Source organism: Mesorhizobium sp. AR10 (assembly GCF_024746795.1).
Classification (GTDB): Bacteria; Pseudomonadota; Alphaproteobacteria; order Rhizobiales; family Rhizobiaceae; genus Mesorhizobium.
Genome location: NZ_CP080524.1, coordinates 1850547 through 1895000, shown reverse-complemented (window position 1 = coordinate 1895000; position 44454 = coordinate 1850547). Strand labels below are relative to the sequence as shown.

At 63.4% G+C, this 44454-nt stretch carries 40 protein-coding genes and 1 tRNA gene (1 of these 41 cut by a window edge); 17 read left to right on the top strand and 24 right to left on the bottom strand.

The window, feature by feature from the left end; all coding sequences use genetic code 11:
* Positions 1-133: 133 nt before the first annotated feature.
* Positions 134-2095, top strand: a complete 1962-nt coding sequence (locus tag LHFGNBLO_RS12675) for a M23 family metallopeptidase (protein ID WP_258607730.1) — start codon at positions 134-136, stop codon at positions 2093-2095.
* A gap of 46 nt (positions 2096-2141) precedes the next feature.
* Here the strand turns inward: LHFGNBLO_RS12675 and LHFGNBLO_RS12670 are convergent, their stop codons facing one another.
* Positions 2142-3701: an MFS transporter gene (locus LHFGNBLO_RS12670; protein ID WP_258607728.1), complete on the bottom strand. Its 1560-nt coding sequence runs from the start codon at positions 3699-3701 to the stop codon at positions 2142-2144.
* 57 nt (positions 3702-3758) lie between these two features.
* On the opposite strand from LHFGNBLO_RS12670, the gene LHFGNBLO_RS12665 reads away from it, so the two are divergent.
* Positions 3759-3950, top strand: a complete 192-nt coding sequence (locus tag LHFGNBLO_RS12665) for a hypothetical protein (protein WP_258607727.1) — start codon at positions 3759-3761, stop codon at positions 3948-3950.
* Here the strand turns inward: LHFGNBLO_RS12665 and LHFGNBLO_RS12660 are convergent.
* From LHFGNBLO_RS12660 to LHFGNBLO_RS12625, 8 genes are all read right to left on the bottom strand, one after another.
* Positions 3936-5414, bottom strand: a complete 1479-nt coding sequence (locus LHFGNBLO_RS12660) for a L,D-transpeptidase family protein (protein WP_258607725.1) — start codon at positions 5412-5414, stop codon at positions 3936-3938. The genes LHFGNBLO_RS12665 and LHFGNBLO_RS12660 overlap by 15 nt on opposite strands.
* A gap of 200 nt (positions 5415-5614) precedes the next feature.
* Positions 5615-5971 carry an MmcQ/YjbR family DNA-binding protein gene (locus LHFGNBLO_RS12655; RefSeq protein WP_258607722.1) on the bottom strand — a complete coding sequence of 119 codons (357 nt, stop codon included), beginning with the start codon at positions 5969-5971 and terminating at the stop codon, positions 5615-5617.
* Between the two features lie 35 nt (positions 5972-6006).
* Entirely contained in the window at positions 6007-8613 is a 2607-nt protein-coding gene (clpB, locus tag LHFGNBLO_RS12650) for an ATP-dependent chaperone ClpB (RefSeq protein WP_258607720.1), read from the bottom strand.
* A 224-nt stretch (positions 8614-8837) separates the two neighbouring features.
* Entirely contained in the window at positions 8838-9806 is a 969-nt protein-coding gene (locus tag LHFGNBLO_RS12645) for a DUF4167 domain-containing protein (protein ID WP_413774680.1), read from the bottom strand.
* A 340-nt stretch (positions 9807-10146) separates the two neighbouring features.
* Positions 10147-11013: a peptide chain release factor N(5)-glutamine methyltransferase gene (gene prmC, locus LHFGNBLO_RS12640; RefSeq protein WP_258607716.1), complete on the bottom strand. Its 867-nt coding sequence runs from the start codon at positions 11011-11013 to the stop codon at positions 10147-10149.
* Positions 11006-12085: a peptide chain release factor 1 gene (gene prfA / locus LHFGNBLO_RS12635; RefSeq protein WP_258607714.1), complete on the bottom strand. Its 1080-nt coding sequence runs from the start codon at positions 12083-12085 to the stop codon at positions 11006-11008. The genes prmC and prfA overlap by 8 nt, the downstream gene beginning before the upstream one ends.
* A 9-nt stretch (positions 12086-12094) precedes the next feature.
* On the bottom strand, positions 12095-14365 hold the full coding sequence (gene ptsP / locus LHFGNBLO_RS12630; RefSeq protein WP_258607712.1) for a phosphoenolpyruvate--protein phosphotransferase: 2271 nt from the start codon (positions 14363-14365) through the stop codon (positions 12095-12097).
* An 81-nt stretch (positions 14366-14446) separates the two neighbouring features.
* Positions 14447-15700 carry an aspartate kinase gene (locus tag LHFGNBLO_RS12625; RefSeq protein ID WP_258607710.1) on the bottom strand — a complete coding sequence of 418 codons (1254 nt, stop codon included), beginning with the start codon at positions 15698-15700 and terminating at the stop codon, positions 14447-14449.
* A gap of 363 nt (positions 15701-16063) precedes the next feature.
* Between LHFGNBLO_RS12625 and ubiG the strand changes: the two genes are divergently transcribed.
* Entirely contained in the window at positions 16064-16813 is a 750-nt protein-coding gene (ubiG, locus tag LHFGNBLO_RS12620) for a bifunctional 2-polyprenyl-6-hydroxyphenol methylase/3-demethylubiquinol 3-O-methyltransferase UbiG (protein WP_258607708.1), read from the top strand.
* 26 nt (positions 16814-16839) lie between these two features.
* Positions 16840-17181 carry an MmcQ/YjbR family DNA-binding protein gene (locus LHFGNBLO_RS12615; protein WP_258607700.1) on the top strand — a complete coding sequence of 114 codons (342 nt, stop codon included), beginning with the start codon at positions 16840-16842 and terminating at the stop codon, positions 17179-17181.
* 15 nt (positions 17182-17196) lie between these two features.
* Here the strand turns inward: LHFGNBLO_RS12615 and LHFGNBLO_RS12610 are convergent, their stop codons facing one another.
* Positions 17197-18087: a DMT family transporter gene (locus LHFGNBLO_RS12610; RefSeq protein ID WP_258609697.1), complete on the bottom strand. Its 891-nt coding sequence runs from the start codon at positions 18085-18087 to the stop codon at positions 17197-17199.
* A gap of 100 nt (positions 18088-18187) precedes the next feature.
* On the opposite strand from LHFGNBLO_RS12610, the gene LHFGNBLO_RS12605 reads away from it, so the two are divergent.
* Positions 18188-18673: a MarR family winged helix-turn-helix transcriptional regulator gene (locus tag LHFGNBLO_RS12605; RefSeq protein WP_258607698.1), complete on the top strand. Its 486-nt coding sequence runs from the start codon at positions 18188-18190 to the stop codon at positions 18671-18673.
* A gap of 70 nt (positions 18674-18743) precedes the next feature.
* Here LHFGNBLO_RS12605 and LHFGNBLO_RS12600 read toward each other — a convergent pair whose 3' ends face one another.
* The 4 genes from LHFGNBLO_RS12600 to LHFGNBLO_RS12585 all read right to left on the bottom strand — a co-directional run bounded on the left by LHFGNBLO_RS12600 (position 18744) and on the right by LHFGNBLO_RS12585 (position 21181).
* A complete protein-coding gene (locus LHFGNBLO_RS12600; RefSeq protein ID WP_258607696.1) occupies positions 18744-19169 on the bottom strand; it encodes a DUF1178 family protein in 426 nt (141 codons plus the stop codon).
* The gene (locus LHFGNBLO_RS12595) at positions 19166-20032 is read right to left on the bottom strand and encodes a carbon-nitrogen hydrolase family protein (RefSeq protein ID WP_258607694.1); all 867 of its coding nucleotides are present in this window, start codon (positions 20030-20032) and stop codon (positions 19166-19168) included. The genes LHFGNBLO_RS12600 and LHFGNBLO_RS12595 overlap by 4 nt, the downstream gene beginning before the upstream one ends.
* Positions 20033-20042: 10 nt before the next feature.
* Positions 20043-20312 (bottom strand): glutaredoxin 3, encoded by a 270-nt coding sequence (grxC, locus tag LHFGNBLO_RS12590; protein WP_258607692.1) that lies wholly within the window; start codon positions 20310-20312, stop codon positions 20043-20045.
* Positions 20313-20395: 83 nt separating this feature from the next.
* A complete protein-coding gene (locus LHFGNBLO_RS12585; protein ID WP_258607690.1) occupies positions 20396-21181 on the bottom strand; it encodes a ComF family protein in 786 nt (261 codons plus the stop codon).
* 62 nt (positions 21182-21243) lie between these two features.
* Between LHFGNBLO_RS12585 and LHFGNBLO_RS12580 the strand changes: the two genes are divergently transcribed.
* Entirely contained in the window at positions 21244-22116 is an 873-nt protein-coding gene (locus LHFGNBLO_RS12580) for a methyltransferase domain-containing protein (protein WP_258607688.1), read from the top strand.
* Positions 22117-22147: 31 nt separating this feature from the next.
* Here the strand turns inward: LHFGNBLO_RS12580 and LHFGNBLO_RS12575 are convergent, their stop codons facing one another.
* The 5 genes from LHFGNBLO_RS12575 to argJ form a co-directional block, all read right to left on the bottom strand.
* Positions 22148-22330, bottom strand: a complete 183-nt coding sequence (locus tag LHFGNBLO_RS12575; protein ID WP_258607686.1) for a Flp family type IVb pilin — start codon at positions 22328-22330, stop codon at positions 22148-22150.
* Between the two features lie 125 nt (positions 22331-22455).
* Complete coding sequence (locus LHFGNBLO_RS12570) at positions 22456-22758, bottom strand: hypothetical protein (RefSeq protein WP_258607684.1); 303 nt, start codon at positions 22756-22758, stop codon at positions 22456-22458.
* A gap of 94 nt (positions 22759-22852) precedes the next feature.
* A complete protein-coding gene (locus tag LHFGNBLO_RS12565; RefSeq protein ID WP_258607671.1) occupies positions 22853-23275 on the bottom strand; it encodes a (deoxy)nucleoside triphosphate pyrophosphohydrolase in 423 nt (140 codons plus the stop codon).
* Entirely contained in the window at positions 23272-24045 is a 774-nt protein-coding gene (locus LHFGNBLO_RS12560; protein ID WP_258607669.1) for a GNAT family N-acetyltransferase, read from the bottom strand. Before LHFGNBLO_RS12560 ends, LHFGNBLO_RS12565 begins: the two co-directional genes overlap by 4 nt.
* Positions 24046-24050: 5 nt before the next feature.
* Positions 24051-25292 (bottom strand): bifunctional glutamate N-acetyltransferase/amino-acid acetyltransferase ArgJ, encoded by a 1242-nt coding sequence (argJ, locus tag LHFGNBLO_RS12555; RefSeq protein WP_258607667.1) that lies wholly within the window; start codon positions 25290-25292, stop codon positions 24051-24053.
* A 154-nt stretch (positions 25293-25446) separates the two neighbouring features.
* Between argJ and LHFGNBLO_RS12550 the strand changes: the two genes are divergently transcribed.
* Both LHFGNBLO_RS12550 and LHFGNBLO_RS12545 read left to right on the top strand, forming a co-directional pair.
* Positions 25447-26673, top strand: coding sequence for a caspase family protein (locus tag LHFGNBLO_RS12550; RefSeq protein WP_258607663.1), 1227 nt, complete (start codon positions 25447-25449; stop codon positions 26671-26673).
* Between the two features lie 143 nt (positions 26674-26816).
* Positions 26817-27764: a glycosyltransferase gene (locus tag LHFGNBLO_RS12545; RefSeq protein WP_258607661.1), complete on the top strand. Its 948-nt coding sequence runs from the start codon at positions 26817-26819 to the stop codon at positions 27762-27764.
* 163 nt (positions 27765-27927) lie between these two features.
* Here LHFGNBLO_RS12545 and LHFGNBLO_RS12540 read toward each other — a convergent pair whose 3' ends face one another.
* On the bottom strand, positions 27928-28845 hold the full coding sequence (locus tag LHFGNBLO_RS12540; protein WP_258607659.1) for a peptidylprolyl isomerase: 918 nt from the start codon (positions 28843-28845) through the stop codon (positions 27928-27930).
* 252 nt (positions 28846-29097) lie between these two features.
* Here LHFGNBLO_RS12540 and secA point away from each other — a divergent pair, with 252 nt between their 5' ends.
* Entirely contained in the window at positions 29098-31830 is a 2733-nt protein-coding gene (gene secA, locus LHFGNBLO_RS12535; RefSeq protein ID WP_258607657.1) for a preprotein translocase subunit SecA, read from the top strand.
* A gap of 61 nt (positions 31831-31891) precedes the next feature.
* Here secA and LHFGNBLO_RS12530 read toward each other — a convergent pair whose 3' ends face one another.
* Positions 31892-34486, bottom strand: coding sequence for a helix-turn-helix transcriptional regulator (locus tag LHFGNBLO_RS12530; RefSeq protein ID WP_258607652.1), 2595 nt, complete (start codon positions 34484-34486; stop codon positions 31892-31894).
* Positions 34487-34706: 220 nt separating this feature from the next.
* Between LHFGNBLO_RS12530 and LHFGNBLO_RS12525 the strand changes: the two genes are divergently transcribed.
* The 6 genes from LHFGNBLO_RS12525 to LHFGNBLO_RS12500 all read left to right on the top strand — a co-directional run bounded on the left by LHFGNBLO_RS12525 (position 34707) and on the right by LHFGNBLO_RS12500 (position 39604).
* Entirely contained in the window at positions 34707-34979 is a 273-nt protein-coding gene (locus LHFGNBLO_RS12525; RefSeq protein ID WP_258607645.1) for a DUF4242 domain-containing protein, read from the top strand.
* Positions 34957-35244 carry a hypothetical protein gene (locus tag LHFGNBLO_RS12520; RefSeq protein WP_258607644.1) on the top strand — a complete coding sequence of 96 codons (288 nt, stop codon included), beginning with the start codon at positions 34957-34959 and terminating at the stop codon, positions 35242-35244. The genes LHFGNBLO_RS12525 and LHFGNBLO_RS12520 overlap by 23 nt, the downstream gene beginning before the upstream one ends.
* Before the next feature lie 165 nt (positions 35245-35409).
* Complete coding sequence (locus tag LHFGNBLO_RS12515; RefSeq protein WP_258607636.1) at positions 35410-35910, top strand: hypothetical protein; 501 nt, start codon at positions 35410-35412, stop codon at positions 35908-35910.
* Positions 35911-36002: 92 nt separating this feature from the next.
* Positions 36003-37406 carry a lipopolysaccharide biosynthesis protein gene (locus LHFGNBLO_RS12510; RefSeq protein WP_258607634.1) on the top strand — a complete coding sequence of 468 codons (1404 nt, stop codon included), beginning with the start codon at positions 36003-36005 and terminating at the stop codon, positions 37404-37406.
* Positions 37406-38686: a GNAT family N-acetyltransferase gene (locus LHFGNBLO_RS12505; protein ID WP_258607632.1), complete on the top strand. Its 1281-nt coding sequence runs from the start codon at positions 37406-37408 to the stop codon at positions 38684-38686. Before LHFGNBLO_RS12510 ends, LHFGNBLO_RS12505 begins: the two co-directional genes overlap by 1 nt.
* A gap of 312 nt (positions 38687-38998) precedes the next feature.
* Positions 38999-39604 carry a hypothetical protein gene (locus LHFGNBLO_RS12500; RefSeq protein WP_258607630.1) on the top strand — a complete coding sequence of 202 codons (606 nt, stop codon included), beginning with the start codon at positions 38999-39001 and terminating at the stop codon, positions 39602-39604.
* 135 nt (positions 39605-39739) lie between these two features.
* On the opposite strand, the gene LHFGNBLO_RS12495 is transcribed toward LHFGNBLO_RS12500, so the two are convergent.
* On the bottom strand, positions 39740-41158 hold the full coding sequence (locus LHFGNBLO_RS12495; RefSeq protein ID WP_258607628.1) for an amidase: 1419 nt from the start codon (positions 41156-41158) through the stop codon (positions 39740-39742).
* 121 nt (positions 41159-41279) lie between these two features.
* On the opposite strand from LHFGNBLO_RS12495, the gene LHFGNBLO_RS12490 reads away from it, so the two are divergent.
* Positions 41280-42056 carry a helix-turn-helix transcriptional regulator gene (locus tag LHFGNBLO_RS12490; RefSeq protein ID WP_258607626.1) on the top strand — a complete coding sequence of 259 codons (777 nt, stop codon included), beginning with the start codon at positions 41280-41282 and terminating at the stop codon, positions 42054-42056.
* Positions 42057-42109: 53 nt separating this feature from the next.
* Here LHFGNBLO_RS12490 and LHFGNBLO_RS12485 read toward each other — a convergent pair whose 3' ends face one another.
* Positions 42110-43441, bottom strand: coding sequence for an APC family permease (locus LHFGNBLO_RS12485; protein ID WP_258607624.1), 1332 nt, complete (start codon positions 43439-43441; stop codon positions 42110-42112).
* 282 nt (positions 43442-43723) lie between these two features.
* Positions 43724-43808: transfer RNA gene (locus LHFGNBLO_RS12480), tRNA-Leu, on the bottom strand.
* Between the two features lie 169 nt (positions 43809-43977).
* On the opposite strand from LHFGNBLO_RS12480, the gene LHFGNBLO_RS12475 reads away from it, so the two are divergent.
* Positions 43978-44454, top strand: the 5' portion of a protein-coding gene (locus LHFGNBLO_RS12475; RefSeq protein WP_258607622.1) for a YqaA family protein. Its footprint extends 111 nt past the window's final position; 477 of the gene's 588 nt are visible here — the first part of the coding sequence; it begins with the start codon at positions 43978-43980; its stop codon lies off the right edge, out of view.

The window sequence follows — 44454 nt, the reverse complement described above, 5'->3', positions numbered from 1 at the left end:
TGAAGAGACGCTTGATTGGGGGATTTCGGCCGGGGCTGGGCGCTTCGTTGACTTCACCCGCCGTGACAGGCAAATGTCATGGCCCAAACAAAGCGACAAGCCGTTCCGCCCGGGGAAGAAGCAGCCTTTCTGGATGCCAGACACGGAAGATGTCATAGCCGAACTCGGCAACGAGCCGCCGCTGATCGCGGATGGTCGCAGCGGCCCGCCCGACCGGCGTGAGGTTTCGGCGCGCTGGCTGTCGGGCACCTTCCTTACCGGCGTGACCTCGAGTGTGCTGATGGGCGTGGCGCTGTTCGCCGCCCTTGACGGTCGCCAGCAACTGGCGACGCCGCCCGAGATCGCCGAACTGATCAGCCTTGCCAGCAATGGCGATTCGGGTGAGGTCGCCAAGACGACCAGGCTGGTGGCGCCGCGCCAGATCGCCAAGGCCAAGGACCGCCGGCGCATGGAAGTGTCGATGGTGACCAAGGTCGGCGACCGCGACGTCATCCACACCATGCCCTTCGTGCAGATCAAGATGGCGCTGGCCGCGGGGCATACGACCAGTCGCTCCTATCCACCGTTCGACCCGATGCAGGTGTTTGGCGACGACGGCGATGACAATGCCGCCCAGCCGGCGACCGCCGCCGCCGGCCAGATCTATGGCGCCAAGGTCGAAAGCGAGATGAGCCTGAAGACGGTCGATTTCCCGATCGAGACGGCGGCCTTCGACGAAAAGAGCGACCTTTCCGCCGATGAAGTGGAAAAGGTGGTGCGCGAGGCCGGTACCGATCTGAGCGACGGCGCCGTACAGGTCGCCTCGCTGCACTATGTCGACCCGCAGCGATTCGGCGAGGCTTTTGCCGAAAGCATGGCCGGCTCCTACGACGTCAAGATCGTGCCGGAAAACGTCTCGGTGTCGCCACGCGCTGTTGCCGACGACCAGACGCCGGCTTTCGCCGAGGAAATCATTCCCTTTACCAAGGACCGCGACCTGACCGAGGCCTTCGCTGATTCGGGCTACACGGGCCAGGACGCCACCGGCATGGCCGAGGCGATCGCGAAATTGCTGAACGCACCGGCGCTCAAGGCCGGAACCGTGCTGCGCGTCGGTCTTGAGGTCCATGGCGACGCCGCCAAGGTCGTCCGCACCAGCGTCTATGACCGCACCCAGCATATCGTCACCATCGCGCTCGACGATCGCGGCCAATATGTGCCGGCGCAGGAGCCGGAGCCCAATCCCGAATTGCTGACGGCGTTCGATGATTCGCCGCCGGTGGTGGTGCGCGGCAATCTGCCGAACATCTATGACGGCATCTATCGCGCCGCCTATTCCTACGGCATGTCGAAGAAGATGACCCAGCAACTGGTCAAGCTCCTGGCATCCGATGTCGACTTCCAGTCGCGACTCAGCCCGTCGGACCGCATCGATGTGCTGTTCTCCCAGCCGGACGGCGACGACCAGGCATCCGACGAGTCCGAGCTGCTCTATGTCTCGTCGACCTTCGGCGGCACGACGCGCAACTTCTACCGATTCCAGATGCAGGACGGCAGCACCGACTATTTCGACGAGGACGGCTCGAGCGCCAAGCAGTTCCTGCTGCGCAATCCCCTGCCCGCGGGAAAATTTCGCTCCGGCTTCGGCGCCCGCAGACATCCGATCCTCGGCTATGTCCGCATGCACACCGGCGTCGACTGGGCCGCCCCCATTGGAACGCCGATCATTGCCGCCGGCAATGGCGTCATCGAGAAGGCCGGCTGGGCCGGCGGCTATGGCAAGCAGATCATCATCCGCCATGCCAATGGCTACGAGACGTCCTATAATCACCAGAGCGCCTTCGCCAAGGGCATGGAGCCGGGCGTTCATGTCCGCCAGGGGCAGACCATCGGCTTCCTTGGCCAGACAGGCCTCGCCACCGGTCCGCATCTCCACTACGAGCTGATCGTCAACGGCACCAAGGTCGACCCTATGCGTGTTCGCCTGCCGGTCGGCAAAGTGCTCAAGGGCGACGATCTCGTCGCCTTCAAGCGTGAGCGCGAGCGCATCGACGACTTGCTCAAGCAGGAAGACAACGATTCGCTCAAGGTCGCGAGCGCCAAGATCGAAGGTTAGCCTTCGCCCCGCCCCGAATCAGTCCGCCCGAATCAATTCCATCGAATCAGTTCTGCGGTTTCTCTGCGCGGGGCGACCATGGCATCCGCTCACCGGAAACGGTCGTCCAGGCAACAACCGCCGAAAGCAGGCACAGCAGCGCAGTGACCCACGCGACGGCCGAGAAGGCCGCATCGCTGGCGGCGAGCCGCGTCGCATCGAGTTCGGGCGGGATGCCGACCAATGCCGGTTCACCAAAACCTGGAATGCCAGGCCTGGCACCAATGTCCAGCATCGTCGAATAGACCCAGGCCGCGAGCGAGCCCATCGCCGCTACCGCGATCAGGCCGCCAATGCGCGAGACGGCATTGTTGATGCCCGAGGCGGCGCCGGTGTCCTTGTCTTCGACCGCCGTCATGATCGCTGTCGACAGCGGCGACACGACCAGCGCCATGCCAAGCCCCATCAGCGCCATCAGCGGAAAAATTCCGGTCCAGAAATTGTGGATGCCGGCATGGGTGAGCAAGGCAAGCCCGGCAAAGGCGAAAGCGACGACAAGGCTGCCGCTGGCGATCGGAAAGCGAGGTCCGATCCGGTCGGACCACTGACCGACGGGTCCAGACAAAAGCGCGATCGACGCCGACAACGGCAGGAAGATGAAGCCGACCTCCGCCGTGCTCAATCCCCATCCGGCAATCAGCAGCATCGGCAGATAGAACAGATTGGCCGACAGCGCGAAATAGAGGAAGAAGGTCGCCACATTGGCGCCGGCGAAGGCACCGATCCGAAACAGCGACAGGTCGATCATCGGCTCGCGCTGCCGCAGTTCGAAGACGATGAACACGACGAGCAGCACCGCACCTGCGGCGATGCTCGGCCCCGACATATGCCCCTCACCTTCGGCACTCATCGAGGTCAAGCCGTAGGCCAGCGCGCCGAACGCCAGCGTGGCCAGTGCAGCGCCACCAAGGTCGAGGCTTCGCTTTTCCGCTGGCGCATCGGCGGGAATCTTAGCCAGGAGAAGATAGATCGAGAACAGCCCCAGCGGCAGATTGATGGCGAAGATCGCCCGCCAGATGCCGTCGCCGAAGGCTGACAGGACGAAGCCACCCAGCACCGGGCCAAGTGCCGTCGTCAGCGCCGAGGCTGCCGCCCAGATGCCGATCGCCCTGCCGCGCTCCTTCTTCGGATAGGCTTTGGCGATGATGGCGAGGCTGCCCGGCACCATGATGGCGGCGCCGATGCCCTGGATGGCACGAAACGCAATGAGCATTGCCGGGGTCGGCGCCACCGCGCAGGCAAGCGAGGCGACAATGAACAGCGCGATGCCGGCCACGAAAGTGTGCCGCAGACCGAATCGGTCACCGGCGGCCCCACCAGCGAGGATGAGTGCCGAAAGCGTCAGCGCATAGGCATTGGAAATCCACTGCGCCTCGGCGAGGCTGGCGCCGAGATCGACGCGGATCGCCGGCATGGCGATGGCCAGGATCGAACCGTCGATGAAGCCGAGCGCTGAAGCCAGGATCGCCGCGATCAGCGCGAACTTGCGCTGCGTTTGCGGACAAAACGAATCGTTTGGAAGAGAACCGGTCAGGGGGATGGCGGCAGCTTCGCTTGGAGATTTCATGGAGCCCTGCTTAGACCTGCCCGGTGCCGACAACAACCAGCCAGCGGATTGCCGTCATTGAAACCAGATTCGGCGGTTGAGCCAGAAAATGAGGAAACGACGCGGACAGTCTATCTGCGCATCGTCAAGGCGCAGATCCTGTGGGCGGTCGGAGCAGCGCTCTGCTTCATCAGCCCCTTGCTCAGTGTCGGCTACATCCTGCTGCAGCTGATCTATGCTACCGCGTTGCGCGGCTCATTGCTGAGCTAGATCATCGGCTGAAGATCCGCCGACGAACTCGACCGTGACGCCCGGCGAGACGAGTTTGGCCAGTTCGCGCGCGTCCCAATTGGTCAGTCGCACGCAGCCATGGCTTTCGGTCTTGCCGATCTTGGAGGGATCGGGCGTGCCGTGGATGCCGTAGGTCGGCTTGTCCAGCGCGATCCAGACCGACCCGACCGGGCCGTTCGGCCCCGGCGGGATGGTCAGCACCTTGTCGTTTTCGCCCTGCTTGAAATTGATGCTCGGGTTGTAAGTGTAGTTCGGATCGAGCGCGACCCGCGACACTGTGTGGGTGCCGGTAGGCGATGGCGTGTCGGCCGAGCCGATGGTGGCGGGGTAGGCTGCGACCAGCTTGCCAGCCGCATCGTAAGCAAAAACCTGTTTCTTGCCCTTGTCGGCAATGATGCGGGCAACCGGCGTCGCCACCAGCCTGCCGAAATTGGCGACCTTGATGATCGTTCCGGGACGGTTGAAATTGGCCTCCGGATTGAGCGCCTTTAGATAGTTCTCGTCCATGTGGAAGCGTTCGGCGAGCGCTTCGGTGACGGACGTGTAGGCCATGCGATCGAGCTGGGCTTTCTGGCTGTAGTCTTCCGGTATCGACGCGACATAGGGACCGGCCGCGTCCTCCGATGTGATCGTGTAGGAGGCGAAGGCATCGCCGCCGGATTGCGCAAGTGCTGCCTGAATGCCGACCGAATCGGTCGACCGCAGATTGTTGCCGGTGATCTGATTGTAGGCAGCGAGCGCCTTGTCGACATTCGAGCCGAATCGCCCGTCGATGACGCCGGGCGAAGCGCCGGTACGGTCGAGCAGCACCTGCAGGCTCGCCACATCCTGGCGCGCGCCGAGTGAAAGCGACGGATCGACTGATGTCTTGCCACCGGCCTTTGGCGGCAGCGCGGCCTGTTCGGCCGGCTCCGCCGGCTCGGTAGGTTCTATCGAGGCCTCGTCGTTGAGAGGCTGACGCTTGACGGTGTTCGGCTCCGGATAGTTGTCATCCTGCGGCGCCGCCGGGAAGGCTTGCTCCGAATTGTCGCCATAGGGATCATATTCGTCGACCGGCGGCGCGATGACACGGCCCTCCTCGTCCAGCTGCTTGCGGCGGAAGCGGGCCATGTCCTCGGGATCGTCGAGATAGTAGCGGTCGTCGTCTTCGACGGGTGCGCGTCCGAGTTCCTGCGACCGCAGCTGACGGCGCAAGGCACGGCGGTCGAGCCGGGTCTGCGGCGGCTGGATGGCGATAACCTTGCCGGTCGCGGCATCGACGATGACGCGGTTGCCCCTGGCATCGTAGTAGACATCGAAATCGCCGTTCTGGGCAACAAGCACACCGCCGGAATCGGTTGTACGAACAGGTCGCGACGCGGTGTCTGTCGTCTGCGCCGCCATGGCGCTGGAGGTCAGCAGCCCGGCGGCCAGCGCCGAAAGGTAGAAGATCGTGCGGAACATGGTAGCCAAACTCTCCGGTCCGTATTTGCCGCCGCCCGGCATTGTTCCTGTAAGGCGAACCCCTTCGCCAACAAACCAGTTGCCCACCATAAGGTTCCAACATGAACCGGGCATGAAGATGGCGGATTTCCGGCGGTTAGTGCATGTCGCCCAAAAGTGGGCAGCGGTTTTGGGATACATCGACATGCACAAAAACAGCCTCAGAGCCCCAGGTCCTTGCGCGTCTGTTTCGTCAGCTTGAGGACGACAAGGCGATGGCTTTCGCGCAGATAGTCCTTGAGCGCGTCATCATCCATGCTCTGGCTTGTCTGACGCTGGATCCATTTCATGCCGCGCGAGGCAAGATAGGGTGCGGGCCGCAGACCCGGCTGTTCCCTGAGCACGTCATAGGCGATCTCGGAGCATTTGAAGGTGACGAAGGGCTCCTTGCCCTCATCCCAGCCGCCGATGGCGAACACCTTGGCTCCGACCTTCCAGACATGGGCGCCGCCCCACTGGACGACATGGGTCGTCGAACGCAGCGAGGCGCAGAAGCCGTTGTAGTCGTCCAGCGTCATCTGCGCCCCGCCATTTTGTGAAAGGCAGCCTGAACTCAGGCTGCCGCCTCGGTCGCCACAACCGTCGGCTTCGAGCGGAAGTTCAACCGGTCGGAACCGGCGGTGACCTTGACGGTCGAACCGTCGAGGATTTCGCCAAGCAGGATCTTTTCCGCCAGCGGATCCTGCAGTTCCTTCTGCATCACCCGCTTCAGCGGCCGCGCGCCATAGGCCGGGTCGTAGCCCTTGGCCGCCAGCCAGTCGATCGCTTCCTGGTCGAGCGACAGCGTGATCTTGCGGTCGACGAGCAGGCTTTCCAGCCGCTTGAGCTGGATCTCGACGATGCGGCCCATATCCTGCCGGCGCAGCCGATGGAACAGGATCACCTCGTCGACGCGGTTGAGGAACTCCGGCCGGAACGACGCCTTGACGACATTCATCACCTCGTCGCGCACGACATCGACATCCTCGCCTTCCCCGAGATTGACCAGATATTCGGCGCCGAGGTTCGACGTCATGATGATCAGCGTGTTGCGGAAGTCGACGGTGCGGCCCTGCCCGTCGGTCAGGCGGCCGTCGTCGAGCACCTGCAGCAGCACGTTGAACACGTCCGGATGCGCCTTCTCGATCTCGTCAAACAGCACGACCTGATAGGGCCGGCGCCGAACCGCTTCGGTCAGCGCGCCGCCTTCCTCATAGCCGACATAACCGGGAGGGGCGCCGATCAACCTGGAAACAGAATGCTTCTCCATGAACTCCGACATGTCGATGCGCACCATCGCGCTCTCGTCGTCGAACAGGAAGTTGGCCAGCGCCTTGGTCAGTTCGGTCTTGCCGACGCCGGTCGGCCCGAGGAACATGAACGAGCCGATCGGCCGGTTCGGATCCTGCAGACCCGCGCGGGCTCGGCGCACGGCCTTGGAGACGGCCTGCACCGCTTCGCCCTGGCCGACGACGCGCTTGCCGATCTCGTCTTCCATGCGCAACAGCTTGTCGCGCTCGCCCTGCAGCATCTTGTCGACCGGAATGCCGGTCCAGCGCGACACGATATGGGCGACGTGGTCGGGCGTGACCACCTCTTCGACCATGCCGACCTTGCCGTCCTGGGCCTCGGCTTCCTTCAGCTTCTTTTCCAGTTCCGGGATGCGGCCATAGGCAAGCTCTCCGGCGCGCTGAAATTCACCCTTGCGCTGGGCGATGGCAAGCTCGTTGCGCGCCTCGTCGAGCTGCTTTTTGAGATCGGCGGCAAGCCCGAGTTTCTGCTTCTCCGCCTGCCATTTCGTGGTGATCTCCGTCGATTCCTCCTCGAGGCCGGAGAGTTCCTTTTCGAGGCGGGCGAGCCGGTCCTTCGACGCGTCGTCCTTTTCGACCTTCAGCGCCTCGCGCTCGATCTTGAGCTGCATGATACGACGGTCGATCTCGTCCAGCGCCTCGGGCTTCGAATCGACCTGCATCCTCAGCCGCGACGCGGCCTCGTCGACCAGGTCGATCGCCTTGTCCGGCAGGAAGCGGTCGGCGATGTAGCGGTTGGACAGGGTGGCAGCCGCAACCAGAGCCGAATCCGAGATGCGAACCTTGTGGTGCTGCTCGTACTTTTCCTTCAGGCCGCGCAGGATCGAGACCGTGTCTTCCACCGTCGGTTCGTCGACGAAAACCGGCTGGAAGCGGCGGGCGAGCGCCGCGTCCTTCTCGACATGCTTTCTGTACTCATCGAGCGTGGTTGCGCCGACGCAGTGCAATTCGCCGCGCGCCAGTGCCGGCTTCAACAGGTTCGACGCATCCATGGCGCCATCCGCCTTGCCGGCGCCGACCAGCGTGTGCATCTCGTCGATGAACAGGATGATGTTACCGTTGGCGGAGGTGACTTCGGACAGCACCGCCTTCAGCCGCTCCTCGAACTCGCCGCGATATTTGGCGCCGGCGATCAGTGAGCCGAGGTCGAGCGCCATCAACTGCTTGTCCTTCAGCGATTCCGGCACGTCGCCATTGACGATGCGCAACGCCAGCCCTTCGGCAATCGCCGTCTTACCGACGCCGGGTTCGCCGATCAGCACCGGATTGTTCTTGGTACGGCGCGACAGCACCTGGATGGTGCGGCGGATCTCGTCGTCTCGGCCGATGACCGGGTCGAGTTTGCCGGCGCGGGCATCCGCAGTGAGGTCTCGCGCGTATTTCTTCAGCGCGTCATAGCCCTGCTCGGCGCTCGCCGAATCGGCGGTGCGGCCCTTGCGGACATCGTTGATCACCTGATTCAGCGTCTGGGCGGTGACGCCGGCTTTGGCCAGGATGTCGGCAGTCTTGGCCGACTTCTCCATGGCAAGCGCCTGCAGAAGACGTTCGACGGTGACAAAGCTGTCACCCGCCTTTTTTGCCAGTTCCTCGGCGGTCGAGAACACTTTTGCCAGGGGCTGCGCCAGATAGAGCTGGCCGTTGCCGCCTTCCACCTTGGGCATCGCCTCGAGTGCCGTTTCGACGCCGAGCTTGACGTCACGGACACTGCCGCCGGCGCGCTCGATCAGCGAGGCGGCCAGCCCCTCATCGTCGTCGACGAGGACTTTGAGCATATGTTCGGGGGTGAACTGCTGGTGATTGCGCGAGAGCGCCATGGTCTGCGCGGACTGGATAAAACCGCGCACGCGTTCGGAGTATTTCTCAAGGTTCATATCTGTCTCCTTCCATCACCGGCCCGCTTTGCGGCACCGGATCAGATTGCGGTGACGGACCCGCCCATTCGAGCCTGATCCTGTTCAAGCGAGATATGGTGCATAGGCCACAGGCTCTCAAGACGCGTTGACATCGGTCAATGCATAATATTCCAGGCACGCCCAAACAAAAACGGCGGAGATTTATCTCCGCCGTCCAAGTGCCCGTGAAAGGCTTGATCTGATCAGTTGTCGATGACGACATCGGCCGGTTCGCCGCCATTGTCTTCAGCCGGCGCAGCATCCACGTCTCCGGTAGCAGCGTCGCTACCGCCATCCGCCTGGTCGGCGTTCAGCCGCGGACGGCGCGGACGCCTGGGGCGGCGTGCAGCGCCGTTCTCGGCGGCTGCTTCGTTCAACTCGGCCCGAGCGGCAAGACCCGCTGGCGACAGGTCCTCGAACAGCGGCGCAGACTCGGTCACGAAAACCGGTTCAGCCACAGAAACAGCTTCAGCCCGGGGCACGAAATCAGGTTCGGCCTGGGGCACGAAACCAGTTTCGGCCTGGGAAACAGCTTCCGCCTGTACCGGCGTCTCGTTGCGACGATTCTGATCGCCGCGGTTTCCACCTTGCTCGCCGCGCGAACCGTATTCGCCACGCTGGCCGTTCTGGCCGTAGTTGTTGTTGGGGCGACGGTCGCGATGGCGGCCATTGTTGTCACGGCCATTGTTATCGCGCCCACTACTATCGCGATTCTCGCGGCCGTTTTCCTGGTTCAACGCCAGCTCGGCCGGCGTGCCTTCGATAACCGGCTGTGGACCGGCACCGTGATTGACCGCTTGAGCGGGTGCGTCGTTGCCGTTGTTGTTGCCGGAATTGTCGAAATCGTCGCGATCTTCATCGCCATCATCGTCGAAATCGTCGCGGTTCTGCTGGGCGTTCTGGATCGGCAGCTGCGCCTGGGCGGCAGCGATAATGCGATTGTAGTGCTCGGCATGCTGGAGGTAGTTTTCCGCCATAACCCGGTCGCCGGAGCTTTGCGCATCACGGGCAAGGGTGGCATATTTTTCGGCGATCTGCTGAGCCGATCCGCGGATCTTCACGTCCGGGCCGTTGCTCTCGTAGTTGCGCGTCAGGGGATTTGGGCCCTTGCGGTTGTTATTGTTGTTATTGTTGTTGCCACCGCCGCCGCCATTATTGTTGCGACCGCGCATGCGCCTGTTCTGCTGTTGTGGCCTCATTAGACTCTCTTCATTTTGAAATTTTCGAAAAACTCTTCACGAACGGAGGCGCTCATGCAGCCAGCCGTTTCGTTTCTTCACCGGCGTTCGCCCGCATCAATTGCGTTGGCGCCACGTGCCATCCTGTTCCGGTTACATCACTTGCCGGACGATTCCCGCACGAAGCTTGGGCGTCGTTTGCGCAAGAAGGCAGCTATTTCCAAGGAAAACCGAATCGCTAAGAGCACTGCCTGCTTCGTCTCATCCGGTTAACGCGACCCTAGCCGCATTCCCCGGCATTGCCAAGCGCTTTTTTCGCACTGCATCAAGGCATTCACAGTTCAAAGATCAGAACCCTGTCGTTTCCGCCAAGATCGCGAAACACCCCGGCCAACATATAGCCGGCTGATGCGAATATATCCCTGACCTCTTGGCGCTGCGTATGTCCGATCTCGACCGCAATCCTGCCTTCAGCTTCCAGAAACCTTGCCGCCTCGGCGGCGATGATCCTGTAGGGGCCAAGACCGTCCGCACCGCCGTCAAGGGCCCGATGCGGATCGAAATCGCGGACTTCGTCCTGCAAATTTCCAATGTCTTGAGTCGGTATGTAGGGAGGGTTTGCGGCAATTACATGGTAGGGGCCCGAAACTTTTGCGAACCAGTCGGACCTGAGCGCCTCGAACCGGCCGGCAAGACCAAGTTCTTCCGCATTGCGCATGGCGGTTGCCAGCGCTCCTTCGGAAATATCGACACCCGTGGCGACTGCGGCCGGAACGGCGCTGAGCAGCGCCAGCGCGATGGCGCCGGTGCCGGTTCCCAGATCGAGGATGCGGCATTCGCCATGGCTAGCCGCAGTAGCCTTCACGAAGGGTAGAATCGCTTCGACCAGCGTTTCGGTGTCTGGCCGCGGCTCCAGCGTTTCCGGCGAAAGCGCCAGGCGCAGGCCGTAGAATTCGCGAAAGCCGAGGATGCGATGCACTGGCTCGCCTAAGATGCGCCGCTTCAAGGCCGCATCGATTGCGGCAATCGCGCCGGTATCGACCGATTGCTCTGGGTCGGCGATGACCTGTGTGCGGGTCGTGCCGGAAAAATGTTCGACGATCAGCCTGGCATCCAGCATCGGATCGGCGACACCGGCCGCGGCGAGGCATTCTCGCGCCGCGCGAAGCAACGGCCCGAGCGTGCCAGGCATGTCAGCCATCGATGCCGATATCGGCGAGCAGCTTCGACTGGTGATCGGCGATCAGCGCGTCGATAATCTCGTCGAGTTCGCCCATCATCACCCGCTCAAGCTTGTAGAGTGTCAGATTGATGCGATGGTCAGTGACGCGGCCCTGCGGAAAATTATAGGTGCGGATGCGCTCCGAACGGTCGCCCGAACCGACTTGCGACTTGCGTGATTCGGAACGTTCCTCGTCCGCCTTGCCGCGCTCGAGGTCGTAAAGCCGCGCCCTCAGGATCTGCATGGCTTTCGCCCGATTCTGGTGCTGCGACTTTTCTGCTTGCACCACCATGATACCGGTCGGCAGATGGGTGATGCGCACCGCCGAATCGGTGGTGTTGACGTGCTGGCCGCCGGACCCCGAGGCGCGCATCGTGTCGATGCGAATGTCTTCCGCCCGAATGTCGATATCGACTTCTTCCGCTTCCGGCAGCACCGCAACCGTCGCCGCCGAGGTGTGGATGCGCCCACCGGCCTCGGTCGCGGGCACGCGCTGCACGCGGTGAACGCCGGACTCGAATTTCAGATGGGCAAAGACGCCCTTGCCCGAGACGGTGGCGATGATTTCCTTGTAGCCGCCGACCTCGCCCTCGCTGGCCGAAGCAGCCTCGAAACGCCAGCCGCGCGCCGCGGCGTAGCGTTCGTACATGCGAAACAGGTCGCCGGCGAACAGGGCAGCCTCGTCGCCGCCGGTGCCGGCGCGGATTTCGAGGATGGCATTCTTGTCGTCGGCGGCGTCCTTGGGCAGCAGCAGGATCTGGATGTCCTTTTGCAACGCTTCGATCCGCTCCTCGACCTCCGGCAGATCGGCCTCGGCCAGTGCCCGCATCTCGGCGTCGGTACCCTTGTCGGCGAGCATCGCCTCCAAATCGACCTGTTCGCGCTCGGCGGCACGCAGCGCCCTGATCTTCGTCACCATTTCCTGGATGTCGGCATATTCCGACGCCATCCTGACATAGGCGTCCGCCGCCGGCCCGGCCGACATTTGCGCTTCGAGCATGTCGAAACGCTTGACGACTTGATCCATACGGTCGCGGGGCAGGTTGATCATTGTGGGCTACTACAACGGAATCGAACGGTCGTCGGCAAAGGCTTGCAGCAGCGCCCGCATCGGCAGCCCGTGGGCCGGTGCCATGAGGTTGTCGTCGAAGAAGGCTTGCAACTCATCCAGCGGCAGTTCCGTCAGCATCGCCTTGACCGGACCGATCGAGGCCGGCGACATCGAGATCGACCGGTAGCCGAGGCCGATCAGCGCCATGGCCGAGATCGGCTTGCCGGCGAGCTCGCCGCACAGGGTCACCGGCGTATGGTTGCGAACCCCGGCGTCGGCAATCTGCTTCAAAACCCGCAGGAACGGCGCCGACAGCGTATCGAAGCGGTCGGACAATTGCGTGTTGCCGCGATCGACCGCCATGACGAACTGGAACAAATCGTTGGAGCCGACCGAGACGAAGTCGACAGCCTTCATCAGATCGTCGAGCTGGAACAGCAGCGACGGCACTTCCAGCATCGCCCCCAGCTTGAGGCTGGTCGGCAGATGATGGGCAAAACGTGACAGGTGCCGCACCTCGCGGTCGATGATCTCGCGCGCCTGCGCGATCTCGCCGAGTTCCGTCACCATCGGCAGCATCAGCTTCAATTCGCGCCCGCCACACGCCTTCAGCAAGGCGCGGATCTGGGTGCGCAACAGGCCCGGCCGGTCGAGAGTGAGGCGGATCGCCCGCCAGCCGAGCGCCGGATTCTCTTCCTGAATCGCGCCCTTGAAGTAAGGCAGCACCTTGTCGCCACCGATATCGATGGTGCGGAAGGTGACCGGTTTGCCGCGCGCGGCTTCGAGCACGTCTCGGTAAAGCCGTTCCTGGGCTTCCGCGCGGGGAAAGGTCGAGGCGACCATGAATTGCAGCTCGGTGCGAAACAGTCCGATGCCGGCAGCACCTGCCTCGGCAAGTTGCGGCAGGTCGACAGCCAGGCCGGCATTCATCAAAAGGTCGACCTGAACGCCGTCCTTGGTCATCGACGGCTTCTTGCGCAGTTCGCGATAGACTTCCTGCCGCCGCGCCCGGAAGCGGACCTTTTCGGCATAGGCGGCTTCGAGATCGGGCTGCGGGCGCAGATGGATCGTGCCTTCTTCGCCGTCGACGATGATGGCGTCGCCATTTTCCGCCATGGAAACGGCGCCCTTCATCTGGCCGGCGACCGGGATGCCCATCGCCCGCGCCACGATGACGACGTGGCTGGTCGCAGCACCATCCTCCAGCACCACGCCGCGCAGCTTGTCTCTGGGATAGTCGAGCAGTTCGGCAGCGCCCATCGAGCGGGCGACGATGATGGCGTCCTTGGGCAGCGAAGCGGCGACGTCGTCTGGCCCGCGGCCCATCAGCTGACGCAGCAGCCGGTTGGCGAGATCGTCGAAATCGCTCATCCGCTCGCGCAGATACGGATCGGTCATGTGCAGCATGCGCGCGCGCATGTCGCTCTGCACCTTTTCGACCGCCGCTTCCGCCGTCAGGCCGTTGCGGATTGCCTCTTCCAGCCGGCGCACCCAGCCACGGTCGTTGGCAAACATGCGGTAGGCTTCGAGCACCTCACGATGCTCGCCCTCGAAGGCGACGTCGCGGCGCTCCAGCATGTCATCGATTGAGAGCCTGAGCGAACCAAGCGAGGTTTCAAGCCGGCGAACTTCTTCCTCGCTGTCCTCGTTGAACAGATTGGTGACGACGATGCGCGGCTCGTGCAGCACGACATGGCCAAGCCCGACGCCCTCGTTGAACGACAGGCCGGTAAAACTCACGGGGCGGCGCAGGTCGAGTTCGAGCCCCGGCCGGGTGAGCCTGGCGAGGTCGCCAGTGGCGATCATCTCGGCGATCACCATCGCCGTCGTTTCCAGCGCCTCGACCTCGTCGTCGCGGTAGTGGCGCATGGTCTTGTTCTGCACCACCAGAACGCCGAGCGTGCGCCCTGCCCGCAGCACCGGCACGCCAAGGAAGGAATTGTAGATCTCTTCCCCGGTCTCGGGCAGGTAGGCGAAGGCCGGATGTTCCTGGGCGTTGGAGAGGTTGAGCGGCCGCGCGCTGGCCGCGATGGTGCCGACCAGGCCTTGCCCGAGCCTCAGTTGCGCCAAATGGACGGCGTTCGGGTTCAAACCTTCGGTGGCGTAGAGTTCGAGCACCGAATCGGAGCGCAGAACGTAGAGCGAGCACACTTCGGCGACCATGTTGGAGGCGATGTCGCGCACAATCCGGTCAAGCCGCTCCTGCGGCTCCAGCGGCTCCTGCATGAGCTCGCGGAGCCGTTTCAGCAAAACGCGCGGGCCACTGGCCGTATCACGCATCGCGGCTTCTTCTCCAATGGCATTTCAGCCGACGCAGTGTCCCCTGCGGCCGGCGCTCACGCAACAACTGACTCTGTCTTGCTACTGCTTATCCAGACCGTAGACGGAATGCAAAGTGCGAACCGCAAGTTCGGTATAGGGACCGTCAATCAGGATCGAAATCTTGATCTCGGAGGTGGTGATGGCACGGATGTTGATCGACTTGTCGGCCAGCGCCTTGAAGGCGGTGGCGGCAACGCCGGCATGGCTGCGCATGCCGATGCCGATGACCGAGACCTTGGACATGCCGGCTTCCGACTGCACCACGTCATAACCGATCGAAGCCTTCAGGCGTTCGAGCACGGCAAGTGCCTTGTCGACGTCGCCGGATGGCACGGTGAAGGTCATGTCGGTGAACTTGCCGTCCTCGGAGATGTTCTGGACGATCATGTCGACATTGATGTTGGCTTCGGCCAGCGGTCCGAAAATGCCGGCGGCAACGCCCGGGCGGTCGCCGACACGGCGAAGCGAAATCTGCGCCTCGTCCTTGGCATAGGCAATTCCGGTGACGACCTGCTGTTCCACGATCTCTTCCTCGTCGCAAATGAGCGTTCCGGGCGGATTGAGCAAATCCCCCATTCCGGGCGCATCGGGATCGTCGAAGGACGACCGCACGAAAGTACGCACCCTGTGCACCATGGCAAGCTCGACCGAGCGGACCTGCAGCACCTTGGCGCCGAGCGAGGCCATTTCGAGCATTTCTTCGAACGAAATCTTGGCCAGCCGCCGCGCCTTCGGCTCGATGCGCGGATCGGTCGTATAGACCCCGTCGACATCGGTGTAGATGTCACAGCGGTCGGCCTTGACCGCCGCCGCGATGGCAACCGCGCTGGTGTCGGAACCGCCACGGCCGAGCGTGGCGATGCGGTTATCCGGCCCGATGCCCTGGAAACCGGCGACCACCGCCACCTGGCCCTCGCCGAAACGCTTGATCAAAAACGCGCCGTCGATGTCGAGGATACGCGCGGCGCCATGCGCGTTGTCGGTCTTGATCGGGATCTGCCAGCCCTGCCAGGAACGGGCGTGAACGCCCATGTTCTGCAAGGTGATCGCCAGCAGGCCGGCAGTCACCTGTTCACCGGAAGCCACCACGGCATCATATTCACGTGCGTCGTGCATCGGCGAGGCCTCGCGTGTCCAGCCCACCAATTCGTTGGTCTTGCCGGCCATCGCCGAGACCACCACCGCGACCTCATGGCCCGCATCGACCTCGCGTTTGACATGGCGCGCCACATTGCGGATGCGGGCGATGTCGGCGACGGAGGTTCCGCCGAATTTCATCACGATACGCGCCATGGAAGCGAAATGCCTTTGACTGGATGCCGGACCGAAGGCCGAAAAGCGGAAAGATTGCGTCCGGCCAAGCCGAGCCGCTGAATGCGCGGCCTCCTTAGCCAAAACACGGACCATCCGCAAGGACCGTAGGCAAGCGCGGGAAATCGCCCGTCCCGGAAGATCGGTTCACCCGCTTGGCAATCTGCCGTGATAACGGCATTTTGATCCCAGGCGGCAGTGGCATCTTTCGTCAGCAGTGGCTGGCAGTCGAAATTTGTTGCCTTGACTTTCCCTCCCCCACGCCCGACTTCCTAGCGCAACAGAGCGCGATCCGTTTTGCGTCCGATCGCGCTCTGATTTTGTGAGTCTGCGGGAGACCAAGCCATGCCAGAGCCTCGACGGTCGACGATCGATGCCGGAGAAGTGGAGCGTTTCTCCGCCCTTGCCGCCGAATGGTGGAACCCCAACGGCAAGTTCCGCCCGTTGCACAAGTTCAATCCAATCCGGCTGGCCTATATCCGCGACCAGGTGGCGGCACGCTTCGGCCGCGACCCGCGCGCAGCAAGGCCGTTCGAAGGCCTGCGCTTCCTCGACATCGGCTGCGGCGGCGGGCTTTTGTGCGAGCCGATGGCGCGGCTTGGCGCCGAAGTGGTCGGCGCCGACGCATCAGCCACCAACATAGAAGTGGCCAAGCTGCATGCGGCGGAAGGCGGCGTGACGGTGGACTATCGCGCCACGACGGCCGAGGATCTGGCCGACGCGGGAGAAAAATTCGACGTCATCCTCAACATGGAAGTGGTCGAGCATGTCGCCGACATCGACCTGTTCGTCGGCAAATGCGGCGAGATGGTCAAGCCCGGCGGCATCATGTTCGTGGCCACCATCAACCGCACGCTGAAGGCACTGGGCCTGGCCATCATCGGCGCCGAATATGTGCTTCGCTGGCTGCCGCGTGGCACCCACCAGTTCGGCAAGCTGGTGCGGCCGGAAGAGCTCGAAAAGGCGCTCGGCAGCGCTGGCCTGACCATCATCGACCGCACCGGCGTCGTTTACCATCCGCTCGCCGACCGTTGGCAGCGCTCGAAGGACATGGACGTCAACTACATGGTGCTGGCGGAGAAGGGCTCCGTCTGAGAGCCGATCCGGAGGCTTGTTGGACCGTGAACACTGGCAGAGCCCGAGAGCTGGCGCTTGATCTTCCCGAAGCGGCCGAGAAGTCGCATTTCGGCAAGGCCGACTTCCGGGTACGCAATCGCATCTTCATGTCGCTGCCTGAAGACGCTCGCGCCGTGGTCAAGTTCGACCGCGACCAGCAAGAGATCATGACTGCCGCCGAACCTTTGGTTTTCAAGCCTGTGCCCGGCGGTTGGGGACGACAAGGCTGGACCTCGATCATGCTCGATGCCTGCGACGAGCAGACTTTCCGCAGCGCAATCCGCACGGCCTGGCGGAATGTTGCCCCGCCGGCCCTCAGGAAAGTCTTCGACGCGAGCCAACTTTGACAGCGGTCCGGACGTTCAACCCTTTTGGCTCTGCGCCATCGTGGTGATGAACACGCCGGCGGTGATGATGACGGCGCCAGCCCAGGTCAGCAGCTGATAGTGCTCGCCCAGGAAGATCGTCCCGGCAAACAGTCCGACCGCAGCCGCCACATAGCCGATCTGGCTGAGATAGACCGGACCGCCGACCGCCTGCAGCCGGAAGAAGAAAGCGAACATCGCCGAGGCCGACGCGACCTGACCGATGACCACCAGCGGCACGCCACTGAGCGAGCCGAACGCACCGCCACCCAGCAGGACCAGAACCCCTGTAAGCAGCATGATAGCCGACGCCAGATGGCTGCCGACGGCGAGTTCGATCGGCCCGGTTCCTTCTGGCCAATCGATCGTGCGATAGATGTTGCCGGCGGCAAGACTGACCGGGATGAGCAGCCCAATCGCCACCCAGAAGAAATCGGCCGGCTGGCCGGCTTCGCCGCGCGTCATCGCCACCATCACCGCGCCGACGAAGCCGACGGCGATGCCGATGATGCCCAGCATGTTGGGGCGCCGGACACCGAGCAGGATCGAGAACACCAGCGTGATCACCGGCGACAGCGTGAACATGATGCCGGTGTATCCGGCGCCGAGGTGCGGAATGGCCGAAAACATCAACAGATTGGGGAAGGCATAGGACACCGCCGCGGTGACGAAGAAATAGCGCAACCTGTGCGAAGTAAGCCGGATGCGCTGGCCGCGCACCAGCAACACGCACAAAAGCACGCCACCGGCGCCGAGCGAAATGACCAAGGCCCAGACCATAGCCGGAACGCCGGCTGCCGTCGCGATCTTGCCGAATGGCAGCGTCAGGCCGAGCAGGCTACCGGTGACGATCAAAAGGCCGAGCGCCGAATCCCAGAGAAATTTCATCACGCGGCCCATCGTTTAACTGCGGCTCTTGGTCCGCTTTGCATCTTGAGGTAAAATAATACGAAGATTCTTAACGTCAAGATATTTAACGGTGAGATAAATGGATCGCGCAGCAAAGGCGATCGAGCAGTGGAAAAGAGAACGGCCGGATCTGGATGTGTCTCCGATGGCCGTGCTTGGACGGTTGAGCGAAGCCTCGTCGTTGATCGCACGAGAGCACCTGACGCCGCTGTTTGCCCGTTTCGGGCTGCAGTCCGGGGAGTTCGACGTGCTGGCGACGCTGCGCCGTTCCGGATCGCCCTACGCGCTGACGCCGACCGCGCTCTACGAAGCGACGATGGTGACGTCAGGTGCCATGACAAACCGGCTCGATCGACTTGAGAAGGCTGGATTGATCATGCGCGGGCCGCATCCCAGCGATCGGCGCGGAGTGGTGGTGCAACTGACCGGCAAGGGTCTCACATTGATCAACGAGGCGGTCGCCGCTCACGTTGCCAACGAGCACGAGATACTCTCTGGCCTGACGCGCGCGGAACAAGAGACGCTCGCGCGCCTGCTCGAGAAATTGATCGGGAGCGCGAGCTGACCATGATCCCGAAAAGTGGAAACCGGTTTTCGGACAAGATCATGGTCAAACAAAAGAAATGCTGGGCCGCTCAGTTGCGGTCGTCGGGAAAGCTCGGAATCGGCATGAACTCGACGCCGTCCTCGGCAAGGCTCTTGGCCTCGTCAACCGTCGCCTCGCCATAGATGCCGCGCGGATCGCTTTCGCCGAAATGGATCTTGCGCGCTTCCTCGGCGAACTTGTCGCCGACATAGTCGGCGTTCTCGCGCACCTTCTCGGCCATGGCCTTCAATTGCGCCAAGGCCTGCTTTTGCGCCTCGCCCATGGCGAGCGCGATCTTTTCCTGTTTGCGCCCAGTGGAGACCGCCGGCGCCATCAGCGCCTTCTCGACCTTGTGCGAGCCGCAGTTCGGGCAATCGACGAAGCCACGCTTCTTCTGGGTGTCGAAATCGTCGTTGCTGCGAAACCAGCCTTCAAACTCGTGCTCATGCTCGCAGATCAGGGAAAATCGGATCACGAGGCCGCACCCCTGAGACGCGGCGCCTCGCCCGATCCGGCGTTGACGGCAAAATCCCGCGCATTCTTGAGATTGGGAATCTTCTTGCGCGCGGCAAGCGACTGCGCCGGGTCGATCTCGGCAACGATCACCGCAGGTTCGTCATGCGCGGCCTCGGCGATGATGCGGCCCCACGGATCGACGATCAGCGAATGGCCATAGGTCTCACGGCCGTCCTCGTGCAGTCCGCCCTGGGCGGCGGCGACGACATGGGCGCCGTTCTCGATGGCCCGTGCCCGCAACAGGACATGCCAGTGCGCCTCGCCGGTCTGCCGGGTGAAGGCGGCAGGCACTGAAAGCACATCGGCGCCGGCCAGCGCCTCGGCGCGGAACAATTGCGGAAAGCGCAGATCGTAGCAGACGGCAAAGCCGAGCTTTGCGCCGCCGATTTCGGTGACGACCGCCTCGGTGCCGGGCTCATAGGCGGCGGACTCGCGCCAGCTCTCGCCATTGTCGAGATCGACGTCGAACATGTGGATCTTGTCGTAGACGGCAATCGTGGCGCCATCCGGCCCAAACAGCAGCGCACGATTGGCAAGCTTGCTGTCGGCGCGCAGGATGGCGGTCGAGCCGATATGCAGGAAGATGCCGAGTTCCTTGGCTAGCTTGCGCGCGGTGGAGACAATGATGTCCTTGTCCTCGGAAGTGAAAGAGGCGGCTCGGGCTTCCTTGTCGCGGATCAGCGCACCGGTCATTTCCGGCGTCTGGATATAGGTCGCGCCCAAGCCAGCGGCCTCGCGCACCAATCGCTCGAGATCGACCGCGTTGCGCTCCGGGCTCTCGCCCGAACGCATCTGGATCGCCGCCGCCTTGAAAGCACCCATGGTCTTGTCCTTACGTCGTCGAACCGTTGGCGAGCAGTCTGTCCAGCCGGCCCTCGGCCTCCAGTTCATGGAGATCGTCGGAGCCGCCGACATGCGTGTCGCCGATGAAAATCTGCGGAAAGGTCGAGCGGCCATGCGCGCGGGAAATCATCTCCTGGCGCAGTTCCGGCGAAAAGGAGGCGTCGTGCTCGGTGTAGGCGATGCCCTTGCGCTCGAGCAGCCGCTTGGCTGCCACGCAATAGCCGCACATCATCCGAGTGTAGATCGTCACATCGATCATCGGTCAGCAATCCTGCTATGCATGTCGCCCAGAAGTGCGCAGCGGTTCTGGGATAACGACATGCACAAAAACAACATCCTGACTTATATAGTCGCGGACTCGTCGGCCCGAAAGTCCCCCGGCAGCACACGCGCAAAAGTCAGCACGTCGACCGCACCGGCACCGCCCTTCTTCAGCGCCTTGGTGACCGCGCGCACAGTGGCGCCGGTGGTGTAGACATCGTCGATCAGCAGCACCCGTCGGCCGGCGATCTGGATTTCCGCCTCATTGGGCACGCGGAAGGCGGCGCGCACATTCTCGTCGCGTTCCTGCCGCTCCAACCCGACCTGCTGGCGGGTGAGCTTCACGCGCCTGACCGCCAGCGGCGAGAAAGGCAAGCCGCTGAGCTGCGACACCGCCCTTGCGAGTTCGGCCGACTGGTTGAATTGTCGCCGGAAAAAGCGCCGCCAATGCAGCGGCACCGGCACGACCACATCGGCCTCGGCGATCAACTCGGCGCCGGCGCGCAGCATCCAGCGCGCCATCCAGGGCGCGAGATCCGTGCGGTCCTGGTACTTCAGCCCTTGCACCATCTGGCGGGCGACACCCGAATAGGCCACTGCCGCCCGCGCGCGGTCGAAGGGCGGCGGGTCGGCAATCGCTTCGGCGGACAGGAACCCCTCGCCCATGTCGTGGGTAAACGGCGTGCCCATCACCGCACACCATGGCCGCTCCAGCAGCCTGAGCTTCGGCCAGCAGGTGCCGCACAGCACGCCCGGTTGAGAGACGTGGCGGCGGCAGCCGGCGCAGACCGGCGGAAACAGGATGCGCGCCGACCAATCCAATGCCCTTCGAGCAATACTCTTGATCTCTGGCATGGGATCGGCCACGTGGTTGGTCTCCGTGCCACTATAACACCACATGATCGGTGCGGATAAACAGGAACTCATCGTTGCAGCCCATAATCGACACCCCGCTCTGGCTGGCGCGCAAGCGCCGGGCCCTGGCGCGCCCTGTTGGCGGCACTGATTTCCTTATGCGCCGCACTGCCGATGATCTTGCCGACCGGCTGGGCGCGGTCGAGCGTAAATTCGGCAAGGCGGCCGTGCTGTTTTGCCAGACGCCGGCCGCAGCCGACGTGCTCGCCGAAAGCGGCAAGGTGGCAGACATTGCGCGCGTCGAGGCAGACGCGGCGTTTCTGGATGGCGGACCAGGACAGGTGGCGCCGCTGGAAACCGTGCCGTTCGAGCCGGAAAGCCTCGACCTCGTCGTGTCTCTCTTGTCGCTGCAGGCAATGAACGACATTCCCGGCATGCTGGTGCAGATTCGCCGTGCGCTGCGGCCCGACGGGCTTTTCCTCGGTGCTTTTGCCGGCGCCGGCACGCTCTTTGAATTGCGCGAAAGCCTGCTCGCCGCCGAGACCGAACTTTATGGTGGCGCCAGCCCGCGCGTCATTCCGTTCACCGACGTGCGCGACGCAGGCGCACTTCTGCAACGCGCCGGCATGGCTCTGCCGGTCACCGATGTCGAGACGGTGACGGTGCGCTACGACAGCCTGTTTGGCCTGATCGCCGATCTGCGAGCCATGGGCGAAACCAGCGCACTCGTCGACCGCAGCAGGCGGCCGGGCACGCGAAGGCTGTTTGCCCGCGCCGCCGAAATCTATGGCGAACGGTTTTCGGACGCCGACGGCCGTGTCAGGGCGAGTTTCTCGATCGTGTGGATGTCCGGCTGGGCTCCCGACGCCTCGCAGCAAAAGCCGCTGAAGCCGGGCTCGGCCAAAGTATCGCTCAAGGCGATATTGGAAAGCCCCGAACGGCGCTGAACGGACCCCACATCACGTGGCCGTCTTGTGATCAGTGCTGCGCGAAGGCGTTCGCAAGCTTGCTATTGTTGTCGGCGAACAGCCACTGGATCGCATCGGCAGCCTTGCCGATGCCACCAACGATGGCAAGCGACAGCACGGCGACGATAAGGCCGTATTCGATGGCCGTGGCGCCTGTTTCGTCTTCCAAGAATCGTTGCAGCAGTGGTTTCATGATCGTCGATCCCTCATGCCAGGACCATAGCGTCGACCAATTAAGAAAGGTTAACGGCACAAGCTTAACGGGCGGTGAAACAAGGCCTTCGTTAAAAATGGACTAAGGCTTTGTTGACTTTGTCTTCAGCAATCGCCGCTGCGCGTGCCGTTGGCGCGTATCACGCAGATCGAACTGGGCTGCGGCTGCAGCACGCTTCTGCGCAGCGTATAGGTGTCGCGATGGCCGATCGAGCCGGTGCTCATCGTGTCAAGACCGTCGCGGCTGGATTGCGACCGCATCTGGCTGTCGAGCAAGGGGGTAGCGATCAGGGCCAGCGCCACCGCGGCTGAGCCGAACAGCAGCGTGAGGCGCAGTATGCCCATGCCGGCATCGGCGGCGCGGCTACGGTCGGGCCGGATCGAGTCCCAGTCCTTGTCGAGGCTCATGCAATCGCTCCCCAGCGAATCGGCCCGGATAAGGCCTTCCCTCAATTTTTCACGGCAAGATAAATCTTCCATTAACGCTGCTTGGACGGACGGATCACAGCAGATCGATGAGGAACTGGACAAGCGGCGCATCGGCCGGCGGCATCGGATAGTCGCGCATCTGCCGCGGCCGCACCCATTTCAGCGCCTGGCCTTCCCTGGGCTGCGCTATACCGCGGAAGCGGCGGCAGACGAACAGCGGCATCAGCAGGTGAAAATCATCGTAGGAATGGCTGGCGAAGGTGAGCGGCGCCAGGCATGGAATCTCGGTCTCGATTCCGATCTCCTCGTGCAGTTCGCGGATCAGGCACTGTTCCGGCGTCTCGCCGGGCTCGACCTTGCCGCCTGGAAACTCCCACAGGCCGGCGAGCTGTTTGCCTTCGGGCCGCTGGGCCAGCAGCACGCGTCCATCGGCATCTACCAGCGCACAGGCCGCGACGAGTAGCAGGCGCTTGCCAGCGGGGTTCGAGCCGGTCATGCCCCGGGCGGCCGGCGATAGTGATAGCGATAGACTTCGTTGAACCCGAGCGAATGATAAAGCGCCAGCGCCGGCTTGTTGACGGCCTCTACCTGCAGCCAGGCTTCCCGCGCGCCGCGCAGCCGTGCCCATTTCAACGCCGACAGGATGAGGTTGCGGCCATGGCCCTTGTTGCGCGCCGACTTGTCGGTAGCGACCTCGAACAGTCCGGCGAGATCGCCGTCGTGGACGCAGATCAGCGTCGCCAACGGTTCGACACCTTCCTCGAGCGCAAAAAGCCCGGCCTCGGGCTGAATGGCGCCGATGATCTCCGACAGGCCCGGCCGCAGCGACACGTCCGAACCGCTGACCTTGAGCGACGCGCCGATGAAGCGGCTGATGTCCTTCAGCGGGATCTGGTCCATGGCGCCGTCGAGTTGGGCGTCCGCCAGCGGCAGCCGCATCACCAGCGATTCGTCGAAGGTGCTCCAGCCTTCACTGTCGAGATGGTTCGAAAGATCGAGGCCCGACAGCGGCGAGATGCGGAAGGTCAACGGCCTGCCATAGGCATCGAAACGACGGCTGGCACGGCCGATGCGTTCGGGGATGTGCTGGATATCGCCCGGATCGAGCGGATTGACCGAGTTCAGCCGCTTGGCCGGATGGCCGGCCGTCAGCCGCACCACCCAGGTGCCATCATAATGGACGGCCGCCGCCGGCCAGGCGCGAAAGCCGGCCGCCTCGTAGCGGCGCACGGTCGCGAGCACGCTTGCTGGATGTCTGGAAACCAACGCTATCAGCTCCGATAATCGCCGTTGATGGCGACATATTCCTTGGTGAGATCGCAGGTCCACACCGTCGCCTTGCCGCGGCCGATGCCGATATCGGCGCGGATGCGGATCTCGTCGCGCTTCATATAGGCCGATGTCGCCGCTTCGGAATAGGAAGCGTCGCGTTCGCCTTCATGCGCCAGCCGGTTGTCGCCGAACCAGATCGACAGAAGGTCGCGGTCGGCGGGTTCACCGGCCTTGCCGACGGCCATGACGACACGGCCCCAATTGGCGTCCTCGCCGGCGACCGCCGTCTTGACCAGCGGCGAATTGGCAATGGACAGCGCGATGCGCTTGGCCGAGCGGGCCGACTTCGCGCCGGTGACGGTCACTTCGACCTGCTTGCGGGCCCCCTCGCCATCGCGAACCACCTGCAGCGCCAGCGATTTCAGCACCTTGCCAAGCGCACGGCGAAACGCGCCGAGGCGCGCATCCTTGGGGTCGCTGATTGCCGGCGCGCCGCGCTTGGCAGCCGCGCCGGTGGCGAAGATCAGCAGCGTATCGCTGGTCGAGGTGTCGCTGTCGACGGTGACCGCGTTGAAGGTCTTGGCCGTGCCGCGCGACAAAAGGTCCTGCAGCACTGGGGCGGCGATCGGCGCATCGGTGGCGATGAAGGAAAGCATCGTCGCCATGTCGGGCGCGATCATGCCGGCGCCCTTGGCGATGCCGTTGATGGTGACATCGGTGTCGCCAAGCTTCACCGTCGCGGTTGCCACTTTCGGATAGGTGTCGGTGGTCATGATGGCCTTGGCAGCCTCGGTCCACAGCTCCGGCCTGCCGTCCTTGACCAGCCCGGCGAGCAGATGGCTGAATTTACCTGTATCGAGCGGCTCGCCGATGACGCCGGTGGAGGCCAGGAACACGTCGCCTGGCTTACAGCCCGCAGCCTTGGCCGCCGCTTCGCCGGTCAATGCGGTGGACGCGCGGCCCTTCTTGCCGGTGAAGGCATTGGCGTTGCCGGAATTGACGACCAGCACGCGCGCCTTGCCCGCCCCCAGATTCTGCCGGCAGAAATCGACCGGCGCCGACGGACATTTCGACTTGGTGAACACGCCGGCGACCGTGGTGCCGGCGTCGAAGACCATGGCCAGCAGATCGGTGCGGTTCTTGTACTTTATCCCGGCCTCGGCGGTGGCGATGCGCACGCCCTCGATGACAGGCATTTTGGGATATTTCTTCGGCGCGAGCGGCGAAATCGTTGCGGACATGGGGGCCTCGGGCGGGAAAATCGCGAAAGGAACGCCGGTTTGCCCGATACAGGGCGCCGGCGCAAGGGCGTTTCGATGGCCGCACGCTAGCCCTGATTCATCACAACTCAAATTTGTTGCCACCGTCGTGCCCAGTGGAGTTATATCCAACTCCATGGGCAGGCTGATCATCTTTTCGTTGGCGTTTCTGGGGCTTTTGCTCCTGAGCGCCGATGCGCAACCAGAAAGGCGCGTGGCGCTGGTCATCGGCAACGGCACCTATGCCGAAGCCGGCACCCTGGCCAATCCGGCCAACGATGCACTCGACATCGCCGACAAGCTTCGCAGCATCGGTTTCGAGGTCATCGAAGGCAATGATCTCGGCAAGCGCGAGCTTGAACGCAAGATCGGCGAATTTTCCGATGCGCTGGAAGGCGCCGGCGTTGGGCTTTTCTACTATGCCGGACACGGCCTGCAGGTCGACGGGCGCAACTTCATCGTGCCGGTCGATGCCAGGCTCGACATGCCGGTCAGGCTGCGGCTCGAAGCCGTGCCGATCGATGAAGTTCTCGACATCATGGAGCAGCAGACCAAGGTCAGCCTGGTGTTTCTCGATGCCTGCCGCAACAACCCCTTCGCGCGTAGTCTCAGCCGCAACGCCACCACCCGCTCGGCCACCGCTCTCGCCGGCCTTGCACAGTTCGATACGACGCGCGGCTCGTTCATCGCTTTCTCGACCGCGCCCGGTGCTGTGGCGATGGACGGTACGGGACGCAATTCGCCCTTCGCCGCCGCACTCTTGCGGCACATCGCCGAGCCTGGGCAGAGCATCAACGACATGATGATAGCGGTGCGCCGCGACGTGGTGTCCGAAACGCGCGAGTCGCAGCGCCCATGGGAGCAAGGCTCGCTGCTCGAACGGTTCGAGTTCGTGCCCAGTGGAGAACCTGTCGCGGAGGCCAGGCCGGCTGTCGACCCAGCACCCTCGACACAAGTCGCAGCCCTTGAACGCTCCGTCGGCGACAAGGGCTCGATCGAGACTTTCCTGCGCCGGCAATATCTGGCGCCGGACACGCAAGCGATGAGCGACACCGTCAAGCGGCTCTACGGCCCCTCCGCCACCATCTTCGGCACGCGCTATGACGCGGACGCCATCGTCAAGCTCAAGACCGACTGGTTCGCACAATTTGCATCATGGTCGTTCAGTCTCGAGCCCGGCAGCCTGCAGGTAACGCCGCACAGCGAGGATCGCGCCGACGCGGTTTTCGCCATGGCCTATGATTATGTGCCGAAGGACAAATCGGCATCCCGCCTGACAGGCAAGGCGCGGGTTACGCTGGCGCTGGTCAGGACCGATGGCGACTGGCGCATTGCATCGGAAACCTCGGAAGCGACGAAATAAGCGCCGAATCGTCGGCGACGCTTCTGGGCGCATCTCTTGACCAATCGCCATCGAAGAAGACGAGGTGGCAATGCACGCCGAGGTCGGTTATGTGATGCGAGGCATCACTCGCAATCGTTGATGATCGCCAAGGGGGAGCGGGCTTGTCCGAGAGCATATCCACCACAGTTCTGCCCATTAGCCTGATCATGGTTTCCGACTATCTGACGGCGGATGGCGACGACGAGCTGCGTCGATCGCTGCGGGCCTATGCGCAGGATGAGCGAGGCGTCCCGGGCGAAATCGTCATCATGTTGCCGCGCGGCCATACTTCCGGGATCGAAGCCGATCTCTCCGGCAAGGCCGCATTCCTGTGCCCGTTGGTGATCGTTGCCACGCATGACAGCGACGAATCCTCCCAGCTGAAGGACGCGGCCCTGGCACACTGCCGGTATGACCTCGTTGCGGTGGTCGAGGCCGATTGCCTGCCGCGGCCGGGGTGGCTGGAAGCCCTCCACGAAACCTTCGAGAAGAACCCGAAGCTCGACGCGGTTTCGGGGCGGACCAGCTACGGCGAAGAGACCATGATGAAAAGGGTGATGTCACTGCTCGACCGCGGCTTCATCGAGCGCCGCAACCGGCATGGCCAGGTTATCCATGCCAGCAACAATGGCGCGCTTTACCGGCGGCCAGTGCTCGAGCGCTATCGCTTCGAGGCCAATCACGGTCCCTTCGTCAGCTCGCATCTGCGCCAGCACGCAATGCTTCGCGACGGCGTCGCGATGGAGGTTGCCACCGGCGCAGTCTCGATCCACGCCTATGAGGGCCTGGGGTTCATCTGGGATGTCAGGCGCAACAAGGGCTATCAGTTTGCGCGGATGCTGCTGCGCAGGAAGAACCATCTTTCAAGGATCGGCTTGGCCGTTCGCGCCGTGGCGACATCGTTCAAGGAAAACCGGCAGACCGCACAAGCGGTGGGCAAGGATTTTTGCCGCTGGACGGACTGGCCGCTGTTCTGGGCGATGATGCTCTTGGTGCGGATCCCGGAGTTCTCCGGCGCACTCGCCGCCGATGACCCGGCCTCGTTCAAGGCCTCGACCCACTATAGGTAGTGCATAACCCCGAACCGCAGGTTCGGAATGGGATCATGCGCAAGATCCAAAGTAGACAGGGCGCCGTGCGACGCCCTGTCTAGTGCAACGACATTTATAAAAACAAAGACTTAAAGCGCGTCGACCGAACCCGTTTCAATGCGACGCGCTTAAGTTGGACTGCCTATTTGGCGCTTTCCATCGTGTCGACCGCCTTCTTCAAGGTCTCATCCGGAATTTCGACCTTGGCGGCAGCGCGCAGCGACTTGACCAGCGTAAAATACTTGTCGCGGATGACCGCCTGCTTGGCCTGATCCTTGACGTCGTCGAAGGCCGGCGGCTGCTTGACGCGCTTGTCCTCGACCTTGATGACGTGCCAGCCGAACTGCGACTGCACCGGCTCCTTGGTGTATTTGCCGACCTCGAGCGCGAAGGCAACCTTGTCGAATTCCGGCACCATCTGGCCAGGTCCGAACCAGCCGAGATCGCCGCCACTGGTCTTGCCTGAGGGATCGCTGGTGTGCTCGTTGGCGAGTTTCTGGAAATCGGCGCCGCCGTCGAGCTGCTTGATGATCGCCTCGGCCTCTTCCTTCGTCTTCACGAGGATGTGACGGGCATGCACCTCGTTGACGGGCGGCGTGTTGGCGATTTCCTGGTCGTAGCGGGCGCGGACCTCGGCATCGGTGACCTTGTCGACGACACCCTTCTCGACCAGTTCGCCATGCAGGGCGCGCTGCTGCAGGAATGCCATGCGACGCTGGAAGTCAGGGTCCTTGTCGAGGCCGGTGGTGACCGCCTGGGCGGCCATGAGGCGGATCTCGATGGCCGCCGAAAGGGCGGCGGCACGGCGCTGTTCGGCCGGCAGCTGCGAGAATTGCTGCGACAGCTCGCCCTCGGCAAGCACAAGGTCTGCCTCGGTCAGCGTCTGACCATTGATCGTGGCGACAACGGCGTTCGGATCGACCGGTGCGGCGGCCGGCGCGGGTGCGGCCGGTTGGGCGGGGGCAGCTTCCTGCGCCATCAGCGGCGACAGCGACAGGGCCGACAGGCCGAATGCCAGACCAAGGCTGGCGAGCGACGCACGGCGGAACAATAAGGACATTAAGATGACTCCGATGGGGGATTGCGAGAGCGGGAAGGGCTTCCAGATCAGCCAGATTGTGGCGGAATTTGGCGCGACCCGCAGGACGAGCACGGCGTTGACATCAGTTGAGCCCCCTCTTATCTGTCCATCGACTTTGCGTCCAGAACCGTTTTCCGGGCGCTTTTTGTGTTTGTCTGCGTATCACGTGGATTTGATGGGGCCGGCCGGCGCCGTCGCAATGATTAAGAATGCTATCGAAAGGACCATTGGATGGTCAGTCTCGGCGGTCTCGCCCGTAAGGTTTTCGGTTCCTCCAACGACCGTCGGGTCAAGTCAACCCGGCCGCGTGTCGAGGCGATCAATGCCATGGAAAACGAGATGCGGGCGCTCTCTGACGCCGAGCTTGTCGCCCGCACCGAGAAATTCCGCCAGGACATCGCCAACGGCGCCACTCTCGAAGATCTGCTGGTGCCGGCATTCGCCACAGTGCGCGAGGCGGCACGCCGCGTGCTCGGCATGCGCCCGTTCGACGTGCAGCTGATCGGCGGCATGGTGCTGCACAATGGCGGCATCGCCGAGATGCGTACCGGCGAAGGCAAGACCCTGGTCGCCACGCTGCCCGTCTATCTCAATGCACTGGCCGGCAAAGGCGTCCACGTGGTCACCGTCAACGACTATCTGGCTACCCGCGACTCCGAATGGATGGGCCGCGTCTACAAGTTCCTCGGCCTCAGCGTCGGCGTCATCGTCCACGGCCTCTCCGACGAGGAGCGCAGCGCCGCCTACGCCGCCGACGTCACCTACGCCACCAACAACGAGCTCGGCTTCGACTATCTGCGCGACAACATGAAGTTCGAGCGCGCCCAGATGGTGCAGCGCGGACACAATTACGCGATCGTCGACGAAGTCGATTCCATTCTGGTCGACGAGGCACGCACGCCGCTGATCATTTCCGGTCCGCTCGAGGACCGTTCGGAAATGTACAACACCATCGACGCCTTCATCATCCAGCTGCAGCCTCAGGACTATGAGATCGACGAGAAGCAGAAGACCTCGATCTTCACCGAGGAAGGCACCGAGAAGCTGGAGAACCTGCTGCGCGATGCCGGCCTGCTGAAGGGCGAGTCGCTCTACGACGTCGAGAACGTCGCCATCGTCCATCACGTCAACAATGCGCTGAAGGCGCACCGGCTGTTCCAGAGGGACAAGGACTACATCGTCCGCAATGACGAGATCGTCATCATCGACGAGTTCACCGGCCGCATGATGCCCGGCCGCCGCTATTCGGAAGGCCTGCACCAGGCGCTCGAGGCCAAGGAGCACGTGACGATCCAGCCGGAGAACCAGACGCTCGCTTCCGTCACCTTCCAGAACTATTTCCGCCTCTACAAGAAGCTCGCCGGCATGACCGGCACGGCGCTGACCGAGGCCGAGGAGTTCGGCAACATCTACAATCTCGACGTCACCGAGATCCCGACCAATCTGCCGGTCATCCGCAAGGACGAGGACGACGAGGTCTACCGGACCGTCGAGGAAAAATACAAGGCGATCGTCAAGGAGATCAGGGAGGCGAGCGCCAAGGGCCAGCCGACGCTGGTCGGCACGACGTCGATTGAAAAATCCGAGCAGCTGGCCGAGCGCCTGCGCAAGGACGGTTTCAAGAACTTCGAGGTGCTGAACGCCCGCCACCACGAGCGCGAAGCGGCCATCGTCGCCCAGGCCGGCAAGCCCGGCGCCATCACCATCGCCACCAACATGGCCGGCCGCGGCACCGACATCCAGCTCGGCGGTAACGCCGACATGCGCATCATCGACGAGCTTGGCGACATGCCGGCCGGCCCCGAGCGCGAGGCGAAGGAAAAGGAAATCCGCGAGGATGTGCAGCGGCTGAAGGAGAAGGCGCTTGCAGCCGGCGGCCTTTACGTGCTGGCCACCGAACGCCACGAATCGCGCCGCATCGACAACCAGCTGCGCGGACGCTCCGGCCGCCAGGGCGATCCCGGCCGCTCGAAATTCTTCCTGTCGCTGCAGGACGACCTGATGCGCATCTTCGGCTCTGAGCGCATGGACGGCATGCTGCAGAAGCTCGGCCTCAAGGAAGACGAGGCGATCATCCATCCCTGGATCAACAAGGCGCTGGAAAAGGCGCAGAAGAAGGTCGAGGCGCGCAACTTCGACATCCGCAAGAACCTGTTGAAATACGACGATGTGTCGAACGACCAGCGCAAGGTGGTGTTCGAGCAGCGCATCGAGCTGATGGACGGCGAGGGGCTTTCGGAAACCATCGCCGAAATGCGCGAAGGCGTCATCGATGAGATCGTCGCCAAGGCCATTCCCGAAAACGCCTATGCCGAGCAGTGGAACGTCGCCGGCCTCAAGGCCGAGGTCGCCGAATTCCTCAATCTCGACCTGCCGGTCGAAGAGTGGGTCAAGGAAGAGGGCATCGCCGAGGACGATATCCGCGACCGCATCACCCAGGCTGCCGATACCGCCGCAAAAGAGCGCGCAGAGCGCTTCGGTCCCGATGTGATGACCTATGTCGAGCGTTCGGTGGTGCTGCAGTCCCTCGACCATCTGTGGCGCGAGCACATCGTCAACCTCGACCATCTGCGCTCGGTCGTCGGCTTCCGCGGCTATGCCCAGCGCGACCCGCTGCAGGAATACAAGGGCGAGGCGTTCGAGATGTTCCAGGCGATGCTGGGCAATCTGCGCCAGGCCGTCACCGCGCAGCTGATGCGCGTCGAACTGGTTCGCCAGGCAGCCGAAGCCCCGCCGCCCGAGGCGCCCGAAATGTTCGGCAGCCATATCGACGGCTCGACCGGCGAGGACGATTTTGGCGGCGGCGAGACCGCTTTGCTGGTCCGTCAGGAGAGCAACGCCATCGTCGCTCCCGAGAACCGCGACCCGAACAATCCCGCGAGCTGGGGCAAGGTCGGTCGCAACGAGGCCTGCCCCTGCGGCTCAGGCAAGAAATACAAGCATTGCCACGGGGCGTTTGCGTAAGAGCCGCCGCGCGCCTCTTTTCGGACGCGCAAAAGCCGCTCCAGGTCGAAGACAGGCGTTTTCAGATCAGCCCTGAATCGCGCGCCGCTGCGGTGGCTTCGCCGCGCGAAACGGCCTCCAGCTTGCCCAGCACCGCCGAGACGTGGTGATCGACGGTCTTTGGTGAAATGGTCAGGTGCTCGGCAATCCGCTTGTTGGAGAAGCCGCGTTCGATCAGCTGCAGCACTTCCATCTGGCGCTGGGTCAGACCGGCCTGATTGGCGCGCGTCGTGCGGCGCGGGCCCCTTGCAATGTGATTGACGCCGTTGCGCCGCATCATCTCGCGCACGTGTTGGGCAACGGGCCTGGCGCCGAGGCTCTCGAAAATTTCCAGCGCCGAACGCTGCGCCGGCTCATCGCCCTGGGCAAGCGCAAGCCCGCGTTCATAGGGGGCGTTCAGGTCGGCCCAAAGTGCCGCCGCTGCCCGCCAGTCGCCATCCAGGAGCAGCCGGTAGGGCGCGGCCATGCCTGATGTATCGCCGGGGTCCCTGCCCGGAGCCAGCAGCTGCCGCCATGTGGCCAGCTCCCCGAAAACCGCGCGTGTCGGCGACAGGTTCTCGGCAAGGTCGATCAGCTGCAGCGCTTCGTCGTTGTCCGCCTGCCCAAGCCACGCCTGCTCGGCCATCAGCGCCGCGTAGGGCACCAGTCGCGGCAACTCCGTTCCCTTTTCCAGAAACTGCGTCATTTCCGCAAACAATGGTTCGGCTGCAGGATCCCCATGCCGCATCCTCAGTTTTGCCAGTGCCACCACGGCGGGATAGCGGACCAGCAAAGCCGCCTGACCACTGGAGAGCACGTCGAGCGCCTCGGTGGCGGCCTCCTCCCAACGTCCCTGCCGTAGCAGCAGCTGCGCCAGCACGCCACGCATATAGTCGCGCCAGGTGACAAGGTCGTTTTCGACGCAATAGTCGATGCCACGATCGAGAAAGGCCTGCGCCTCGTTGAAGCGCAGCTGATTCATCTCGCTGCAGGCGCTGTTGGTGAAGGCGCGCGCCGCATGCTCCTGAAAATTCTGCTCGAGCGCGATCTCCAGGCTGCGGGCGAGGTGCAGCCGCCCACTTGCCAGATCCAGCCATTGCTCGGCGGCGCCGATGTTGTTGAGCGCGTGGCAGACGATATCGGGCCTGTTCATGGCCTCGGCAAGGGAGACGGCCTTCTCGCCAAGCATCAGCGTCTCGTCCAGCTTCTCGGCCAGCATCGCCAGTTGCGAGAGATTGGAATAAGCCATGGCTAGTTCGGCACCGGCCGGCACGGTTTCCAGCAGCGCGACCGCCTGCTCGCCGAACACGTCGGCGGCCTTGCGGTCGCCTGTGAGATAGGCCAAGCGCGACAGCCATCTGAGGCTGTCCCCTTCCTTCGCCTTGTTCCCTTGAGCCTGATGCAGCAGGCGCGCATGGCCCTGCGCTTCGATGGCCTCGTCGATCCGGCCGATGAGGTGGCACTCGAAAGCATATTTCTCGTAGAGCGCCGCTCGGTTTTCCATTGGCAGGCTGTCGGCCTGCCGCAGGGCGACCTCATAATATCCAACGGCATCGCGATGCGCGCCGACACGCGACGCCTCCCGTGCGGCGATCGGCGCCAGTTCGCGGACGGCCTCCAGATTGTGGGCCTCCACCGCATGATGCACCAGGCGGCCGGCGGAAACATCGCCGTTTTCAAGCAGGGCAGCCAGCGCGCGCTGGTTGAATTGCCGCCTGTGGGTCGTCGTCAGCATCATTTCCACGGCTCGCCGGGCGATTTCGTGCCGGAAGGCATAGCCGTCACCCATATCTTCCAGCAAACCGGCCGAGACGCACTCCGCCAGCTGGCCGGCGCTGGCCACGCCACACAGGCCCTGCAAGGCCCAGGCGTCGGCCCGCCGTGGAAACACCGACACCGCGTCGAGCATCGAGCGGGCGCCGACCGACAGCCGCTCGGCCCGAGCCAGTACGGCGTCGCGCACGCTTGCCGGCAGCGCCGTTTCGTTTTCGGCGCACAAAAGTTCGGTGACGAAAAAGGCGTTGCCGGCCGTGGCCCGGTAAATGGCGTCGCCATCGCGGCCCGCGGCACCAGCCAGCGACAACACCGCTGCCTCGCTGAGCAGCGGTACGTCGATGCGCGCGACGCTGCTTGCCGGGATTTCGCCCAGTGCGCGGCGCACGCGCATCTGTGCGTCGCTGCGGTCGTTGCGCGCCGTCACCAGCAGCAGAATATGGGTGTTGACGATGCGCCGGCCGAGAAAGCGGACAAAATCCAGCGTCGCGTCATCGGCCCAGTGCAGGTCCTCGATCACCAGCAGGCTAGGCTGTGCCTTTGTCTCGAAGATCTCGAGCGCATCGGAAAACAACGGCAGTCTTTGCCCCTGCAGGTTGTCGATCGCTTGCGGCAGCGCCCACTGGGCCTCCCGGGCGAGATCGTAAAGCGGCCCGAGCGGATCTGGTATCGACAGATCCTCGCAGGCGCTGCGCAATATGCGTGCGCCTGGCCCGACGCGGTCGATGAAGGCCTCGACAAGCGCGGTCTTGCCGGCGCCCGCCTCTCCCGCCAGAGCTGCGACGCGACCACGTCCGCGTGCCGCCTCCACCAGAAGGCCATCCAGTTGCTCCAGCTGTGTCTGCCGTTCCAGAAGCATGGTCATTCGCTCACGGTTTGCCGGCAAGGCGGGGTTCGCGATGCGCCCGCCAAGACTACCCCAGGGTCGGAGTCCACCAATGTGATCCCGATCACAAACGCTGCCAACATAGGGGATCGTCCCCCGAAATATGGGGAATGGCTCCGATGCGCGCCCTTGGCGAGCGTGGTCATTATCCACTCGCGCTCAGATCGAGCGTGAACCAATGGAAAAAGGAAGCCTTCCCATGCCTCGCTATCTGGTTGAACGCACATTTCCGGACGGCCTCAACGTGCCGATGACCGACATCGGCGCCGATGCGCTGGGCGGCGTCATCATGCGCAACGCCGAAAAAGGTGTCACCTGGGTGCAATCCTTCGTTTCGCCGGACAAGAAGCGCAGCTTCTGCATCTACGACTCACCCTCCCCCGAGGCGATCCGCAGCACCGCCCAGAAGAATTCGCTGCCTGTCGACAAGATCACGGAGGTGCGGGTCCTTGAGCCTTACTTTTATCGTTGATCGAGAGCACGTCGATGAGCATCAAACTGCCCTTCGCGGCAATGGCGAACTGCCCGATGGCCTGCCGGTCGGTCAACCCACGTCTGGCGTGGGAAACGCCGGCCTGCTCGGCCGTCTATGGCGGTTCGCGTCGAACCTGCCTTCGCATCTGCACGTCAGGCGCCGGCGATTGCCCGCGCAAGACGATTATCTGAGGCGCGATATCGGGCTTTCGGAGCGCGATATCCAGCGGGAATACTGGCAATATTACTGGTGGGGCAACTAGTGATTTCGCTGGACGAAGCGAAGCAAACTGCAAGGTCGCGTGACCGCGGCCTGCATACCGGGACGGACGGGTTCCGTCCCGCGACATCCAACCCGACGCCGCAGCATCGAAACACGCCCGGCCGTGGACCTCCCCGTCGCGTCATCAACAATGAATGGAACGATCATGACCACAACTCTTTGGACCCGACGCTTCGCTACCCTGGCCGTCCTGTCGCTCGCGGCCACTGCCGCTCAGGCTGCTGGCAGCAATCCGCTGGCCGACATGGTGCGGACAGCCAACAGCCGTTTCGAAAATGTCTCGGCGGCGACCGCCGAAGGCTATGCCCCCATCCCTTGCGCCAGCGGCATCACCGGCGGCGCCATGGGCATTCACTACGTCAACCCCACCTATCTCAAGGACGATGCCGTCGATGTCGCCAAGCCCGAGGCGGTGATGTATGAACCGATGGCCGACGGCACGCTGAAGCTGGTGGCGGTCGAATACATCACCTCGAAAGGCCCGGCCTCGCTCGGCGGACAGCTGTTCAACTTCAACAGCGCCCCCAATCGCTACGGCCTCGGGCCGTTCTACGAGCTGCATGTCTGGGCCTGGAAACAGAACCCGACCGGCACCTTCGCCGACATGAACCCGAACGTGTCGTGTGATGCGATGAAGGGAATGTAGGCGGGGAGAAGGAAAGCCCACCCAACCGTTTCTTAATGTGTTTTGGATAGACCAAAACCTGAAAAAGAGGCGGAAAACGGAGAACAATCGGAGTGCGCTTTTCCGCGGCGACGACAGCCGGGCGGTTCTTGCCGCAGCGCCTTGCGCTGCGCATGAAGCCGCTGCTTGGCCTCATCGACGCCGTGCTGTTCACCGCCGACGAGCGCGGCGAGGCCGGCCGCATGTCGCTCATCGCCTTTTCCATCCGCATCGTCAGCGCCGTCATCGCCTTCGTCAGCCAGGTGCTGATGGCGCGCTGGATGGGCTCGTTCGAATACGGCATTTTTGTCCTCGTCTGGGTGACGATGGTCATCGTCGGCAACCTTGCCTGCCTCGGTTTCCACACCTCGGTCATCCGCTTCATCCCCGAATACAGCGAGCGCGGCCTGATGGACGAATTGCGCGGCATCGTGGTGGCAAGCCGCCTGTTCGTGCTGATCGCCTCGACGCTGATCGCGGGGCTCGGCGCGCTCGGCGTCTGGCTGTTTTCGCCCTTTATCGAAAACTACTATGTCGTGCCGTTCATCCTCGGCGTCATCTGCCTGCCGATGATCGCGATGGGCGACCTTTTGCAAGGATTGTCACGGGCCAACTCATGGGCGCTGTTTGCGCTGTCGCCGACCTATCTGGTACGGCCGGTGCTGATCCTGGGGTTCATGGCACTGTTGCTGCTGGTCGGCTACGCGCCCGATGCCAAGACCGCGATCTTCGCCTCGATCGCCGCCACCTATGCCACCACGCTCGGTCAACTCATCGGCGTCACGGCGCGCATGGACAAGAAGATCCCGGCCGGGCCGATGAAGGTGCATTTTGCACAGTGGTTCATCGTGTCGCTGCCGATCTTCCTGGTCGAGAGCTTTTTCTTCCTGCTCACCAACGCCGACGTGCTGATGGTCGGCGCCTATATGGCCCCCAACGACGTCGCCGTCTATTTCGCCACGGTCAAGACGCTGGCGCTGGTGCATTTCGTCTATTTCGCCGTCAAGGCCGGCGTCGCCCAGCGTTACGCGCAGTTCACCCATGGCGAGCCGGAAAAACTCGCTGCCTTCGCCCGCGAGACGGTGTCATGGACCTTCTGGCCGTCGCTGCTGATGGCGCTGCTGGTGCTGGCATTGGGGCAGCCGATGCTGACACTGTTCGGCCCCGAATTCACCGCCGGCTACCCGCTGCTGTTCCTGCTGGTGTTCGGCGTCGTCGCCCGCGCCGCCGTCGGCCCTTGCGAAAGCCTGCTCACCATGAGCGGCAACCAGAACATCTGCGCCGCCGTCTATGCCATGACGCTGGCCTTCAACATCGGCCTCAACGTGGTGCTGATCCCGCTTTTCGGCCTGTGGGGCGCAGCCATTGCCACCAGCTTCGCCATGATCTTCGAGGCCAGCGCGCTGTCCTTCACCGTCTGGCGCAAGCTCGGCATCGTCATGCTCATCTTCGTGCCCGCCGCCAGGGGAGACGCCTGATGGCCGCCGTCCCGTTGCTCGAAGAAACCAGCGGCGGCCCGGCCGGCGCCATGGTGTCCGGCCTCGCCGGGCTGGCAAGCGACGCCGATCCGGCCCATATCGAGATCCTGGCCAACAACCGGCCTGAGCGCAAACTGGCAATCTATCCGGCTTCCGCCGGCTTCGATCTGGTCGAGGAACTGGACTATCTCTGCGTCCGCACGGTCGAGCCCAACGTGTTCTTCAACCCGCGCTTCCTGGCCCCGGCCATGCCGAGGCTGGAAGACCGCGAGGTGCGGCTGGCAGTGATCCGCGACGGCGACGAATACCGCAACCGTCTGCGCCTGCTGGTGCCGTTCTCGGTGGAAAAGCCGGCAGTGCCGCTGGGCGTTCCCGTCATGCGCACATGGTCGAGCCCGTTCGGCCCGATCGGCACGCCACTGGTCGACCGCGACGACCCGGTCGGTGTCATCGAGGATTTCTTCGCCATGCTGTCGCGGCCGCATCTCAAGCTGCCGAAAGTCTTCGTGCTGCCCGACATGCGGCTCGACGGCGCTGTGGCAAGCCTGCTCGCCACCGTCGCAGAGACGCGCGGCCTGACGATGGTCACCACCGGCAAGGCCGACCGCCCGTTCCTTGAAAGTGAACTCGATGGCGACGAGTACCTCAAGGCCTCGCTGCGCTCGCACCATTATCGCGAGTTCCGCCGGCTGAAGCGACGGCTCGCCGATCTTGGCAAACTGGAACATTTTGTGGCGCGCGGGCCGGAGGAAATCCGCCACGCCATCGAAAGCTTCCTGACGCTCGAGGCGGCCGGCTGGAAGGGCCGCGAGCGCACCGCCATGGCGATCGACCGCTACCGCGCCGCCTTCGCCCGCGAGGCCGTGCACCGGCTGGCCGAGCAGGATTTGTGCCGCATCCATTCGCTGACGCTCGACGGCCGCACCATCGCTTGCCTGGTCGTCTTCGTCGAAGCCGGCGTCGCCTACACCTGGAAGACCGCCTATGACGAGACGCTCTCTGTCTATTCACCAGGCACGCTGCTGATGATCGAGGTGACCAGGCAGCATCTCGACGACCCCAACATCATGAGGACCGATTCCTGCGCCGTGCCCGACCATCCGGTGATGAGCCGGCTGTGGAGCGAGCGCAAGCCGATCGGCTCGCTGGTCATTGGGTTGACGCCGGACGCCGACCGCCTCGCCCGCCAGGCCGCATCGCAGCTTCACCTCTATCGCGAGACCCGCAACATGGCGCGCATCCTGCGCAACCGGATGAAGAGCCTGCTGGGGCGGCGCTAGGTCGGGCCAAGCAAAGCCAGGGCGCAGGAAGCCATCTGGTTTTCAAGTCCCGCCAGGTGGGGAAAGACCCTGACCTTTGCAGCTCTCCGAAATAACGCTGACCGCGAACCTGTTCCGGTTCTGGTCGTTTTGTCTCTTCCCTGACCAAGGGCCTGCTCGGCCTAGATCATGAGGGTTGCTTTTCCCAAGCAGTGGAAAGGATTAGCATCGACGCAGTTCCAACGGGGATGAGGCGATACATTTTCGGCCGCGCAGTCAGCATGGTTGCCGCCTCGGTCTTGCACGGCCAGAAAAGAAATCTGGGAGGAATGCATGACGAAAACAACTCACCCTGGGCGTCGCAGTATCCTTGCTTTGACAGGCCTCGCCTGTCTGGCCGCGGCCGCAGCTCAGGCCGCCGAACCCAACAAGGCCGAGATCGACGCCCTGAAAAAATCGCTGGCCAAGTATGAAGACTACACGGCCGCCATTCGCGACCTCTATCTGTCGACGGTCGGATGTGTCTCCTACACCGGAGAAAAGATACCCGGAACGATGGAATATCCGAAGGGCGCCATGGGCATTCATTTCGTCAACGTCCCCAGCATCGGCCCGACAGTCGATCCGATGCGCCCCAATGTCCTGATCTATGAGCCGGTCGATGGCGGCTTGCGCCTGGTCGGCGTGGAATGGCTCGTGCCCTTGACACCCGACACCAAGGCGCCACCGGAACTCTTTGGACAGACATTCATGGGGCCAATGGAGGGGCACTATCCGCTGATCCCGAGGGAGTTCCACCACTACGATCTCCACGCCTGGTTCAAGGACAACCCAAACGGAGTGTTCAGCCCGACGAACCCTAACGTGACATGCGACAACTACTCGTTCCCGATGCCGGAAGCGCCGACCAAGATGGTGCCGGGACCAATGAAGATGTAGCAGCCCCGAGTCGAACTAGCGGCAGAGGCGGGGTGCCCCCCCTTCTGGGGGGCATCCCCACACCGATCTTCAGGGACAACGCCGAGCCGGAGCTCCCGGCTCCCCGGGTACCGACGCGGGCGGCCGGCGATGCGGTCACTGTGCCGGTGCCCGCAGGGCATCGATATCGGAACCAACTGAAACCGCTTCGAGAGCGGCCCCAAAGGAAAGAACTTGTTCGTCGCCGAAGCGCCGGCCGATAATCTGCAGACCGACCGGCAAGCCGTCGGCCGCCAATCCAATGGGCAGCGACAGCGCCGGCAATTGCGGCAGCATGTTGAAGGGGCACGTCATGTCGAGCCCCTTGAAGCGGCCGTCAGGCAACGTCGCGCTATAGTCATCGTCGGTCTCACCCACCGGCGGCGCGGTTATGGCGCAGGTCGGGCACAGCAGCGCGTCGTAGCTTTCATAGATCCCGGCCATGTCGCGCCACATCGAGGTACGAAGCAGTTCGATTCGCTTGTAGGCGGTCGCGTTCATCGCCAGGCCGCGTTCGATCATCGAGACGACGGCAGGGTCCATGTGGTGGCGATGGCCGGGAAGTTCGTTGCCAAAAAAGGCCGACATGAACACGCACCAGAGATCGAACCATTCGTCATTGACGGCGCGCGTCCAGGCGATCGGCACCTCTTCGACGACGGCTCCGGCCTCGCGCATCTCGGCAACGGCCTGCCGGACGACGGCTTCCACCTGCGGCTGGACGGCGTAATAGCCAAGGTCGATCGACAGCGCGAAGCGCTTGCCTGCGAGACCGCCCGTTCTTGCCGCACAGACGTCGAACGCGATCGGCAGCGAAGAGATGTCCTCGTCGCTGGCGCCCGCCGTCGCCGCCATGAAGGCGATGGCATCGGCGGCGCTGCGCGCCAGCGGCCCGAAATGCGAGATGTTGTCGAAGACGCTGGGCAGGATGGTCATCGGGATACGCCCGAAACTCGGCTTCAATCCAACCACGCCGCAGAAGGCCGCCGGAATGCGGACCGAACCACCCATGTCGGTGCCTTCGGCGAACGGTACGACGCCCATAGCCACGGCGACCGCCGACCCGCCCGAGGAGCCACCACTGGTGCGCTCGGGATTCCACGGATTGCGGGTAATGCCCCAGCGCGGGCTGTTGGTGAAGCTGGAGAAAGCAAATTCAGGCGTCGTCGTCTTGCCGATCAGGATTGCGCCGGCCGCCTCGAGACGGCGGATGCAAAGCGCCGTCCCGGATGGCACCCAATCTCCCCTCGTCCACGAACCGAGCGTGGTCAGGTCGCCGGCAGTCGGCGTCAGATCCTTGGCTGCGAACGGCACACCGTGCAATGGCCCGGTCGCCTCGCCACGCGCCACGGCCTGGTCGGCGCGCCGGGCTGCTTCCAGCGCCTTGTCCTCGCGAATGACGGCAAAAGCATTGAGTGTCTCGTTGACGGCCGTGGCGCGGCGGATCGACTCGGCCACGACGGCCTCGGCGCTGAACGCGCCGGAGCGGATGCCGTTGGCGATCTCGACGACGGTCAGGTCCAGTGGATGGGTCATGGCATGGGTCTCCAGCGGCTTCCAAACGGGGTGATTGCGCGTGAAAGGGAAAGCGTGCTTGTTCTGTGCAGCGGGACCTGACCAATCTCGCAAGCGCCCGAAGAAGAGGCTTGCCGCTACCATGAAGTCCGCAGCCGGAGCCCGGTCTCCGTCCTTCGATGTCTGGAATGCCAATCTCGGTGCGGCGGTGGCGGCGATCGGCGTGCGCGGATTTCCCGATGCGCTGGCGGCAGCGCTGCGGCTGCTGGCACCCTTCCAGATGATGAACGGCTTCCTCTATTCGCCGGATGGCCACGCTTTCGACCTCTACAACGACAAGATCGTGGCCGCGCGATCGATCATCGTCGACCGCTATCTTGCCGGCGCCTATGTGCTCGACCCGTTCTACGATGCCGTGTGCAGCGACAGCAGCCAGCGCATGATCGTCATGCGCGAGCTGGCGCCGGACGGCTTCCTGCAGACCGAATATCACCGCCAGCACTACGCCACGACCGAGATCGTCGACGAGATTGGCTTCGTGCTGAAGCTGGAAAACGGCTTCACCGGCGTCCTCTCGCTGTCGCGAACCGGCTCCGCGGCGCTGTTTTCCGGCGAGGAGTTGGACTTGTTCAGATCCGCCGCGCCGGTAGTCTGCGCGCTGGCAGCGCGGCACTGGTATCATGTTCCCGGCCTCTCGCTCGACATCAAGAACACAGTCCCCGCGGCGAGGATCGAGCATCCGCTGCTGACCCGGCGCGAGCTTGAAATCGTCACCTTGATCCTCAAGGGACATTCCAACCTTTCGCTCGCCGCGGTGCTTTCGCTCTCGCCCAACACGGTCAAGGTCCATCGCCGGCAGGTCTATTCCAAGCTGGCCATATCAAGCCAGGCCGAGCTGTTTCGGCTGTTCCTCGCTTGAGAGGGATTTGAAGCGCACCGATAGATCCGTTCGAACGGGGTCTCACTGCTTTACTATTCGGCAAAATCCATTTCCGGCGGCGCGCTCTGGAAGAAGCTCGTGAGGTACGCGAGATAGACCACGCCGACAGCCAGCCAGATGAGGCCAAGCACCTTGGCATTTCCATCGAGGTTCCACAGCAGGAAGAGGTCGCAGACGGCCGCCAGCGCCGGGATGATGAGACCGATCAGCATGCCGAGCGGATGGACCTGCTGATCGCGCCTGAGGTAGAGCGCGATCACCGAGACATTGACGGCGGTGAAGGCGAGGAAGGCGCCGAAATTGATGAACGAAGTCGAGGTGGTGACGTCCATGGTCAGCGCCGCAAGGCCGACCACACCGACCAGGATCAGGTTCAGGATCGGCGTGTGCCATTTCGGATGCAGGCTGCCGAAGAAAGACGCGGGCAACACGGTGTCGCGGCCCATGGCGTAGAGCAGCCGGCCGACACTCGCTTGCGCGGCAAGACCGGAGGTGAACTGCGCCACCACCAGCGTCGCCAGGAAGATCGTCACGAAGAGGTCGCCACCGATCGCCTTTGCGATTTCGGAGGCAGCAGTGTCGACCGAGGCGAAATCCGCACCTGGGTGGGCCAACTGAGTGAGATAGGCTGAGACGATGAAGATGAGGCCGCCGGCAAGCGCGACGATCAGGATCGCCTTCGGCATGGTGCGCCTGGCATCCCTGGTCTCTTCGGTCAACGTCGACACGGCGTCGAACCCGAGGAAGGAGTACGCTGCGATGGCAGCGCCGGCGACCGAGGCCGAGAACGGCACGCCGGTCTTGAAGAAGGGCGTGACGGAAACCAGTCCGCCAGGGCCGTTGAGCGCGATCACATAGCGCGCCGCCAGCACCAGGAAGACGACCAGCACGGCAAGTTGCACCAGCATCAGGATGACGTTCACGCGGTTGGCAAAGGCGATACCGATGACATTGACAAGCGTCGTCACCATGATGAAGCCGATGATCCAAACCCAGGTCGGCACCGCCGGAAAGGCCGCAGAGAGATAGGCAGCGCCAATCAACCAGATCACCATAGGCAGGAAGAAGTAGTCGAGCAGAACAGCCCAGCCGACAAGGAAGCCGACGCTGGGATTGATCGACCGGCGGGCATAGGTATAGGCCGATCCGGCAACCGGATAGACCCGCGCCATGACGCCGTAGCTGATGGCCGTCAACAGGATGGCCGCGGCGGCGACCAGATAGGCCATCGCAGTCGTTCCTTGACTTGCCGTCGCCAGCGCGCCGAACGTGCCGAAGACGATCATCGGCGTCATGTAGGCGAGCCCGAAAAGCACGACGGACCAGAGGCCGAGCGCGCGGTCGAGTTTGATTGTGTCGTTCATTGTTCCGCCTCCGGGAGTGTGATGTCCGATGCTTTTGGAGACCGGGCGGGCTTGAGATCGAACTGTTCCGCGCAGGCTTCCGTTCGCATTTCTTTCAAGATGAAGCGAACATGACTTAGCCGGCGCAGCGCGACCATAACCCCAAGGTACTATGCCGCAGTCGCTGCCCGATCCTGCGCATAAACTCGGCCACGCCCCAGCCCAGGGCAGCGTGACGCCGATCGATCCCGTGACCGGCAAACCCGGCCAGCAGATGAACCCCGGGCGCTCAAAAAATGGGAATGGTGCCCCTAGCCGGAATCGAACCAGCACTCCTTGCGGAACTCGATTTTGAGTCGAGCGCGTCTACCAATTCCGCCATAGGGGCTCAGGCCTGAGGGCCTGGATGGGCGCGGACTATACGGTTGGAGGCCTGTTCGTCAACTGGCCAATTCCATGCCCGCGACCAAACTTCATCTTTCGGTTTCGTGAAGCCACTGCCATTGTGCAGCGCGGAAAATCTTTCTAGACAGACGACGCGTGCCACAGGAGAGCGGATGCTTCGCGGACTTTACGACTGGACCCTATCCCTTGCAGCCCGAAAATCCGCCGAATGGTGGCTGGCTTTCATCGCTTTCGTCGAAAGCTCGGTGTTCCTGGTGCCGGCCGACGTGCTCTATCTGCCGATGGCGTTGTCGCGGCCGGATCGTGCCTATCGCTACGCGGCGATCGCCACCGCTGCTTCGGTGCTGGGTGGCATCGCCGGCTGGTTCATCGGCCACTATGCCTATGATGCGGTGGCGCGACCGATCCTCGAATTCTACGGCAAGTATGATGAGTTCGAGCAGTTGCGCACCTCATCGGGCGTCGGCTTCATCGTTCTGATGCTGATCACCTCGGGTGCCGCCCATCTGCCGCCGATCAAGGTGGTCACGATCCTGTCCGGCGTCATCGGCGTCAATCTGGGGCTGTTCATCGTGTTGGCCATCGTCGCCCGCGGGGGCCGATTCCTGTTCCTGGCCTGGCTGCTGCGC

What these genes read in the sequence shown, in the direction of transcription:
- ubiG (WP_258607708.1), top strand. Translation starts at nt 16,064, where the DNA reads ATGCCAGAGCCTCGACGGTCGACGATCGATGCCGGAGAAGTGGAGCGT.
- LHFGNBLO_RS12595 (WP_258607694.1), bottom strand. Translation starts at nt 20,032, where the DNA reads ATGGGTGCTTTCAAGGCGGCGGCGATCCAGATGCGTTCGGGCGAGAGC.
- LHFGNBLO_RS12550 (WP_258607663.1), top strand. Translation starts at nt 25,447, where the DNA reads ATGGGCAGGCTGATCATCTTTTCGTTGGCGTTTCTGGGGCTTTTGCTC.
- LHFGNBLO_RS12660 (WP_258607725.1), bottom strand. Translation starts at nt 5,414, where the DNA reads ATGTTCCGCACGATCTTCTACCTTTCGGCGCTGGCCGCCGGGCTGCTG.
- prmC (WP_258607716.1), bottom strand. Translation starts at nt 11,013, where the DNA reads ATGGCTGACATGCCTGGCACGCTCGGGCCGTTGCTTCGCGCGGCGCGA.
- LHFGNBLO_RS12645 (WP_413774680.1), bottom strand. Translation starts at nt 9,806, where the DNA reads ATGCGCGGTCGCAACAATAATGGCGGCGGCGGTGGCAACAACAATAAC.
- LHFGNBLO_RS12490 (WP_258607626.1), top strand. Translation starts at nt 41,280, where the DNA reads ATGAAGTCCGCAGCCGGAGCCCGGTCTCCGTCCTTCGATGTCTGGAAT.
- LHFGNBLO_RS12500 (WP_258607630.1), top strand. Translation starts at nt 38,999, where the DNA reads ATGACGAAAACAACTCACCCTGGGCGTCGCAGTATCCTTGCTTTGACA.
- ptsP (WP_258607712.1), bottom strand. Translation starts at nt 14,365, where the DNA reads ATGCGTGATACGGCCAGTGGCCCGCGCGTTTTGCTGAAACGGCTCCGC.
- grxC (WP_258607692.1), bottom strand. Translation starts at nt 20,312, where the DNA reads ATGATCGATGTGACGATCTACACTCGGATGATGTGCGGCTATTGCGTG.
- LHFGNBLO_RS12575 (WP_258607686.1), bottom strand. Translation starts at nt 22,330, where the DNA reads ATGAAACCACTGCTGCAACGATTCTTGGAAGACGAAACAGGCGCCACG.
- LHFGNBLO_RS12515 (WP_258607636.1), top strand. Translation starts at nt 35,410, where the DNA reads ATGACCACAACTCTTTGGACCCGACGCTTCGCTACCCTGGCCGTCCTG.
- LHFGNBLO_RS12530 (WP_258607652.1), bottom strand. Translation starts at nt 34,486, where the DNA reads ATGACCATGCTTCTGGAACGGCAGACACAGCTGGAGCAACTGGATGGC.
- LHFGNBLO_RS12565 (WP_258607671.1), bottom strand. Translation starts at nt 23,275, where the DNA reads ATGACCGGCTCGAACCCCGCTGGCAAGCGCCTGCTACTCGTCGCGGCC.
- LHFGNBLO_RS12485 (WP_258607624.1), bottom strand. Translation starts at nt 43,441, where the DNA reads ATGAACGACACAATCAAACTCGACCGCGCGCTCGGCCTCTGGTCCGTC.
- argJ (WP_258607667.1), bottom strand. Translation starts at nt 25,292, where the DNA reads ATGTCCGCAACGATTTCGCCGCTCGCGCCGAAGAAATATCCCAAAATG.
- LHFGNBLO_RS12570 (WP_258607684.1), bottom strand. Translation starts at nt 22,758, where the DNA reads ATGAGCCTCGACAAGGACTGGGACTCGATCCGGCCCGACCGTAGCCGC.
- secA (WP_258607657.1), top strand. Translation starts at nt 29,098, where the DNA reads ATGGTCAGTCTCGGCGGTCTCGCCCGTAAGGTTTTCGGTTCCTCCAAC.
- prfA (WP_258607714.1), bottom strand. Translation starts at nt 12,085, where the DNA reads ATGATCAACCTGCCCCGCGACCGTATGGATCAAGTCGTCAAGCGTTTC.
- LHFGNBLO_RS12655 (WP_258607722.1), bottom strand. Translation starts at nt 5,971, where the DNA reads ATGACGCTGGACGACTACAACGGCTTCTGCGCCTCGCTGCGTTCGACG.
- LHFGNBLO_RS12610 (WP_258609697.1), bottom strand. Translation starts at nt 18,087, where the DNA reads ATGAAATTTCTCTGGGATTCGGCGCTCGGCCTTTTGATCGTCACCGGT.
- LHFGNBLO_RS12625 (WP_258607710.1), bottom strand. Translation starts at nt 15,700, where the DNA reads ATGGCGCGTATCGTGATGAAATTCGGCGGAACCTCCGTCGCCGACATC.
- LHFGNBLO_RS12525 (WP_258607645.1), top strand. Translation starts at nt 34,707, where the DNA reads ATGCCTCGCTATCTGGTTGAACGCACATTTCCGGACGGCCTCAACGTG.
- LHFGNBLO_RS12670 (WP_258607728.1), bottom strand. Translation starts at nt 3,701, where the DNA reads ATGAAATCTCCAAGCGAAGCTGCCGCCATCCCCCTGACCGGTTCTCTT.
- LHFGNBLO_RS12505 (WP_258607632.1), top strand. Translation starts at nt 37,406, where the DNA reads ATGGCCGCCGTCCCGTTGCTCGAAGAAACCAGCGGCGGCCCGGCCGGC.
- clpB (WP_258607720.1), bottom strand. Translation starts at nt 8,613, where the DNA reads ATGAACCTTGAGAAATACTCCGAACGCGTGCGCGGTTTTATCCAGTCC.
- LHFGNBLO_RS12540 (WP_258607659.1), bottom strand. Translation starts at nt 28,845, where the DNA reads ATGTCCTTATTGTTCCGCCGTGCGTCGCTCGCCAGCCTTGGTCTGGCA.
- LHFGNBLO_RS12495 (WP_258607628.1), bottom strand. Translation starts at nt 41,158, where the DNA reads ATGACCCATCCACTGGACCTGACCGTCGTCGAGATCGCCAACGGCATC.
- LHFGNBLO_RS12675 (WP_258607730.1), top strand. Translation starts at nt 134, where the DNA reads ATGCCAGACACGGAAGATGTCATAGCCGAACTCGGCAACGAGCCGCCG.
- LHFGNBLO_RS12605 (WP_258607698.1), top strand. Translation starts at nt 18,188, where the DNA reads ATGGATCGCGCAGCAAAGGCGATCGAGCAGTGGAAAAGAGAACGGCCG.